The following is a 57,671-nucleotide window of genomic DNA, read 5'->3' on the forward strand; positions in this document are numbered from 1 at the left end:
TAATTTAATAATTATTCTAGGTTTTATTTTTTTATTGAGTTTTAATAATTTTCTTTGAACCATTATAAGTTGCAATAAAGTATCCACCGTAAACCACAACTAATACTACAGCTGTACATAAAATATAGTATTGAATATTTTCACTTCCAAATATTGAAACAAGATCACTAGCCACTTTTAAACCAACTATAGAGTGAACTATTGCTAACGATAATGGAATAATAAAATAAATTCCTATTTGAGTTAACAATGACTTATTAATCATATTGTCGTCTACACCAATTTTCTTTAATATCTTATATCTATGAACATTATCTGCTGATTCACTTAATTGTTGAAGTGCTAAAACTGCTGCTGATGTTATTAAAAATACTATTCCCATATAAATTGCTAAATATGATATCATTGCTCCTATACCAACGGAATTATCTAAAAGTTCATTTTTAGTTAATCCATAAACTGCAATTTTACCTTCTCTATTTTCACTTCTAAAATTTTCATTTAAATATTTTTCAGCATCATTAATATTACTCTTAAAATTAATATTTAAATTACAAAACACTGGTTTAAGTCCATTTACTATTTCATCATTTACAACAATTGTACAAATATTATTTTTCATCATTGAGTCATAAGTAGTCACATTTATAACCTCATAATTTGATGGTACTAATATTTTATCATCTATATTTACTTCTATTCCGTTATCCATATTCTTTTGGATATCCTTAGTTACTTCACTTATATCTCCAAAAGCATAATATTCATTTTCCTTTAAATTTATTTCATTTTTATCTAGCATTTTCATAAGTGAATTAAAATCTAAAAGCTTAATAATACTAATTGCCATATCTTGTGATATTGGATATAAATTTTTATTTTTTTCTACTACTTCTTCACTAAAAAATTGCTTATAAGTAAAATCACTTTCATAATTTGTATATTGTGATTTTTCTCCTATAATTTCATCTAATCCATTATATTGTTCGTTAATTATATTTAATACATTTTCAGTATCATAAGACCAAAAACTTGCATCAAATTGTGTTAAATCCTCTATATCACTATTCATAGCCTTAGTTATTCCAAGTCCAGCTGAAAAAGTACATATAGCTACAAATAACATTAAGCATATAAAAGACATTGATATAAAAGTTGTATTTACTTTACTATTTATTTGCCTTAACACAAACATATTTAAATTTTTAAAATAATTCTTTTTATTGCTTTGGAATAGTTTAAGTAAAAATCCTGATAAAGAAAAGAAAAATAAAAATGTACCTACTGTTCCAAATATAATTGATTTGATTATTGTACTATCCATAACAGCTAAACCATTCTTTAATATTATGTGATATCCTGTACATATGCTTATTATACTTATTAAGAATACTACTATTGAACCCCAAATATTTTTAACCTTTAATTTCTCATTTTTCTTTGAAGCATTTAATAAATCTATTAATTTTACTTTTCTAATAATTATAGAGTTAAATATTAATACTACTAAATAAATAATTCCAAAATTCGCTATAGTCCTTAAAAAGGCATCTTTGGAAAATACAAATTGAAATTTACTTATATTAACTTCAAATAACTTAGCAGTAACTATGGATATTCCTTGTGATAATAATATTCCTAATATTAATCCTACTCCCAATGAAATCATACCTATTAGTATAGTTTCTATAAATATGATAATGGAAAGCTTGCTATTTTCCATTCCTAAAGTCATGTATATACCAAATTCTTTTTTTCGTCTTTTTATTAAATAATTATTGGCATATATTATTAAAAATCCTAAAATAAATGAAATAAATATGGAGACTATTCCTATAATATCACTTGTTAACTCAAAAGCATTAGCTTTCAAATCGCTTAATTCCATCATTATACTTTGAGATTCTATAGAATTAAAAGTATAAAATATACATACACCCAATACTAATGTTAAAAAATATATTGCATAGTCCTTTAAACTCTTTTTTATATTCCTAAAGGCTAATTTAAAATACATCTCTTTGGTCACCTCCAAGAATGGTTACAACTTCAATTATTTTATTAAAGAACTCTTTTCTACTATCATTTCCACGTGTTAACTCATTAAATATTTTTCCATCTTTAATAAATAAAATCCTACTAGCATAACTAGCTGTAAATGCATCATGAGTTACCATCATAATAGTTGCATTTAATTCCGTATTTAAATGTTCTAAACTTTCTAGAAGCATTTTTGCTGATTTTGAATCTAATGCTCCTGTTGGTTCATCTGCTAAAACTAATGATGGATTAGTTATTATTGCCCTTGCACATGCCACTCTTTGTTTTTGTCCTCCAGATACCTCATAAGGATACTTATTTAATACTTCTAGAATTCCTAACTTATTCGCTACTTTTTTAACTCTATTATCAATTTCCTTGTGATTAACTCTTGAAATGGTTAATGCTAATGCTATATTTTCATAACAATTTAATGTATCTAGTAAATTAAAATCTTGAAATATAAATCCGAGTTCTTCCCTTCTGAATTTTGCTATTTTTTTAGAGTTTAATTTTGTAATATCATTATTATTTATAAAAATATGCCCACTGCTTACTTTATCTATTGTTGAAATACAATTTAATAATGTTGTTTTACCGCTGCCAGAAGCCCCCATTACTCCAATGAATTCTCCTTCTTCTACTGTGAAACTAATATCATTAATAGCCTTTGTTATATTACTCTTATTTCCATAATACTTTTCTATATTAGTTACTTTTAAAACTTCATTTTTCATATTTTCCTCCACTACCTTAAACTTATTTACTAACTTTTCTTTTTTTATAACCTACTATTGTTAAAAAACTATAAAAACTGCTAATTATACTTACGTATATAATATTTATCTCCTTGGATTTATAATTTTACTTTTAAAACCTCAACATTCCTTGCTATGTTTTAATTTTATAATTCCTCTTCTTTACTATCCATAGAATTATATAACAGAACTCTTACATTTTTGTCATATAAGTTGTATAATGATTATTGAATAATAGTAATTATTATATAAGGAGGTAATTTATTTGAAAAAACTATTTAATATTTCTTTATTTTATTTAATTTTAGGACTAGCATTAGGTGTATTTTTTAGAGAATTTTCTAAGTTTAATTCATTTGATGGAGTAACAACTTTAAGTGCTGCCCATACTCATACTTTAGTTTTAGGTTTTATTTTCTTTTTACTTATAATGCTTATAGAAAAAATATTTACTATATCTAATAATAAATTTTTCAACACTTGGATTATTATTTATAATATAGGTTTAATATCATTAATTTCTACTTTAGTAGCACGTGGTATATTAGAAATACTAAGCAAAGATTTTGTAGGACTTCCTCATATTGCAGGAACTGCTCATACAATTTTAGCAATAGCACTTATTTGGTTTATGCTTATATTAAAAAAGGAAGTTTTTAAGAATAATTTATAATAAAAATATACTCCATAACAAATTTATAACTTGTTATGGAGTATATTTTATAATAACTATTTATTAAAATAATCTTCTCTCGAAATGCAATAATATAATTCACTAACCTTTTTATTATCTAATAATGGTAATTCTCTAGTTTTTTCAAACTTAAAGTTAAATCCAAACTTCTCTATTACTCTCTTAGATTTAGAATTAAAATCAAAATGTCCGCACCAAATTAAATCTAAATTTAATTCCTCGAACCCAAATTTTATTAATGCTCTTACTGCTTCTGGTATATATTCATTACCCCAATACTTAGGATTTAAAACATATCCTATTTCTCTAGAATTTCCACCTTTTATGTTTTCATCTATGTTCTTATAATGTAGTCCTATTCCACCAATAACCTTATTTTCAATTTTTAAAACTACTGCATATTCTTCATCACCATCGCTAAATATATTAACAATTTCTTTACTATCATCTATAGTTTTATGTACAGGCCATCCTGCATTAGGTCCTACTCTATCATCATTAGCATAATCATACATATCTAAATAATCATCTTTACACCATTTTCTTAATATTAATCTTTCTGTCTCAATACTCTTCATTAATTTCATCCCCCAATTTAATCTAAAACTTCATCATATCATTAACAGGAAATAATATTGAAACTTCTGTTCCTTCATTTTCCCTTGATTTAATATTAACACTTAAGCCTAACTTTTCACACATTTTTTTACATAAGTACAATCCCATTCCAGTAGTTTTCCCAAATCTCCTGCCATTTTTACCTGTATATCCTTTTTCAAAAGCCTTAATTACATCCTTTTCATCCATTCCAATTCCATTATCACATATTTTTAAAATTACATCATTTCCTATATCTTCACTATATATCTTTAAAATACTATTGCTTTTATCCATATATTTAATGCTATTACTTATAATTTGCCCTAAAATAAACTCTATCCATTTACTATCACAAAATACGATTTTATCAACATTCTTAATATCAATTTTAACCTTTTTTTCTATTAAACTAGTAGCATTTCTTCTAATTACAGAATTAATAGAATCTTTTAAATTAATTTTTTTAATCAAATAATCTTTTTCCACCGTATTACTTCTAGCATAAAACAATACTTGCTCTATATAGTTATCAATTTTTGTTACTTCTTCTCCAATACTTTCAGTTATTTCATTTTCATTATTTTCAATCAGTAACTTGCAGGTAGCTATAGGAGTTTTGATTTCATGAACCCACAATTCAATGTATTCCTTATAATCTGCGCTATCTCTTATAGCATCACTTATATCATCCTTCATAGATTTAGTTGCTTGTTCCAAGACTTCATAAAAAATTTTACTATCTAAAAAATCGCCTTCACTTGCTACATCCGCTATAAAATATTTCTTATCTAATCCTTCTAATTTATCTAATAAATTTTTATAATATTTTCTTTTATTAAAATAATCATAAAAATAAAAACTACTTGATGCTAAAAAATTTAAAATACATATAAAAATAACTGCATAATTATCAACATTTAATCCCAATAATATAAAAAAACTTATAATAAGTGCTATTAAATTTATTGCTATAAAAATATACTTTTCTTCAAGATATTCTAAAATGCTCATATTAAAATATATCCCTGCCCTCTCTTAGTTTGGAGATACCCTTCTGCTCCTATTCCATCTATTTTTTTTCTAAGCCTATTTATATTTACAGTTAACGTGTTATCATCAACAAATTCATCATTTTGCCATAATGACTTCATTAAATCATTTCTTGAAACAATTTTCCCTTTACTTTTCATTAACGGGTATAAAATTCTACTTTCATTTTTTGTTAATTCTATCTTATTATCTTTAAATGACATTTCGCTAGTTGACATATTATATTTAAGTCCATTAAATTCAAAAGTTTCAGCCTCTAAGTTCTGATATGTTCTTCTAATAATTGAAGATATTCTAGCTAAAAGAATTTGAGTATTATATGGCTTTGTTATAAAATCATCTGCCCCTAAGTTCATACTCATAAGTTCATCTATTTCACTATTCCTACTAGTTACTACTATTATTGGAACATTTGAATTTTTTCTTATTTCTCTACATATATAATATCCATCATAATATGGTAAATTAATATCTAATAATATTACATGTGGATTTTCTTTTAAAGCAATATTCACTATATTTTCAAAGTTTGTTGAATAACTTACTTCATAACCATATCTGTTTAAAAATTCACTTAGCTCCACTCTTATCTTTTCTTCATCTTCTATAATAAAAATTTTTTTATTCACATCTTTCACCTTATTCCCTTCTAACTTAATTATATATACTTTCACTTAAAAATAAAGCAAAGCTCAATTCTATGTATATAAAAGTATTTTATGGTAAAATATAACTTATATTTAATCTTTAAGGTGGTGATTTTAATGAAAGCTCTTATACTATATACAAATACCGGTGCAGGACATCATTCTGCTAGTAAAGCAATTTGTGAAGCTTTAAAAAGTATCGATGTTAAAACTATAGAAATAGATACCTTAAGCTTTGCTGGTAAAACTACTTCAAAAAAAATTGAAAACTCTTATGTAAATATAGTAAGAAAAGCACCTAATTTTTTTGGATTACTTTACAAAGCTGGTACTAAAATAAGTAATCCTAAAATCAAATCTATAATCTATATTTTAAATACTCTTTATGCTAATAAAATTCATACTTTAATAAAAAATGAAAAATCTGATTTAATAATTTGGACTCATATTTTCTGTGCACAAACTATCTCTTATCTTTATAGAAAATATTCTTTTAATTCTTTAACTGCGACTATTGTCACAGATTATACTTGTGCTCCTTTTTGGGAAGAAACTAACTTAGACTATTATTTCATTCCACATAAAGATTTAACTGACGAATTTATAGGTAAGGGTATCAATGCAAATAAAATTTTACCTTTTGGATTACCCATTAACACCAAATTTAATTATCATAATAATAAAGTTGACTCAAAAAAAGAATTAAATCTAAATCCTAATCTAAACCATATTCTTATTATGGGGGGAAGCATGGGAGCTGGTGATATTTTTAATACAACCTTATCATTATCTAAAGAATTAAATAATACACAGTTTTCAGTTATATGCGGTAATAATATAGAGTTATTTAATAGGTTTAAAAATAGAAGTTTAAGTAAAAATATTAATGTATTATCATTTGCAACAAATATAGATAAGCTAATGGATTCAAGTGATATCTTAATTACTAAACCTGGTGGCTTAACTACCACGGAAGCTATGACAAAAAATTTACCGGTGATACTTATCAATCCTATTCCTGGTGTTGAATCAAAAAATTGTAATTTTTTCATTAATCATAATATGGCTATAGCTTCTAATTCAATTGCTGAAACTTTAAAAGCGTGTAAACTGCTACTTAATGATAATACAGTTTCAAAGAGTATTATTTCATCACAAATTGAAAATATTAATCCTAATGCTGCTATTGATATTGCTAACTTCTTAGTAAATAATCTTAAAAACAGGAGGAATCAATGATACTTTTAAAAGAAGCTTTTTTAATATTTATTTCTTTTTTATCTGGATCAATTATGTATTCTTATATAATTCCTAAACTTTTTAAAAATATAGATATAAGAGAAATATCAGAAGATAGTAATCCTGGAGCAGGTAACGTAATAAAAAATGTTGGATTTGCTTTAGGAATACTATGTGTGATTTTAGATGTTCTGAAAGCCTTTATTCCAGTATATATATCAATTAATAAATTTAATGTAGATGGCATCCTTTTAGTTTTAATTGCAATTGCTCCTATTTTAGGACATGCATTTTCACCCTTTTTAAATTATAACGGTGGAAAAGCTATCTCTTCTACTTTTGGATCTTTTTTAGCACTTTATCCATTAAGCAATATATCAATAATTTTTGCAATAATATTAATATTTTTTAAATTCATTTTAACTATTAAACCAAATTCAAGCGTCATATTAGCTAGTACATTACTTCTTGATATAATTATTTTTATTTATGATAATAATTTTTATATTAAATTAATTTCTCTTTTTACATCATTTATTTTAATATACAAACATGAGATTAATAGAAATTATGGTGATATAAGCATTTCTCTTTTCAATAAATATTTTAAATTTACACTGAATAATTTTAATAATAAGAAAATCTTTTAAAATTTTATAAAAAAACTATTACAACTTTAAGTATAGTTGTAATAGTTTTTTACTTTAAATAAACTTAATATAATATTTTTTACTTAGCTAAAGTATTGCCTTTACTCCAAAATACCCAAAAGATATTAATATAAAATTCCATATACTTATGCCAATTGTTGAGTATAAAATAAATCCAGTAAAATCTGCCCTTATTATACCATAAACTAATGATACTAAAATTCTTACTACTGGAATTAATCTACATATAAAAACAGCTTTATTTCCATATTCATTTGAGTAATATAATATTTTTTCTGTATATTTTTTAGTCTTTGGTGCTTTCATATTTATTTTTTCTAATATAGGATTTCCTATTCTATAACCTATATAATATAAAGCCATACTCCCTGTAATGGCTGCTACTATAGATATTAATAGTACTAATATTAAACTACCGTTGCTCTCAGCAACAAAAGCTCCAATTGTAGGCATTACTATAGTAGCTGGTACCCCTGGACAATTTATATGTTCTAAAAATATTATAATAAACAAAAATATTAATCCATATTTTGTAAAACAACTTAATATATATTGTATTTCCATTTTATATTACCTTTCATTTTAAATTTGTAACTAATTTATTAAATATTAAATATAATTTATTGTTTGGGTTATTTTTATTTATATAAGATTATATTTAAAGTATCCTAATAAAATTACATTTAATATCTAATTTTATCAGTTCATACAATAAAATTAAATTTTTCTTAATTATGTATTGTTACCGTTTTCAGAATGTTGGTTTTTTTTTCTTTTAGTTGTATAATTACAATGACAAAATTTTTAACCAATATTTAACATTAATTTTAATTGAACTTTTAAAGGGGGATTTAACTCATGAAGCTTTCTTTTTGGAGGCAAGAACCAAAAACAATATTAAAGTTTTTATTAGCTCCAATAATTATTAATATTATTATTGAATTTTGTAGTAGAAGAAGTTTTTTAGAAACTATAAGTTATATAATAAATTCACCTCTAACATTTTTATATAATTCCTTTATAATTTTAACTACATTATCAGTTGTAATATTATTTAAAAGAAGACAGTTTATATTCACTATTATATCTAGTATTTGGATTGGATTTGGTATAACAAATGGTATAGTTTTAAGTCATAGAGTAACACCATTTACTGCTACTGATTTAACTCTTATAAAATCTTGTTTATCAATTTTTTCAAAATATTTATCACCAATTAGTATAATTTTAATAGCTATGGCTCTTATTATTTTAATAGGTTTATTAGTTTTTCTATTTTTTAAAGGACATAAATATGAATATAAAATAAATTATAAAAAGAATATATTAATAGTATCTTCATTATGTTTTTGCTTATTTTTATCTACTAAATTGGCTATTGGCTTAAATATTGTTTCATCTTATTTTGGAAATATTGCCTTTGCTTATTTAGACTATGGATTTCCTTATTGTTTTTCTAATACATTATTAAATACAGGTATAGATAAACCTAAGGATTATTCTAAAGAAACTATTTCGCAAATATCTAATTTAATAGCAAATACTGATTCAACTAACAAGTTACTACTTGCTAGTAGTGATAATAATTTAAAGCTTTCACAAAGTAGACCAAATATTATTATGCTACAATTAGAATCATTTTTTGATCCGACTTTAATAAATTACTTAAATTTTTCAAGTGATCCAGTACCAAACTTTAGAAATCTTAAAGAAAATTATCCCTCTGGATATTTAACAGTTCCATCTGTAGGGGCTGGTACTGCTAATACAGAATTTGAAATATTAAGTGGTATGAGTTTAAGGTTTTTTGGACCTGGTGAATATCCTTATAAAACAATTTTACAGGAAAGTACCTGCGAAACTATAAACTATGATCTAAAAGAGCTTGGATACTCTACTCATGCTATTCATAATAATAAAGGAACTTTCTATGATAGAGATTTTGTTTTTTCTCAATTAGGATTTGATACTTTCACTTCATTGGAATACATGAATGTACAAGAATATACTCCTACTGGTTGGGCTAAAGATTTTTATCTTACTGATGAAATATTAAAAAGTATTAATTCTACTATTGGCACAGATTTTGTTTATACTATTTCTGTTCAAGGTCATGGTGACTATCCTAAAGATAAAATTTTAGAAAATCCTGAAATAACTTTAACAGGATTAGAAGATGCAGAAACTAATAATGCATTTACTTACTATGTAAACCAAATACATGAAATGGATAAATTTCTTGGTGAGTTAACAACTGCTTTATCTAATCTTGCTGAAGATACTGTTTTAGTTTTATATGGTGATCACTTACCTACATTAGGACTTGCAGATGAAGATTTAAAAAATGGCTCTATATTTCAAACAGAATACGTAGTATGGAGTAATTTTGATCTATCTAGAGAAGATGAAGATTTAACAGCTTATCAATTAACATCTTCAGTATTAGAAAGTTTAAATATAAATAATGGTGTTTTAACAAAATTCCATAATCAATTTAAAAATTCAAGCGATTATCTAGATGATTTAAAACTATTACAGTATGATATGCTATATGGAGAAAAGTATATATATAATGGAGAAAATCCTTTTATTGCAACCAACTTACAAATGGGAATTGATAAAATAACTATAGATAATATATACACTGAAAATAATAAAATATTTATTAAGGGACAAAATTTCAATGAATTTAGCAAAGTTTATGTGAATAATGAATATATAGAAACCACATTTATTGATAATAATACACTGTCTATAGAAGATACTGATTTTCCACAATCATCTTCTATAGTTATAACTCAAAGAACATCTGGTGGTGGAAAACTAGGCTCAACAAACGAATATATTTATTAAATTTAATAGAAAAGTGATTATATACTGGAAGAAATATAATCACTTTTTAATTTTAATATTCTTTTCTATACTAAACACTTTACTTGTATAAAAATACTATCTTTTATATTTTTTCATTAAATAAATTATTGTTAAGTAAACTATAGAGAAAAATTAATGATATTATTGCAAGAAACATTTATAACAAACTTTAGAATTTATTTAATATCCAGATTCTTTTTTAAGCTGTTGTAGCTCATTTTCTGTTAAGTATCTCCATTTTCCATATTCTATTCCTTCAATATTTATATTCATAATTCTAATTCTCTCTAGTTTTGTTACTGTGTATCCAAATGACTTAGTCATTCTTCTTATTTGTTTGTTTAAGCCTTGTGTTAAAATAATATTAAATGTATTTTCATTTATTCTGCTTACTTTGCAAGGCCTTGTAATTGCATCCCCTATATCAACTCCACTTGACATACCTTTTATAAAATCTTCATCAAATGGATTATTTACAGTTACTATATATTCTTTTTCATGCAAATTATCTGATTCTAATATTTTATTTGATAATATACCATCATTAGTCATTATTATTAAGCCTTGTGATTCTTTATCTAATCTACCTACCGGAAAAATATATTGCCCATAGTCCATATAATCTATTATATTATTTTTTACATTTTCTGCTGCTGTACAAGTTATCCCTACTGGTTTATTTAATGCAATATAAATCTTTTTCTTAGCCTTAATAGGTTCATCATCAATTAATATATTGTCTTCTTCTTCCACCCATTGTCCCATTTGTGCTAATAAACCATTAACCTTTACTCGCCCATCTTCTATTAATCTATTTGTTTCTCTTCTGGAGCATATTCCTAAATTACTAAAAAGTTTATTTATTCTCATACAAAACTTTATCCTCTCATTCATAAATACTATTTAAATAATACATATGAAAATTAAAAATGACAAGCAACAAATTTTATCAATCTGCTACTCATCATTTTAATATATTATATTTACAAATTTAGCTTATTAGCCTTAGATTTAACCATTCCTTAATTCTTACTAATTATTAAAAGGTTCTGTATGAATATTTATTTCTTTTATATATCCTAAGTTAGAAATTATTTTCTTTTCTAACTTATCTGCTATTTCATGTGCCTCTTCTAAAGTTTTACTCTTATCAATAAATATACTCATATCTACATATGCAATAGATCCATATTTTCTAGATTTTAAATCTTTTATTCCATATATTTTTTCATAGTTTTCTACTATATTTTCAATTTCATTTATATCATTGTCACTTATTGAACTATCCATCAATTCTCCACAAGAAGATTTTAAAATATCAATACCTATCTTTACAACAACTATTGCTACAATTATTGATGCTATTGGATCTAAAATCTTAAATCCAAGTATTGCACCACCTATTCCTATAAAAGCTGCAATAGATGATAATGCATCTGATCTATGATGCCATGCATCAGCTTTTAAAGCAGATGAATTAGTTTTCTTAGCTACTCTTATAGTAATCTGATATTGATATTCTTTAACTCCAATTGAAATTGCTGCTACTATTAATGGTAATATAGTTGGAATTTTCACCTTACTAAGATTTAATAATGAAACTATTCCATCGTATCCTATTTTCACTGCAACTAAAATAAGTACTGCTGATAAGATAAATGCTACCAAACTTTCAGCTTTTTCATGACCATATTGATGCTCTTTATCTCTGGGTTTTCTAGATATTTTATTGCCTATAAGAATACCAATTGAAGTAATTATATCTGAAGCTGAATGTAATCCATCTGCAATTATTGCCGTAGAATTTCCTAAAAATCCAGCAAATATTTTCAAAATCGTTAATCCTATATTAAGTAAAATTGATATTATCGTTATCTTATTAGATTCATCATATCTATCTTCCATGAATACCACCCCTATTATCATATGATAATTATATTATATGTATTAACTTCTTATTTGTACATATTTTATAAAACAAACTTTTTTCTCAATTGATAATCGATTTTGTTAGTTTATAATATTCATTATCTATTTACTTATAAAATTCAAGACATATTATTATATACAATTTTCACCTAAAGGTCCTAAAAAACACAAAAAACAAGCAATAAAAGTTTTTTATTTTAACCTTTTGCTTGTTTTTTTATTTTAATATACAAATTCTAAGTTTTCTTTTTCATTAAAGAAATCAGAATAGTCTATATCAAATAATGGTTTTTTAACTTTTCTTATATCAATATTTTCCTTTATAAGTTGTGTCAATACTCCAACATAAGATAAATCACCTTGAACTATAGCACCATATATTACTCCATCCTTATATATTATCTTTTTATAATCCTTTCCTTTTACTTGCTGTTCCTCTTTATAACTATCATCAGGTTTATTTACTAATCCTAGAGACATTGTTGCTAATCCACAGAAATTCATAGTGTTTTTACTTCCAAAAAAGTCATCCATATATATTTCTTTACCAATCATATTATTAGCTGCTATAATTCCTTCTTTAACGGCAGTTGGCCATATTGGATTTCTTCCTGTTATATCTCCAGCTCCATAAACATCCTTTATATTAGTTTCACCTTTTGAGTTAATTATAAGACCAAATTTATCACACTCTATACCACTATCATTTAAAAAACCTATATTAGCTCTAACACCTGTGCATGCTATTATTAATTCACAAGGTACTTCTTCTTCAGTATTTAATTTTATTGAAATTGGATTATTATTATCATCTACTATAACTTTTTCAGCTCTTACTCCAAACTTAAAGTTCACACCTTCTTCTTTTAATCTTTCTTGATATACTTCTGCTGCGTAATTGTCAAATGAAGTGGTAATATTCTATCTCCCATTTCAACTAAAGTAATATTTACATCATAATCTAAAAGACCTGCTAAAACATCTACCCCTACTAATCCAGCACCTAAAATAGCAACATTTTTAACTTTTTTAGCTTCTTCCTTAATCTTAATAGCATCATCTAAATTTCTAAGTCCTACTACATTATTAGCAGTTCTTAAATTTTCTATTGGTGGTAAAAATGATGATGATCCTGCTGCCAATAAAACTTTATCATAGCTTAAATTTTCATTATTTGATAATTTAAGCTTTTTTTCTTTGATATTTATCCCTACTACCTCTACTCCCTTTATCCACTTTATATTATATATTTCAAAAAAATTCTTTGGAGTAAAGTCTAAAGCTTCTATTTCTCTTCTTCCATCTAAAAAATGATGAAGTATGCATCTTGAATAAACATATTCATCTTTAGATACTAATATTATCTCTGCATTTTTATCATTTTCACGTAGCGTTTTAGCTGCATTAATTCCAGATGCAGATGCTCCTACTATAACATATGCCATTATTCATCTACCTCCTCTAAAGTCAATGCATTCATTGGACATTTATCTACACATTGAGGAAAGTTTTGCTCTGTTGATATACACATGTCACATTTCATTACTTCTCTATTAGTTTGGTAATCCATCTTTAAAACACCATAAGGACATGCCATTATACACATATAACAAGTTGCACATCTGCTTTTGTCATAAATAACGTATTTACTTTCATCATCTTTTCTCATAGCTCCAGTTGGACAAGCGTAAACACATTCTGGTCTAGTACAATGTCTACAATAAATTGGTGCAAATCGTCCTTCACTATTAATAACAATCCTTCCTCTTGTATCTCTTGATCCATGAGATACCTTACATGCTGTAGTACATGTTAAACAACCAATACACTTTTTTCTATCTATTTTTATTCTCTTCATAGCCGTCTCCTAGTTAATCTTTTCTATTTTTACTGGCACATATTTAAAATTGGGTTCTTTTGAATATGTATCAAATATAGATGGTAATAGTGAATTTGCTTCTATATAATGCATTGGCGCATATATTTGATCTTTTTTAACACTTCTACTTAGCTTAACAAGAAAGTTATTACTTACACCATTTGGTGAGGTTATTTTAATTGTTTCATTATCCTTTATTCCTAATTCATTTGCTAAATCTGTATTTATATTTACATATCCTTCATGAGGAACTATAGAGAAAACATCCGGTATCTCTCTAGTTCTTGTTTGTGTATGCCATTGACCAACAGTTCCTCTTCCTGTATTAAATAAGTAAGGGTACTCATCTGATTGTTCATAAGTTACTGGTGCTACATCTTCATAAATAAATTTAGCTTTTCCACTTGGTGTATAATACTTATTATCTTCAAAAAGTCTTCTTTCATCTTTTTCTAACTGTTCACCTGCTCTAAATGGCCATTGTACTCCCCTTGAATCTTTTAACATATCATAATCCACACCTGTAATATCACAAGGCATTCCTTTAGTGCATGCTTTTAATGTTTCAAATGCATCCCTTGGTGTCTTCCATTTGTCTAATAATTTTCCCATTCCTAAAGCTTTACCTATACCCAACATAATATCATAATCTGTTAATTCATTTTCCTTCTTTTCTAATACTGGATCAAGCTTTGACAGTCTTCTTTCTGTATTAATTAATACGCCTTCTTTCTTTAATCCATTGGCTGAAGGTAATAATAAATCACAATAACTAGTAGTTTCAGTATCTGCATAAATATCTTCTACAACTAAGAATTCTAATTTTTCAGCAGCTTTTTTAAAGTCTAAATTATTTATCCAAGAAACTATAGGGTTAGTTGCTATTACCCATAAAGCCTTTATTTCTCCAGAATTTATCTTATCTATTATAACATTATAAGGAAGAGTAGGCTTCTTAGGTAACATTTCAGGATCTATATCTAAAGCCTCTGCTACAGCTTTTCTCCTTGCCTCATTATCATATTCCCCTCCACCATAAAGTCCTGTAGTATTACTAAAAAGTCTAGAGCCCATAGCATTACATTGACCAGTAATAGAGTTAGGCCCTGTTCCAAGTCTACCTATATTTCCTGTCATTAAAGCTATATTTATAATTGCTTGTGCTGTTCTTACTGCTTGATATCCTTGATTTATTCCCATAGTCCACCATAATGATACTCTTTTCCCCTTATGTATTATTTCAGCCAGCTCTAAAACTCTGCCCTTAGATATACCTGTTTTTTCTTCAACATCTTCTAATGTATATTTTTTTACATGTTCTTTAAAACCTTCAAAATCTTCTGTGTATTTTTCAATATAATCAGTGTCAATCCAACCTTTTTCAATAAGAACATTTGATAATGTATATAAAAGTGTTAAATCTGATTTTGGTTTTATATCTATCTACACATATCACAATTGCTTACAGTTTCTGTTCTTCTAGGATCTATAGCGATCTTTATGCAATCTTTATTATTTTTAGTCTTTCCCCAAAGAATTGGATGTGCAACTACAGGATTACAACCAATAAATATAATTACATCAGAATGCTCTAAATCATTAAAAGTATATGGTGGAGCATCAAATCCAAAGCTTTGCTTATACGCAACTACTGAAGTAGCCATACAAAGTCTTGTATTTCCATCCCCATTACCACCTAAAAATGTTCTTCCTATATGCCCTGCTAATGCCATCTCTTCTGTAGCTAATTGACCTGTGCTTAAAAATGCAAAACTTTCTTTACCATACTTCTCTTGTATCTCTGTTACTCTTTTAGCAAATAAATCAAATGCCTCTTGCCATTGTATTTGTTTTAATTCTCCATTCTTATCTCTTAAAAGTGGAAGTACAGGATTTTCATGTTCAGTATTTTGCTTATCTAAATTTAATCCCTTTACACAGCAAAAACCCTTATTAACAGGATAATCACTAGTAGGCACTACTCTCTTAATAAAACCATTGTCCTCAACATGAAAATCTAAGTTACATGCTATAGAACAATAATTACAAGTAGATCTTACAACTTTCAATTAAATCACTCCTTCTTTAATTAATTCTATATCTCCATAAAATACTTATAATTTATTAATTTTTTAATATCCTTATGTAAATTTATTTTTGTTATCCACATTACTTTCTCATGTAATGTACTCCTCCCCAATTTACATTTTCACTTACTTCAGCTATCTCTGGTAAATTTACTCCATCTAAAGCCCATTTTTTATATTCCTTATATCCAACTCTATCAACTATATACCCAATATGCTCTTTTCCATAAGGTGCATCTGGGCTTATATATTCTCTAACAAACTTATATGTATTTTCTATAATTTTTAATACAGTATCTTCATCTGCCCACTTTATAAAATCTTCTGCAATTCTTGGGTTTGTTTTTCCTGTTCTCCCCATAATAACAACTCTAAAATATTTTTTAGGACTCCTACTCCATGCATTATTAGGGCAAGCTAAGACGCACTCTCCACATCCAATACACTTACTTGGATCTCTAACAACCTTATAATTCTTAGCACTTAATGCTGTAGTTGATACTTGCTTACATTTCTTTACACAAGCTCCACAAGATATACATCTATAAGAATCATAAACAGGCAAACACATTCCGATTATACCTATATCATGCATTCTAGCTTTTATACAATCATTTGGACATCCTGTTGCTGCTATTTTTACATGCAAATCATCTGGATATACCATATCTTCTATTTTTCTTGCTAATTCAGTTGTATTATATTGAGCTTTTGGACAAATATTATTTCCAATGCAAGAAGTTATATTTCTCGTACCTGCTGAAGGATATCCATTGCCCTTATGATTTTGATTAGTCCCCATATTATCAATAATAGGTTGAAGTGCATCATTTACCTCATTCATACGCTCCATTGGAATACCTAATACTTCAAATCCTTGTCTTGTTGTAATATGAACTCTTCCATCTCCATATTTATCAGCAAGATCTGCAACTAATTTTAATGTATCTGTACGAATTGAACCTCCTGGAATTCTAATTCTTACTGCTGTCATATATTTATTTTTAGTTATTCTAAAGGCATTTTTCATTGTCTTTCTTGTATTCAAATCATGTATAAGAGCCATAACCTACCCCTCCTAATCATATAAAGTCTTTCCAAAAGCATAATTAAATACTGGGCCATCAGTACATATATAAGTTGTATTCATTCTACAATGGCCACATTTTCCTAGTCCACAACACATTTTTCTTTCATAAGAAACCCAAATATTATAATCTTCTATACCAATCTTTTGGAATTCAATTATTGAAAATTTCATCATCATTGGAGGTCCAACAATTACTACAGAAACATTATTTTTATCACTTATATTAAGATCTGGTATGTATTTAGTTACAAGGCCAACCTTCCCTTTATATTCCTCATCCCCTTTATCAACTGTTAATATTACATTAAATTTACTCTTCCATTTTTCTATATCTTCTTTAAATAAAATATCATCAGGAGATCTAAATCCACATATTAATGTTACTCCTCTACACTTATCTATATTTGCATAAAAATACTCTAAAATTCCTCTAACAGGTGCTAATCCACTTCCCCCTGATACAATTATTATTTCTTTATCCACATAATTTTTTATTTCAAATCCATTTCCATATGGTCCTCTTAACCTTATAATATCTCCTATATTCAATTTAAATATTTCTTCTGTAACCTTTCCAACTTCTCTAATTGTAAAATCTAAATATTCATCACTAAATCCTGATACTGATATTGGAGACTCTCCATATTTAGGCATAGAAATCTCAAAGAATTGTCCCGGATTTATTTCATCACATTTTCTATTCACCCTGAAAGTCCATTCCTTTGGAGTATGTTTGATAATATCTAAAATTTTTACTTCATAAGGAATATATTCATTTTCCATCTTTTACCCCTCCTTTTGCTTACTTTTAACAAATTGAGTTACTTTATTCATAGCAGTTGATATTGATATATATTGAGGACATACATCATCACATCTTCCACATCCTATACACATTTGTGGTCCAAACCTTTCTCCATAATCATACATCTTATGCATGGTCCTATATCTCATTCTATCGCCATTTCTTACTCTAACATCATGACCTCCAGCCATTAAAGAAAATCCTGGAATTTGACATGATGCACCTACTCTTCTTCTTTCTCCGCATTTAGTATTATCTTGGCTTACTATATCTTGCATTGTATAGCAAGAGCATGTTGGACAAGAAAGATTGCATCTTCCACAAGCTATACATCTATAATCATATTCTCTCCAAAGTTCTGCTTCTGCTACCTCTAATGGATTTAATTTTTCTGGTAATGTTACTGTAACATCATTAGAAGATACAAATTCAATATTAAAATCTGCTTTCTCTCCAATAAATATATCTTTAAATTCTTCATCTTTTATATCTATATAAACATAACCTTTATCTACCTTAACCCCTAGTGAATAATCTTCTGTTTTATTTGTTCCAAAACTTACACAAAAACAATTTCTAAAACTCTTTGAACAACCTATTAAAACTATCTTAACCTTATCCCTAAGTCTCTTATAATAGTAGTCTGGCTCTTTTCCATTTTTTAAATATACATTATCTATACGATGTAAGCCATGAATATCACATGAACGCATAAATACCAACATTTTTCTTTCATCTATTGATGGAATTTTATATTCATCTTCATTGTAATAAAATAAAGTTTCTGTAACTGGCATAACTACTTCTTTAGCTGTAAAATGTGACTTACGATCAAATTCAATTTCCTTAATACTTTTTACTTCTTCATATCTAATTACATCAGTATCTGAATATTGTCCTGCATAGGGTATAGATACTGGCGCAATTACTTTATATCTATCACTTATATTTTTTATTATGTCATCAAATTCTTGTACAGTAATTTTAATCTTCATTAATTATCACCTCTCTTTTTTCATGACTTTATCTTTTGTAAAATTATTCTTTTATATTCATTTATTCCTTTTACTTATATTTTCTAAATAAAAAAGAGTAAATTAAAGTCTTATTTCTAATATTAAAACTCTAACTTACTCTATCTTCATATAGCTCAAAATATATTATTATTTATAATTTTATATCAGTACATTTAAAAATCTTTCTATTTCTTTTTCATCTAGATAAACATCACCTATCATTCCATGAATTCTATAATATTCTATATAGTCATGAAAATCAGAACCTGCTGTATAAATTATTCCTCTCTCATTAGCAAAATTAATGAAATATTTAGTATCCTCTTCTGTATTTTTAAAATACTTTGCTTCTATTCCATCAAAATTTAAGTTAAGTATTTTATATAAATCTCTATTACATAAAAGTACTGGATGTGCTAAAACAACTGTTGCACCAAAAAATCTTAATATATCAATGCCTGTTTTAACACATATTTTATTTTTGTAGCCACAAAAATCAATTGCTCCATCGAATATATTTCTAATATCACTTATCCTTTTATGCTTAACTTTAAAAAGAACTTCCCTTAGCAACTCATTTTTATAACTATCATCCTTAAAATATCCTAATATATGGACTCTACACTCATTATACTTAGTCGATAATTCAACTCCTGGAATAACTCTTATTCCCACTTTCATTCCTTCCTCTATAGCCTCATCTACTCCATCTGTATTATTATGATCTGTTATAGAAATTATATCTACTTCTCTTTGCTTGGCTAAGTGAACTATTTCACCTGGCGATAATCCACCATCAGAAAAAGTTGAATGTATATGAAAATCTCCCCTTTTATACATTTTTTCTTACCTTAAATTTATTATACACTTCAATATATTAATATTTTTATAATATTGTTTATAAAAATATTAATATATTGAAATATAAAAAAAGCAATCCAAAAGGATTGCTTTATGTAAAACAAATTTTTTTGCTTTAAACTATTTGTTTAATTGAGCTTTTGCAGTTTCTACTAAGTTTGCAAATGCCTTTGGATCGTTGATAGCTATTTCAGATAACATCTTTCTGTTCATGTCGATTCCAGCTAACTTGATTCCGTTCATGAATTTTGAGTATGAAAGACCATTCATTCTTGTAGCAGCGTTAATTCTTGCTATCCATAATCTTCTGAAATCTCTCTTCTTTAATCTTCTTCCAACGTATGCATTTCTTAAAGCTCTGATTACAGATTCGTTAGCAGTTCTGAATAATCTGCTCTTCCCACCGTAGTAACCTTTTGCAAGCTTTAAAACTTTTTTATGATTCTTACGAGCATTTACCGCTCTCTTAACTCTTGCCATTTTGTATTCCTCCTAAGTCCTCTATATTATAGGTATGGTAATAATTTCTTCATTGCTTTTTCTTGAGTAGTTGAAACGTAAGCAGCTTTTCTTAAGTTTCTCTTTCTCTTAGCACTTTTCTTTGTTAAGATATGGCTCTTGAAAGCTTTAGCTCTCTTTAACTTTCCAGTACCAGTCTTTTTAAATCTTTTAGCTGCACCTCTGTGCGTTTTCATTTTTGGCATGATAATATTCTCCTCTCTGGTTATGCTTTTTTAGGGGCTAATACCATTGTCATGTTTCTTCCTTCTTGTTTTGCTGGCTTTTCAACCATGCAAACATCCTCAAGCTTTGAAACAAAGTTTTCTAAGATTTTTAATCCTAGATGACCTAATGTTGCTTCTCTACCTTTGAATCTAACAGTGACTTTTACTTTATCCCCATCTAATAAGAACTTTCTAGCATTCTTAGCTTTAATTGCAATGTCATTTTCTTCAATAGTTAAACTACATCTGATTTCTTTAATGACAGTAACTTTTTGCTTTTTCTTAGCTTCTTTTTCCTTTTTAGATTGCTCGTAAATGTATTTGCCTAAATCCATTATTTTACATACTGGTGGCACCGCAGTTGGAGAAATCATTACTAAATCTAATTCCTTCTCTTCTGCTATTTGTAGAGCTTCATTTCTAGAGATTACTCCTAATTGACTACCATCTGCGTCAATTACTCTTAATTCTCTTTCTCTAATACTTTCATTACAAGTAAAGTTTTTACTGATAACATTCACCTCCGATAAAATCTATCAAGAAAAATATATAAATAAAAGGGCAGCAAATTATGCCGCCCTCGTATTATTAAAAAAATCTAGACATACTTCTAGATAAAATTTCAATAAGTTCATTACCTTACTAAGCTTAGCCGTAAGGCGAGAAACGGCTGTTTCTTCTTGACAAAGATTATTATAGCATCGTATCAACATATTGTCAAACACTTTAATATTAGTATTTATTCACAAATACTAATTTCTCTTTTAACGCTACCTTTAATCATATAACACTTATCTAATATTTTAAAACCTGCTTTAATTATTAAATCATCCATATCTTCACAAGTAATTATAATTAATCTTTTGGATATGGCTCTTGCTTTATTAATTATATCAACTTGCTCTTTTAAAGTCACTGGAGAAAATAAACCATAAGGAATATCTATTATGGCAACATCGAAGATATTTTTTATATTATGCATATCTCCACTAGTTATTATATCCCTATTATACCCAAAATACTCAATATTATTTCTAGCATTACAAGCTATAGGTTTACTTATTTCATATCCTTTAATATCCACTCCCAGATCAAGTGCTTCTATAACAACAGTTCCAACACCACAACATGGATCAACAACTTTAAGCTTTCTTTTATTATCTCCAACTGCAATATTAACTAAAGCTCTAGCCATTCTTAACGTAACTGCATTAGAATAAGAATGTGGCTTATCATTATGCTTTTGCCACCTAAAATCATTCTTTACAAATTCTCCAAATATCCATTTATCTTTTACCTTAGTTATAGCTAAATTAATCTTTGGATTATGTATATCTGGAAATCCTGTTATAACAAACCCTATTTCTCGCACTGCCTTAAGACGCTCTTCATAAGATACATCATTATCTTCACTCTTTACATAATTAACTTTAAAATCATCATAGGATATTTTATTTTCTTTGATATTATTAATTATTTTCTCTAATGTATCTTCTATGTATATTATACGAATCTTGGATTTTATAAACGGACTTCTAGATGGATTAAAATCCTTACTTGAGAATAAATATTTTTCATTAGGAACTACTCCAAAGATACTCTTCATTTCCATATTGCATAATTCATTTTCCATATCCGAACAATTTATAAAATAAAAATATTTTCCTAGGGGATTTTCATAATCACTAATTATTTTTTTATTATTAATTTTAAACACCCCCTTATAATAATATTATTCTTATAAATTTAATTAGCAATATAAGTTCTTAATGCAAGTTATATCATTATTTTTCAGCTCTAGCTGATAAACAATACTCTTCAATTGAATCTGCAACTACCTTTGCATATGCCACTGCATGAACCACAGTATTCGCACCTGTTACAACATCTCCAGAAGCAAATACACCTTTTCTTGTTGTATGCCCTTTTTCATCAGTAAGTAATAATCCCCATTTGTTAGTTTCAAGTCCTGTAGTATTTGCTACTATATTCTTTCTTGGTGACTGACTTACTGCAATAATTATTGAGTCACATTCAAACACACCCTCAGTTCCCTCTAAAGTAACTGTATTAACTCTTCCATCTTCAGTGATCTCATTTTTAGTTTCAATATATTTAACACCATCTTCTGTTAACTCTATTGGTGCTTTAAATAATTCAAACTTAATTCCATCTTCTTTTGCTTCTTCTAATTCAAACTTTGTGCAAGGCATATTTTCAAATCCTTTTCTATAAAGTATATAAACTTCCTCTGCACCATTTCTTTTAGCAACTCTTGCTGCATCCATTGCAACATTTCCAGCGCCTATTACAGCAACTTTTTTGCCTAATTTATAAACATTTGGTGATTTTAAGTAGTCGATGGCATAATGTACATTTCCTAAAGATTCTCCTTTAATATTTAAAGTCTTAGGATTCCATACACCTGTACCGATAAATACAGCCTTATACCCATCAAAGAATAATTTATCTAATGTGATAACAGGTCCAATTAAAGTATTTGGTCTTATTTTAACACCTAACCCTATTAATATTTCTTCATATCTATCTATAATTGAATTCGGTAGTCTATATTCTGGAATACCATATCTAAGAACTCCACCAATCTTTTCATGGGCATCAAAAAGAGTAACCTTATATCCTCTTCTTGCTAAGATAATAGATAGAGTTATTCCTGCTGGACCAGCTCCAATTATAGCAATACTTTCATCTTTCTTTTCTATATCTTCGAATTTTAAGTTATATAAATATTCATTAGAAATATATTCCTCAATTTCACAAAAACTAACTGGCTCACTTTTTATTCCTCTTATACAATTTCCCTTACATTGATCTTCATGAGGACAAACTATAGCACATACTGATGATAACGGATTATTATCAAATAAAACTTTTCCTGCTTCCATTATTTTATTTTCTTTAAACATTTGTATGACTTCTGGAATTTCAGTACTTATAGGACAATTATTTTTACATCTTGGATTTTTACATAATAAACATCTATCTGCTTCTAATAATAATTTTTTCATCTGTACACCTCAAAATAAATAATTATTTAAATATTTCTAAAACATAGTTCTTAAAGTCTTCAAAAGTTCCTTTTTCACTTGTTGTCCCCTTATTAATCTTCTTATTTGTAAAATTAAATTCAACTTTTCCATAACTAAACATTGGGCTTAATATCATAATACAATCTTCATTTATACTAAAAATAGCCTTATTTATCATAGCAATTTTACATAATTCTAATAATGATACTTCATCAGCTAATTCTTTTTGGCTAATTTTATTTATTATAAAATTAAACAGCTTAAACCCACCATCTAAAGATATCATACTATCATTTTCAATATAAAAAACTTTATCTGTATTATAAAAGTATTTCATTTTTCCAAAGGATATAGTTCTAAACTCCTTATTAATCTCTAATCCACTTAAACAATATGCTTTTATGTTTTCTTCTACACTTTCCCAAGAATCACTCTTTGCACCAGCATTATTCTTTACCTCTTGTTTAAACTTAATAAAAGAATTTTCTATATCTTTATCATTATATATTACAGTTTCATTAATATATACATTAAACTCTCCATTTTCATATGTTAGCATTATTTTATTACTCATAATAGCCTCCTTTTTATAATAATAAATATTATAACATATTAATTATTAATATAATTCAAATTTACGTATAAAAAATAGTGTGTAATTATATTAAATATTAGCAATTTAATCTTAATTACACACCTTAATATATTTTTATTTTACTAATTTAGCTGTATCTCTTGCAATCATTAACTCTTCATTAGTTGGTATCACATACACCTTAACTTTTGAATCTTCATTGGATATTTCTTGTATTTCTCCTCTAATACTGTTCTTTTCATCATTTATAGTAAATCCAAAGAATTCTAATCCTTTTAATATTTCTTTTCTTGTTATCGATGAATTTTCTCCAATTCCAGCTGTAAATACTATAGCATCTACTCCCCCCATTGCTCCTGCATAAGCAGCAATTTGAGTTCTTACTTTATAGTAGAATATTTCTAAAGCAAGTGTAGCTCTCTTATTTCCTTCTTCACTTGCAGCTAAAACATCTCTAAAGTCTGATGACACTCCTGAAATACCCAAAACTCCAGATTTCTTATTTAATAATTCATCCACTTGCTCAATTGTATAACCATGTTGTTCAACTAAAAAACTAATAACTGAAGGGTCAATACTTCCTGATCTAGTTCCCATCATAACCCCTGCAAGTGGTGTGAATCCCATAGATGTATCTACAGATTTACCATTTTTAACAGCGGCTAATGAACATCCATTACCTAAGTGACAAGTAATTATCTTTAAATCTTTAATATCTTTATTCATTACTTCTGCAAGTTTATAAGATACATATTTATGTGAAGTTCCATGGAAACCATACTTTCTCACTCCATACTTTTCATATAATTCATATGGTAATGGACAAATATACGCATGCTTAGGCATTGTTTGATGGAATGCTGTATCAAATACTGCAACCATAGGAGTGTTTGGCATTAGTTCCATACAAGCTTCTATTCCAATAACATTTGGCGGATTATGAAGAGGCGCAAGAACTATACAATCTTTAATTGATTGTAATACATTTTCATCTATTAATATTGAATCTGAATACTTTTCTCCTCCATGAACAACTCTATGTCCAACAGCTGAAATTTCATCCATCGACTTAATAACACCATGGTTTGGATCAACTAATGCATCTAAAACTAATTTTATTGCATCCTTATGATTCTTTATATCTTCATTTATAACGTACTTTTCTTTACCCTCAACTTTTTGAGTCAATAAAGATCCTTCTATTCCTATTCTTTCAACTAATCCTTGAACTAAGCTTTTTTCAGTGCTCATATCTATTAATTGATATTTTAAAGATGAGCTACCACAGTTAATTACTAAAGTCTTCAAAATTTCTCAACTCCTCTTAATATTTATTATATATTTATATAATATCACTATTTTTCTAAAATACCTTAAAAGATTCATTATTCTATTTTATCTGAAAACTCTATAAATTATATAAATTTATAAATAAAAAACTTATATAAAATCTCTTTAAATTTAGTATCCATTTTTAAAGTAATCTTATACAAGTTTTACTATTTAATATTTTAACTTTTATTTAACTTTAAATATTTAATTTCATTATAATAAGGTTGTAGTTCTTTTATATTAGCTAGAATTCCTTCATATTCTGGGTAATCATTAATTATTCTTTTTATGCATCTAATACAAAAATCTTTTCTTTTAATATAATTCCTCTTCATAGAATCCTTATATCCCCAAGTATGAGTAAAGATTTTTTGCTTATTTCCAAACAAATCCTCTAAACTCATTATTTCTTTAATTGGTATATCCATTTTATTTGCACACATAGATAATAATCTTTGCTCTGCGAAAACCATATTAACTATTCTATCTTTTCCACCAATTAAATTTTCCATAAAATCTATTGCACATTTTGTATAATACTCTTTAAATTTTTCATCTGCTATATATGTAAATGCAGTATTACTAGGTAGTACACTCCAATCCCAATCTTTATCAAATATATAGCCATCTTTCATCTCAAAAAAATATTTATCAGGATACACTTCATTAGTGATTTTCTCTTTATGAATTGTACATATCTTCTGATTTTTTAAAATTTCTTCAATAGACTCCCATACAATAAAATCTGTATCTATCATAACGCAAGGTTCTTTTTGCGTTTTTAATGCATATATTTTCCCAGCAGCCCAAAACAAACTCCTATCAATATCATCTTTTATATTATTTAAGGATAAATCAATACCTAAATCCCATATTGAATCAATACCTAGGTTTTTATAGTATTCAGCTCCTACTTCATCAGTAATCATCCTTATAGCACCATTTTTTTCTCTCCATTTTAATGCTGAAATAATAGGAGTTAAAATTTCAAAATCTTCAATATAATATTCATTATGTGAATTCAATTCAAAAAATGGTGCTGTCCAATTAGAGTGAAATGCTTCTATCATTATATTTTTCCTTCCCTAGATAAATACTTTTTAAATAATATTTAATCCATATCCTCCAAATCCTGAAGTTGATTGACTCGATAAATTTATATTTTGTTCCTCTTCACTAAATTTTCTCTTCATAATTTCTAAAAACTCTGAAGCATAAGAAGTGCTATTTTCAACCTCATTAATCTTTCCATCAAAGTTTTTTTCCCACCCTAAACTTTTCTTCATCCCTTTCTCCTTTTCAAAAAAAATATTATAGCTAGTGGAAATACATTTATTTCCACACACTATAATATATTATATCTCTATTCGTTTAATAAGTCACGTATTACTCTTGTTGCATCCATATAAGAAGCAATAGATTTATCGTGGTTTAACTTATTTATTATTTTAGATACTAATTCTGACATGTCAACAGCTCTATACCAACTAGCATCTCTTAATGAATCTGGTATATATGTTAAATTAGTTGAATATACTCTTTTTATTATTCCATCTTCATGGAATTTATTAAACTTTTCAAGTCCTTCTGTAAAGAATCCAAAAGTTGTTGCTACATATACATTTTTAACATTTCTTTTCTTTAATTCTGTAGCTATATCTAAAACAGATTCACCAGATGCAATCATATCATCAACTATTAGTACATCTCTTCCTGCTACATCCCTACCCATATATTCATGTTGTACTATTGGATTTTTACCATTAACTATTGTAGAATGATCTCTTCTCTTATAGAATAATCCAACATCAACACCTAATACACTTGAATAATAGATAGCTCTATCCATAGCTCCAGTATCTGGACTTATAACAATAAGTTTGTCTTTATTTAATTCTAAATCTTCTTCTGTTTTAACAAGTGCCTTTACTATATCATATGTAGGATAGAAATTTTCAAATGATAATAATGGAATTGCATTTTGTACATTTGGATCATGAACATCAAATGTAAGTACTTCATTTACACCTAATCTTTCTAGCTCTTGAAGTGCTAATGCGCAATCTAAAGATTCTCTTCCCTTGCGTCTATGTTGTCTTGACTCATATAGTAATGGCATTATTACTGTTATCTTTGCAGCTTTACCTCTTATTGCTGAAACTGTTCTTTTTATATCTTGGAAATGTTCATCTGGACCTTTATGATTTACAAAACCAAACATTTTATATGTACAGCTATAATTTCCTATATCGCATAGTATATAAATGTCTTTTCCTCTAACACTCTCAGAAATTTTAACTTTTCCTTCACCATTTGAAAATCTTATTTCATCAATTGGTATAAGGTATGAATCATTAGTATTTCTTTTTTCTTGTATAAGCTTATCAATAGCATTCCCTAATTCTTTACAACTTTCTAATGCTATTATTCCTAATTCATGATTTAATTCAGCCATCAATTCTTCCCCTTTACATTAAATTATAAAAAAGCTCTAAACAATAATAGTATATACTATTACCACAAAATAATAAACACTATTTATTAATTATTATATTTTAATATTGATTGTTTAGATATTTTTTTATGCTATCATATTAATTAAATCACATTTTACTTTAGAAAGGAATAATTTATGAACGATTATTATTATGAAAAATTATTTAATATAAAAACTACAGGTGAACAGCAAGGTTTTTATGAGTCGCACCATTATAATAGATATGAAGCAACATCTTACACTGCTCTAGAAACTCTTTTTAAAGAATATCCCATAAAAAATACCGATACTATAGTTGATTTTGGTTGTGGCAAAGGTAGGCTTGCTTTTTATGCTAATTACTTTTTTGGTTCTACCGTTACTGGTATTGAAATGAATTCTAACTATTTTGATACTTGTATAAATAATAAAAAAACATATTCTAAAAATTCTAATAAGAATAAAGATAAAATAAACTTTATAAACATATTTGCAGAAGAATATAAAATTTCAAATTTTGATAATAAATTTTATTTCTTTAATCCATTTTCATTACAAATATTTATAAAAGTATTAAATAACATTTTAATTTCAATAGAAAATAATCCAAGAAGTATTGATTTAATTTTATATTATCCATCTGATGAATATATTGATTACTTGGATAACTACACAGCTTTTGTATTAAAAGACGAAATCACAATTTCCAATTTTTTTAAATTCGATAATAGACAAAAATTTTTAATATATACTTTTACATACTAAACAAAAAACAATGTTCTAAAACTCAACTTAGTTATTTAAGGCATACTATAAAAATAAAATAGAGAATAGCTACTTCTTATATAAAGCTGCTACTCTCTATTTTACTTTACACTTACTATAAATCTTATCAATTTCAATAGTTAAGTTAATAACTCAGTTCATCTTTTCTTTATTTTATTGCTCTTATATCATTTATTAATGCATTATCAGAATGAGTAGATAATATTTCTATAAATTTATCTACAAGTTCAGGGTCAAACTGTAATCCCTTACACCTTTTAAGCTCTTCTAATGCTTCATCATAACTTTTTCTTATATTATAAGGTCTACTAGATGTCATTGCATCAAAACTATCTGCAATAGTTAAAATTCTAGAAAGATAAGGTATTTCTTCTCCTTTTAAATTATACGGATACCCCTTTCCATCATATCGTTCGTGATGATGCAAAATTAATGGTATTACTTTTTCCAAACTTTTTACAGGTTTAATTATCTCAACACCATTTTCAGGATGTTGTTTAAGTTCATTCCACTCTTCATCCGTTAATTTTCCTTTTTTGTTTAGTATTTCTTTACTGATATTTATTTTACCTATATCATGTAAATATGCCCCATAAACCAAATTATTTTTATCTTCAATATCTAATCCTAGTCCCTCGGCTATAATTCTACTATAAATAACCACTCTCTCAACATGCCCATATGTATACCTATCTTTAGCATTTATTACACTAATTAAAGTTTTTATAGATGTTACAAGCTCTAGATCCTTTTCATCTATATTTTCTTTAATATCATCTAAAATAGATGTATATGTTTAACCCTATTTTTTTTAAAGAATTTAGCTCTATATAATGCATCATCGGCATTTTTTATAAGCTCTATATCACTATTAGATTTTTCAGGATAAATTGACACTCCAATTGATGAAGTTATTTTACCATTAGGCTGATTTTCCTCGCCTTCAAAATATGTTTCTTCTATATTATTTCTTATTTTTTCTGCAATTAGAACTGCTGTTGCTTCATTAGTATTAGGTAAAATTACTGCGAACTCTTCTCCCCCATATCTAGCAACAATGTCATTAGTTCTTATGCAACCTTTAATAACCTCTCCTACTTTTTTTAATACATAGTCCCCTTTTTGATGTCCATACAAATCATTATAATGCTTAAAATAATCTATATCTATAAATATTAATGACACAAACCCACCATTTTTATTAACATCACTAATACTTTTTCTTAATATTTCATGAAAATATCTATGATTATATAACTCAGTTAGCCCATCAACATTTGCTATATTTTCCAATTTTTTAATGTGCTCACTTTCGATTTTAACATAAAAACCTAAAGGCCATGCCGTTAAAATGAATATTCCAGCTAAAATCAAGTCTGATTCAAAATAATTATTAACAATCATATTTGGAGCACTAAGAATGTCTATAGATAGTATTGTACAAGATGAAATTGTAGCTACTATAAGTCCTTGCTTCATTCCTGATTGTATTGTTGTAGTTATAATTATAAATAGAAATACAAACTTATATTTGCTTTCATGCGATCCACTAAGTAATATAATTCCAACAAATAAAATCATAAATAAACATGCTTCAATAATGTTTAAAATATTACTATACTTATTTTTAATTTTATTCTTCATTATAAATGACCATACAAAGTAAATAGAAACTAAAACTATTAATGGAATAAAAAAAGCTATCATAGCATAATAACTTTCAAGAGTTAAAATATTATGTTGTTGTACTCCTAATACATCATTATATAAAATTATTCCAACTAAAAAAAGCGAAGCTAATTTTACTACAGAAACTATTTCTTCTATCTGCTTTTGTTTGTGATTTTTTTCCTTAGTCATTTTAAATCCCTCTTATTAATAAGGGACTAATACAAATATACTGTATAGTCCCTTTTCTTTATTATTCTTCTCTTAAACATTCTGGTTCTTCAGGTTGATAAAAAGAAAAATAACATGCTGAAGTAGATATTACAGATGCAAATACTGTAGCTACTGCTGCTATTCCCATTAAAATTTTCTTTTTCATTATCCTCACCTCCTTTTAAATAAAATTAAGCTTAAATAGCTATCTATTTTACTTAATACCGTATTTCCTATATCAGTTAAAGAAAATACTTGCCATGCTAGTCCTATATATATACATAAAGAATAGATTAGTAAATAGTATTTATTTATATAACTATAAATTGTAATATTTAAAATAACTATAATCCCATAAATCATCAATATTCTTAGTGATTTCTTCTTTAATCTACTTCTTTTTGCTTCACTTTTTATTGGTTTTGCTAAGCTATCTACTGGTACTAATTTATTTATTGTTATGTACGACCATATAAACACTACTAATCCAAGTATGATTACAAATATTAAATTAAACTCTATTAATTTTATTAATAATGCAAAACCAACCCCCACAATTGTACCTATTATTGTACATATGCTTGGAGTGCTAGCATGGACACCTCCTGAACTCTTTCTTAATATACTTATTGTAAAAGTTATTATTAAAGCCTCAGTAGCAACATTAAATATGATTCCGAATATAAAAACAAATATTATAGAAATACTCATTTGAATAAATGCAAATATTCCATAATTTACAACACTCTTTTTTTCATTATCTAATTCTAATTCATTTGCAATATTATTAGAAATTTTTTCACATACAACATTAATAATATCCATTTCTAAGCTTGTTCCTTTTTCCTAAAAATATATAATATCCTATAACTATTGAAGCTAATATTAATAGTGATGGCAATCCATAAATTGTTTTTAATACAGGATTGCTTAATATCATAGTTAATCTATCTCCCAGTAAAAACTTTAGTATAAAAACATTGATTCCTTCAGAAGCAAATAATATTATTGCCATTATTATGGCGGCCTTTACTGAGGATATTATTTCTATTTTGTTTATACTATTTGAAATAATAGTCATAAAACTAATATTCAATATTGTATGAACCCCATAATTTATAGGTAATGCTCTTATAACAAACACAGCAACAGCCAAAAGTAAACTTGATAAAATATATATTTTTTTATCTATTTTAGTTTTTGAAAATGCATATGCCGCAAACATAAATACAAATACTTCTGGTATACTTCTTATTACGAATTCAAACATCGTTAATTTTAACATTTCACATCATCCTCTTTTGTTAATTTATTACTCTTAACTATAGATTTGTATATTATTAAAAACACAAAAATTCTTATCAATATATCTCCTATACTTAGTATGCTATATCCTAAATCTATGTAATCTGTTAGTATTTTTAAATTTGTTTGAGAATTTCCTAATATATGAAAATCATTGACTAAACCAAATCCTTCTGGCTTTGCATATCCTGTTATGTATGATAAGCTTGGAAAAACAGGCATAAAACCTCCATTACTCCTTATTGCTATATCGTTTAAAATTCCCCCTAAAATAACACAACCAGCTCCAATTATGGCTTCTAAATATATTTCATATTTAAATATTAATATTAAGTACATCATTAAATATATAGATTTTAATGATTGTAATAATCCTACTACTTCATAATTTCCTTTAAAAATCATAGTTTGTCCAATAAAATAGATAAACTCAAAAATAATAATAGGATATATTGTCCAATTTTTAAATAATAGCTTTATATCATATCTCTTTAATTTTGCTATTATTATTGCTATTAATATAGTTTCAAACATTGTTTCACCAAACTTATAAACCTTTTCTTAAAGAACTTTTTTGTAATTTTATTATATTATATCATTATTTTTCTACTTTTTTCTATATTTTTGCTATTTTTATTTCAAATTTATACATATAAACTATTTTTATTACATAAAAACATATATTTTTACATAAATTTTTCTATACATTTGAATATTTTCACTAAAATTTATTAAGTATGAAATAAAAAATAGCAAATATAGATTAAAATTCATAAACCATTAAGAGTTTTAACACTTTATAAATTTACATCTATAATTTGCCATTTCCAATTAAAGTTCTTTTCTCAAGAAGCTATTTTTTCCAACCTTAAATGGAATCTTAACCTTACACATCATTCCTGGGTGTGGACAGCCTTCAATAGCTTCTCCTTCTTCATTATAAAGTTCTTCAACTATAAAACTTTGCCCCATTGAACCAGGTGATAAAATTTCAACTTTATCACCTTTCACAAATTTATTTCTTTGCTTACATAAAGCAATTTGACTTTTCTCATCATATTCTTGAACTATAGCAACAACATCGTATTCTCTAACATGGTCATTAGTATGATATATTATTGCATCACTTTTAGGTTCATTAAAGAAAAATCCTGTATTGTATTCTCTATGACTAACTTTGTACATTTCCGCTAATAATTCTTTAGGTAACTTATAATTTTCTGGATCTTCATAATATAAATCAATTGCTTTTCTATAAGCATTAACAACTATTGCAACATAGTATTCACTTTTATTTCTACCTTCAATTTTTAGAGAAGAAATTCCTGCTTCTAAAAGTTCTGGTAAATGCTCTATCATACATAAATCTTTTGAATTCATTATATATGTACCATTTTCATCTTCTTCAATAGGAAAATATTCATTAGGTCTTTTTTCTTCTACTAAAGAATACTTCCATCTACAACTTTGAGCACAGGCACCTCTATTAGAATCTCTACCTGTCATATAACTTGAAAGTAAACATCTTCCTGAATATGACATACACATTGCACCATGAACAAAAACTTCTAGCTCTAATTCTTCAGGTATATGTTGTCTTATTTCTCTTATTTCTTTTAATGAGCACTCTCTAGCTAAAACCACACGTTCTGCACCTAATTCATGCCACATATTACATCCTTCATAATTTACTGTATTAGCTTGTGTACTAATATGTATTGGTAAATTAGTATTCTTTTGTACAGTTCTAAAAACTCCAAGATCAGATACTAAAACAGCATCTACTTTAGCTTCTTCTAGTTTTTTTAAAAATTCTGGTAACTGTTCTACTCCTTCATTTCTTGGCATTACATTTACTGTACAATATATTTTTTTCCCTAATTTATGAGCAAACTCTGCTCCTTCTTTTATTTCTTCAAATGTAAAATTTTGCGCTGCTGCTCTTAAAGAAAAAGCTGATCCTCCGAAATAAACTGCATCTGCTCCGTACTGAAATGCTATCTTTAACTTTTCTAAACTTCCAGCTGGCGCTAATAGTTCCGGCTTTTTATATTTTACTGTCATAAAACTTCATCCTTTTACTTAAATTATATTATATGATTATTATATACCACTATTAATTTAATTCAACGAAAAACTAATATGGTACCACTCTTAATAAAATTTATACCACAAGTGGCTCTTACCATTATATAATATTTCTAATACAATAATAATATAGAGTTAAGAAATAATCGGGGTGTTAGTATGGAAAAAATAATGAGACCTGTATGGGCTGAAATAGATTTAGATGTAATTGCAAATAACATGAAAAATATAAAAAAATTAGCTGGTAATAAAGAAGTAATGGCTGTTGTTAAAGCTGATTGCTATGGTCATGGAGCTTCAGATGTAGTTCCTTGTCTTTTAGAAAATGGTGCTTCTAGGCTGGCTGTTGCAATGCTTACCGAAGCAATTGAACTCAGAAAAAATAATATTACAGCACCTATAATGATTCTTGGATATACACCAAACTACCTTGGTGAAGAATTAATTAATTATGATATAGAACAAACTATTTATGATATAGATTATGCTAAAGAACTATCTGATTTGGCTTTAAGCATGAATAAAAAAGCTAAAGTACACATTGCCTTAGATACTGGTATGGGTAGAATAGGATTCATGCCTAATTTGGATAGTCTTAATAAAGTTATTGAAATATGTTCTTATAAAGGCTTAGACGTTGTTGGTATATTTACTCACTTCTCAAGCTCTGATGAGAAAGATAAAAGCTATACAGAATTTCAATTTAATAAAATAATAGAATTTGTTGATAGACTTAAGGAATATGGTATTGATATCCCATTAAAACACGCTTCAAACAGCGGAGCAATCATAGACATGCCTAATACTTATTTAGATGCTGTAAGAGCTGGAATTATAATATATGGATACTATCCATCTAACGATATTAACAAAGATAATTTATCAATTAAACCAGCTTTAACATTAAAGGCTAAGATTGCTCATGTTAAAGAAGTAGATAAGGATAGCTATATTGGTTATAACAGAACTTTTAAAACAGAAAGGAAAAGCGTTATTGCAACTATTCCAATTGGATATGCTGATGGATATATAAGAAAATTAAAACACGAAGCTAAAGTAATAGTTAATGGAAAATTTGCCAATATAGTAGGAAATATCTGCATGGACCAATTTATGATTGATGTTACCGATATAGAAAATGTAAAAACTGGTGATGAAGTAATTCTTCTTGGTGAAACTGATAAGTTAAAATTTAATGCTGATGATCTTGCTAAATGTGCAGATAGTATTAACTATGAAGTTCTTTGTCTATTAAAAAACAGGGTTCCTAGAGCCTATATTAAAAACGGCGAAATAATTAATGTTAAAAACAACGTATAATAGAGTTATATTGATAATAAGCGTGATACCGAAAAATTTATAATATTTAGAAGGAATAGACCTAAAGGTTAATATTCCTTCTATAAAATTTAATTATATTTTATCTAAGTAGTCTTCGTACCCTAATTCTTTCATTTTATCCTTAGGTATAAATTTTAGTGCTGCTGAATTTATACAATATCTTAATCCACCTAATTCATTAGGGCCATCTGGAAATACATGCCCTAAGTGTGAATTTCCATAATTACTTCTAACCTCTGTTCTAAACATTCCATGGCTAAAGTCTTCCACTTCCTTTACATACCCTTTATTTATAGGCTTAGAAAATGCTGGCCATCCGCATCCTGAATTAAATTTATCCCTTGATGAAAATAATGGTTTTCCTGTTACTATATCAACATAGATTCCTTCTTCAAAATTATTATTATACTCATTATCAAAAGGTGGTTCAGTATAGTTTTTTTGTGTTACCTTATATTGCATATATGTTAAATTTTCTCTAAGTTCATTTTTCTTTTCATCAGATACCTTCCATGTATTCTCTATAAAATCTTTTCTACCAGATCTAGAATAATAAAGCTTATATCTAAATGGATTCTTTTTATAGTAGTCTTGATGATATTCTTCAGCTTCATAAAACTCTTCAGCTTTTAATATTTTAACTACAATTGGAGCATTAAACATTCCGCTATCATTTAGCTCCTTCTTATATGCCTCTGCTATTTTCTTCTGATCATTATCAGTATAAAATATTGCTGTTTGATAACTTTTACCTCTATCATTAAATTGACCACCTTCATCCGTTGGATCAATACTCATAAAAAAAGCTTCAACTAATTCAACGTATTTTATTATATCTTCATCATATGTTATCTCTACAGCTTCATAATGACCTGTATCTGTTCTACATACCTGTTCATATGTTGGATTTTTTATATGTCCGCCAGTGTATCCTACTACTACCTTTTTTACACCATCATATGAATCAAATGGTTTTACCATGCACCAAAAACATCCTCCAGCAAAAATTGCCCTTTTAATTGAACTCATAATCGTTCCCTCCTTCAATTAATTATTGAAACTTCTTCCACTCTATAAATTCAATCATCTTCTTTTTATTTTCCTCAAATTGAATTAACCTATTTACATTTGCACCTGATGGATGGGGAAAGCCAATAAGAATTTGATTTTCACTTAATATTCCCTCGTCCTTTAACTTTAATAAAACTTCTTCAACAGCCTTTCCTAAAGGTATTAATAATATATTTTCTTTGTTATTTAAGTTATTAAATTCATCTATAAAATTATTGTATACATATCCCATTAAGAATTTACTTTTTAATAAGCTTAGGTGTGTGTCCTGTATAATTTTCCTTATTTATAAAAACAGGATATGGAATTAATGATACTGTATGCAATAATGAATCACTTTCATCAAATAACTGGCTACAACTCTTTACACGCACAGCTTCATTTAATTTTATATCATCTAACATTTTTATAATATTTTTTCTTAAACTTCCACTAAATCTAGCTTAACTTTCACATTTATATTGAATTTCATTAATACTCTTATTTTTTTCTAATTCCTCTCTTGCTGTTACAATAGCTTTGTTCATTTGTTGAAATCCTGGAGTTATTCCTACTATAAATATCTTAGCATTTTTATTTAAATATTCATTATGGGGTGCATAATATATCTCTATATTATTTTCTTTATCAATTAAAAATTTATCTATTAGTAATTCATCCTTTGTATATTTACTTTTTAATGGTAACTCCTTTATAAAGTCCTTATAATATATCAATGTTTTATTCATATTTTGCCTCTTTATCTATTGATTTAATACTTAATATTATCTATTTAAATATTATCACCTATCTATAAGTATTAATGTATCAACGTAATTTAAATAAAAAATTAAAGCTACCCTTAACTGAGTAACTTTATAACTATCTATCTTTCTATTCAATTATCTAATATCCCTTACCCCTGCTTCTTCATCTGAAATTGGAATTAAAGTATCAATAAATAATCCCTCACTTCTTTTTGCATAAAAATAAATATCACTTCCTAAATGTAGCTTTTTACTATATTCATTCTTCATTATCTTATACTTTTTATTATTATATGTTTTTCCAAAAAAATATTTTTTATTCTCTTTTCTTATGATTACCCTGTAAAGCACGTATTATCCCCAACCTTCACACTTTGTTATTTTTATGTAATTTAAAATTAATTTACTATTAGCTAATAATAAAAAAGCCACCCTAAAAGAGTAGCTTAGATAAATATAAAATCACTAAATAAATATGATTCTAACATTCAAGAAAAAGTATAATTACTCTTTGCAACTGGCTGACATAATTTTTACTTTAGTCCCTATAGCTTTGCGTCCTTAAGTTTCCTTAAGTTTGCCTATTAAATTTTGCTTTTGAATTATACCATATTACCCTATACATTTCAATATTTCCACAATTATACTATTTAAATTTCCTAATATAAAATGTATCTTCTAAGGGTAGTTTAGTTCTAAACTTTCCATCTAACTTATAATATGCCCCTTGAACAGCTGGTGCTGTTGGAATACATGTTATTTCTCCAACTCCCTTAGCTCCATAAGCAAGCTCTACATTATTTTTTTCAATTATTATGCTTTCTATTTCAGGAACCATATTTGATTTAAACAATCCCAATGTTCCAAATTTAGCTGTAGGAACTCCCTCCTTCAACGGATAGTCTTCTGTTAATGCATATCCAAGTCCCATAACTACTCCACCTTCAATCTGCCCTTCAATATTTAAAGGATTTATTGCCTTTCCTACATCATGAGCTGCAATAACCTTTTCAACTTTTCCTTTTTCATTTAATATAACTACCTGAGTTGCATAGCCATAAGCAACATGACTTATAGGATTTTTTTTAGCACTTCCCATATTATCAGTTTCTCCATTATATTCACCATAAAACTCCAGCCCATTAATCTCTTTTAAACTTCTTGTTTTAAGAGCATTTTTCAATTTTATAGCAGCTATTCGCGTTGCTTCTCCAGTAAATAATGTTTGTCTTGAAGCTGTGGACGTTCCAGCATTTGGCGTTAATTTAGTATCTGGTTTTATCCACTTTATTTTATCTATAGATATTCCGGTAGCTTCACATACTATTTGAATCAGTATAGTTCCTACTCCTTGTCCCATACAAGCAGCTGATGTTTTTATAATAATTTCTTCATCTTTAACTTCCAAAACACTTCTACCTATATCTGGTATCCCTACTCCTATACCTGAATTTTTAAATGCACATGCTATGCCTACATATTTATTATTTTCATACTGATCTCTAACTGCTAATAAAGTTTCTTTTAAAGCAGTTCCTTTATCTGCAATTTGTCCATTGGGAAGCTCCTGACCTGGTTCTATGGCATTTCTCCATCGAATTTCCCACGGTGATATTCCTACTAATTCTGCAAGCTTATTTATATTTGATTCATTTGCGAAAGCTGATTGTGTTACTCCAAATCCTCTAAATGCACCTGCCGGAGGATTATTGGTATAAACCGCCACTCCTTCAACCTCTATGTTTTGATAATTATATGGACCTGATGCATGGGTACATGCCCTTTGTAATACTGGACCTCCTAGTGATGCATAGGCTCCTGTATCTGAAACTATTCTCGCTTTCATTGCAGTTAATTTTCCATTTTCATCACAAGCTGTAGTAAATTCCATTTCCATAGCATGCCTTTTCGGATGAACTTTTATACTTTCATTTCTACTCAATGTCATCTTTACAGGTTTTCCTGTTAAAAAGGCTAATAATGCTGCATGGTGCTGGCAACTCATATCTTCCTTGCCACCAAAACCACCACCAACATACTTAGAAATAACTCTAATTTTACTTTTTTCCACACCAAGCAAAGAGGAAATCTCATTTAAATCATCATATACAGATTGAGTGCCTGTATAAACTAATAATTGCTCATCTGTTGGAACTGCCAATGCACTTTCTGGCTCTAAAAAACCATGCTCAGTAAATGGTACTGAATATTTATTTGTTACAACATACTTTGATTTTTTTATTGCCTCATCTACATTTCCTCTTTTTAGCACTTCTTTAGCTAATATATTTCCATCTTTATGAATTTTATCTGATTTACTATTCATAGCCTCTTTAGGTGAAGTTATTGGCTTTAATATTTCATATTCAACTTTTATTAAATTTACTGCTTTTCTTGCAATTTCTTCACTCTTAGCTACTACCAAAGCTATAGTATCTCCAACATACCTTGTTTCTTCTCCAACAGCAATTAAAGCAGGCCAATCTTTTTTCAAATGTCCACAGTATATCTTCCCTGGAACATCATCTGCTGTAACAACCTTAACTACTCCTTCTAATTTAATAGCGTCTATATAATCTATATCCTTTATAAATATTCTAGGATATTCCGGCCTAAGCGCAACAGCATAAAGCATTCCCTTAACCTTTAAATCATCACAATATCCGTCAATTGCAAGTATTTTATTTTCTGCATCTATCCTTCCTAGTCTATCCCCTATCTTCCCGTTACATTCTTCTTTAATTTCTTTATTTTCTCGCAATATTTTTGCGGCCATTAAAATTCCTTCTTCAATTTTTTTATACCCTGTACATCTACATATATTCCCTAAAAGTGATTTTTTTACTTCTTCTTCTGTCGGATTCATTGTTTTCTTTAACAAAGCTGTTGCACTTATAATCATTCCTGGTATACAAAACCCACATTGTACTGCACCTACTTTTTTAAATGAATATACAAATACTTCTTTTAATTTATTATCTAAACCTTCAAGAGTTTGTACTTCCTTGCCAGCAACATTTTTTCCTTTCAATACACATGCCTTAATAGCTTTATTATTAACTAATATCATACAGGCACCACAAGCACCTTCTGAACATCCATTTTTAACTGATATTAAATTTTTATCATTTCTTAAAAATTTAATTAAAGATTTATCCTCTTCTATTTGGCACAATTCGCCATTCAATAAAAAGCTGACCATATTTCACACTCCGACTTCATCATTTATATTGAATTTTCAATGCACCCCTTGGACATCTTGTAACACACAAACCACATCCAAAACACTTATTCTCATCTATTTTAAGCTTGTCTTTTATATCAATTGCTTCATATACACAGCTTTTTTTACATTTACCACATCTTACACATTTGCTATAATCAACACTTGGACAAATTGCAGTAGTTCTAACATTCCTTTCTATAGATTTCCTATGTGCTAATGATATAATTTCTTTTACATCTAAATATCCATGAGCATCTAAAAATTCATTTAATTCATTTGTAATTTTTCCATATATATCTGCTCCACTTAATATAGCCTGGGTACATACTTGTACCGCACTAGCCCCAGCCATCATCATTTCAGCTACATCTCTACCACAAGATACACCTCCAACACCTATAATAGGAATCTTAACAGCTTTAGTTGCTTCATAAATATTTCTTATAGCAATAGGCTTTACTGCTGAACCTGAAAGCCATCCATATCCATTCTCACTTCCCATAATCGGATATGCAGTTTCAGTATCTATTTTCATACAAGGTCCTAATGAATTAATCATCACTAATCCATCTGCACCTTCTTCTTCTAGACCTTTTGCAATGGTTTGTATATCAGTATGAGGACTCAATTTCATAAACACCGGACAATCTAAAGCTTTTTTTGCCGCTTTCATCGCATTTATAATTGGCTTTATATCTGTTCCAATATAATGAGTTGATAACTCAACTGCATCTGCATAAGGCTTTATAAGTGGTACAATTTTAGAAATCTGTTCTTCTGTATAGCCTATACTAATTATAATCGGTACTTTTGCTTCTTTAGCTTTCTTATATTCCTTACTAATCCATTGCTCCTTAGGTAATTCTGACCATAGCTCTGTATTTAAGAATCCAGAATTTATACTAGCCATACATGGTCTTGGTACCTTAGCAGGTTCTAATGATATAGTTTTAGTAACTACTCCTCCAGCTCCACCTTTAACAGCTCTAATACAAGCCTCTCCATTTCTAGATCCAGGTCCTGCCGCAGTAAACACTGGGTTCTCAAAATTCATTCCCAATATATTCACACTTAAATTAGCCATGACTTTTCCTCCCATAATTAAAATCATTTGAATAACCTAAGTTAACACCCATTTTAAATCCGTTTCCATAATTTCTTTGCTACTTCTCTTGATTTTTCATAAATTAATTTTTCATCAATATTTAGTATTTTTCTATTTTTCATAACTATTTGTCCATTTATTATAGTTGTATCAACTACTCCACCACTTATTCCAAATAAAATATGAGAAAAATAATTTTCTTTATTTATTGGAGTCATAGGATTATAATCTACAATAATAATATCTGCATAGGCATTTTCCTTTAAAACTCCTACTTCTTTATTAAAATATTTTGATGCAATTGTACTATTATTAAAAAACATTTTTTTTGTTTCTAAAAATCCAATGTTTGAATCACATAAATTATTCTTATTAACTATATTTTCTACCTTAATTGATTCAAATACATCATTAGTATATCCATCTGTTCCTATGCCAACTAACATATCTTTTTTTATCATCTTAATGACTGGGGCACATCCCACAGCATTATTCATATTTGATTCCGGTGCATTAATTACATTAGTATTTGTATGCTTCAATATATCAATTTCCCTTTCATTTATATGCACACAGTGAATTGCCAATGTTTTCTTTCCTAATATTCCATAATCCATTAATCTTTCAACTACTCTTTTTCCACTAATATTTAAACTATGATATAAATCATCAATTCCTTCTGCTACATGTATATGATATCCTGCATCTACACCTTCCATTGCCTCTACACAACTTATAATACTATCTTGATTTAAAGTAAAAGATGCATGCATCCCAAAAATCCCCTTTGTCATATCGTCCTTCTTGTTTTTTGCATATTTAATAAAGCTTACATTTTCTTTTATACCTTCGTTCAGTATTCTTTCACCATCTCTATCAGATACCTCATAACAATAACACCCTCGAACTCCAAGAATATTGGCTACATTTGATATTTCTAATAAACTTCCTTCTATGGCCATAGGACTTGCATGATGATCAAAAATAGTAGTAACTCCATTTTTTATACTTTCAATTAAAGTTGTATATGCACTATATTTTATATCCTCTAAAGTTAGCTTTTTATCAATTTTCCACCAAATGTTTTTTAATATATCTGTAAATGTTTCATTTCTTACTCTGTTTATATTTAAGCCTCTAGCAAATGCACTATATATATGATGATGCATATTTATAATACCTGGCATTATAATTTTCCCATTAACATCGATAAATTCCATATCTTTATATTTATTTTTTATATTATCTGTTTCTCCAACTTCCTTTATTATATTTCCATCTATTACAACACAGCCATTACTAATAAATTCATTGTTCATATTATTAGTTATAACTATTCCATTTCCAACTAAAAACATATATTCATCTACTTTCATTTAAAATATTTGAACACTTAATTAAGCTTTTAACAACTTTATTATTTTGCCTAACTAAAACTAAATTCCCCACACTATCTTTCTATATTTCTCTGGATCTGTATCGCCTTCCGTACTAAATAAAAGTATCTTAGATTCTTTATTTAACTTTAGTTTCTCCTTTAATTCATTATATTTTGAATTATTCATTATTTCATAAAGCACGCCTAATGTAACCGCCCCTGATTCACCAGATACAATTCTACTATCATCACTAAGTGGATTACCTAAAATCCTCATTCCTATTTCCGAAATATAATCTGGTGCTGATACAAACATTTGACTATGATTTTTAAGTATCCTCCATCCTATAATATTGGCTTCACCACAAGCAAGACCTGCCATAATAGTATTCATATCACCTTTGACTTTTCTAAGCACTCCATCATTAGCTACTGCAGATTTATATAAACAATTAGCTTTACTTGCTTCTATAATAGTTATTATTGGAGCTTTTTCTTTAAAAACAGCTTTAAAAAAGCCTTGAACTGCTCCTGCTAATGATCCAACACCAGCTTGTATAAATATATGTGTAGGTTTTTCTATACCATAGTTGTTTAATTGTTCTAAAGCTTCTAATGCCATCGTTCCATAACCTTGCATTATCCAAGTTGGAATATCTTCATAACCTTCCCATGCTGTATCTTGAATTATTACTCCATCATGTTCATTAGCATACTTAGCTGCAAGCCTTACATCGTCATCATAATTCATATCAGTTATATACGCTTCTGCACCTTCATTTTTTATATTTTCTAATCTAGTTAAAGAAGACCCTTTTGGCATATAAACAACAGATTTTTGTTTTAATTTATTTGCAGTCCAAGCAACTCCTCTTCCATGATTTCCATCTGTAGCTGTAACAAATGTAATCTTTCCAAGTTCTTCTCTAACTTCATTAGAAATTAGTTTTTCATATGGTAATTCTGAAATATCTTTATTAAGAATTTGAGCTAAGTACTTAGCCATTGCAAAAGATCCACCCAATACTTTAAATGCATTTAATCCAAATCTATATGATTCATCCTTAACATAAATTCCATCTACACCTAAATACTTACTCAAATTATTCAGATTAACTAAAGGAGTTTCTTTATATTGTGGAAAACTTTTATGAAAATCTCTTACCTTATTTATGGATTCTTTATTAAAAGGTTTCAATATCTCCTCTTCTTCATCTTTAGGCAAAGTATTTTCCTTCCACTTTATTTTCTCTTTCATTCTTTCCCCCATAAAATATATAAATTTTGAATATAATAGTTCAACATTTTTAGTATTACTCTTATTTATAATTAACTATTCTTGTACCTGTTTTTCCTTCTATCCCTTCTTTAGCCTTTTCTAGTAATGTTATTAAAGCACGTCTTCCTTTTCTAGAAGATACAAACTCTATTGCTGCTTCTACCTTTGGTCTCATAGAACCTAATGCAAAATGACCTTCATCTAAATATCTTTTCATTTCCGTTATACTTACTTCATCTAGCCATTTTTCATTTTCTTTTTGAAAATTTATAGCAACCTTTTCTACTGTAGTTAATATAATAAGACAATCTGCATCTATTGATTTTGCTAACTGACAACTTGCTAAATCTTTGTCTATTACAGCATGTACACCTCTTAAATGATTTCCTTCCCTTACAACTGGAATACCACCTCCACCACATGCTATAACAATCTCTTCTCTTTCTAATAATGCTTTAATAGTATCAATTTCAACTATCTCTATAGGACTAGGTGATGCAATAACTCTCCTATATCCCCTACCTGAATCTTCTATTATATTTTCACCTTTTTTTATAGCACTAATAGCTTCTTTTTTTGTCATAAATCTTCCTATTGGCTTGCTAGGATTTCTAAATGCATTATCATTTTCATTTACCTCAACTTGAGTAATTATAGTTGATACACTCTTTTTTATATTTCTATTGAGTAATTCCTCTCTTATAGAGTTTTGTAAATCATATCCTATATATCCCTGACTCATTGCAACACATACAGACATTGGACATTTACTATACTTATTATTTACTTTACTTAGCTCATTCATAGCTGCATCAATCATTCCAACCTGTGGTCCATTTCCATGGCATACTACTACTTCATTTCCTGCTTCAACTAAATCTACTATAGCTTTAGCCGTAATTTTTAGTTCTATCATTTGTTCTGATAATGTTTCACCTAAAGCGTTTCCCCCTAAAGCAATTACTATCCTTGCTTTTATACGCACCACAACCCTTCATGTAAAAATATCTTAACTTTTTCATTCACTCTATTTCTTCTCTAGAAATCTATTGAAATTTACGTAATTTATTGTTTCTTTCTAAAGCTTCTAATACACTTTGAGGATTTTTTATTTTGCTTAAAAATATCATAGCAGCAATAATATATGGTTTAAAACTTGCTTGTTTATATAATGAAGTTCTATATCTATCGAAAACAGAAGCACTTACTTCACCTTGTGCACAACTCACCATACTTATGTCTGCTGGTAGGCAATGCATATATATAGCTTTTCCATTCCTTGTGGTTTTAATTAATTCTTCTGTACACTCCCACTCTTTATGTTTTGCATTTTCTAATAATAATTGTGATTCTAATTCATCTATACCATCAAAGTCACATTTTTCATATAAATCAGTACGTTTTTCCATTGCCTTGAAAGGTGCCCAACTTTTTGGATATACAATATCTGCATCCTTAAATGCTTCTTCTATAGAATTAGTTTTTCTAAAAGAACCGCCTGATACCTTAGAATTTTTTACTGCAATTTCTTCTACTTCACTCATAATTTCATATCCCTCTGGATGAGCTAATACAATATCCATGCCAAATCTACTCAAAAGACCTATCACACCTTGAGGTACTGATAATGGTTTCCCATAGGATGGTGAATATGCCCAAGTCATAGCTAACTTTTTCCCCTTTAAATTTTCTATCCCTCCATACTCATTTATTAAATGAAGAGTATCTGCCATTACTTGTGTTGGATGATCTATATCACATTGTAAATTAATTACCGTTGGTATTTGTTCTAAAGTTTTCTCCTTATATCCTTCTCTTATAGAATTAGAAACTGCCCTCATATACTTATTTCCTTTTCCAATATACATATCATCTCTAATTCCAATTACATCTGCCATAAACGAAATCATATTTGCAGTTTCCCTTACAGTTTCTCCATGTGATATTTGCGACTTTCCCTCATCCAAATCTTGAACTTCAAGACCTAAGAGATTACATGCAGAAGCAAAACTAAATCTTGTCCTAGTTGAATTATCCCTAAACAAAGATATGCCTAAACCACTGTCAAAAATTTTTGAGGAAATATTATTTTCTCTTAATTTTCTTAAAGCCTCTGCTACTATAAATACAGATTTTATTTCATCATAAGTTTTTTCCCAAGTTAATAAAAAATCATTATTATACATATTTTTAAAATTTAGCTTATTTAATTCTTCAATATAGCTAGTCATTAGATCCATTTTTATCACCCTTTTCAAATCATTACTTGCATTTTTAAATGTGTTTATTCTTACAATACACAGTTGGTAATGCTGCATAAACTGCTGCACATTTAACTAAATCACTCTTCCAAGTCTTTTCATTTGGTGCATGTGCTTCTTCTTCTTTACCAGGTCCAAATCCTATACATGGAATATTATATCTTCCCATTATAGAAACCCCATTTGTTGAAAATGTCCATTTATCTACCTTTGGAGTTCCATACATTCTTTCATAAACTTCAACTATTGCTTTAGTTGCAGGTTCTTCCTCTGAAATTACCCAAGTTGGAAAATAACAATCTGTTGGATAAATAAGTTTTGTCCAACTTTCTTTTTCATATTTATACATAGAAACTTCTGCCTTATACTTTTTCACAAATGGCAAATTCCTTACTTCTTCTAATGCAGTTTCATAAGTCTCACCATTAGTTAGCCTCCTATCTAATGAAATTGCGCACATATCGGCTACTGCACAGCGTGATGGAGAGTTAAAAAATATTTCTGATACTGTAATAGTTCCTTTCCCCAAAAATTCATCATAATGTAAATTATCATTTAAAACTCTTATTTCTTGAAGAATATCTGCCATTTTATATATTGCATTATCTCCACGCTCTGGTGCTGATCCATGGCAAGAAACCCCTTTAACTTCTACTCTTATTTCCATACGTCCTCGTTGTCCCCTATATATATTTCCATTAGTAGGTTCTGTAATAACTACAAACTCCGGTCTTACTTTATCTTCATTATAAATATATTGCCAACAAAGCCCATCACAGTCTTCTTCTTGTACAGTTCCAGTTACCACTACTTTGTATTCATCACTTAAAAGATCCAAATCCCTCATTATTTTTACTCCGTATATTGCTGAAACAATTCCCCCTAATTGATCTGATGCCCCTCTTCCACCAACCTCTTCATCATTTTCATAGCCTTTATATGGATTAAAAGTCCAATTGCTTAATTCTCCAAGTCCAACTGTATCTATATGTGCATCATAACCTATTAATGTTTTTCCATTTCCTATACACCCTAAAATATTTCCCATTCCATCAACTTTAACTTCATCAAAACCTACCTTCTTCATCTCTTCTGCTATACGATTAATAACCTTACTTTCACTACCACTTTCTCCAGGTATAGCTATTAAATCTCTTAAAAATTTAACCATTTCTTTTTTATAGCTCTCAGCCTTTAATTTTATCTCTTTAAAATCCACATTATCCTCCTCATATTTAAATAAAGTAATCATTAATTCCTTATGCTTATAATCTCTACAATATACATACCATAACATTAGGAAATTTCATTTCTCATATAATCTTTTCAAATTTTTACTCAAATACTTAAATTTATATTTTTTATATACTATTCATAAATTTTATGATTATTTTTAATAAAACTTACTTATAATAAAATTAATCTTAACTTTAAATAATAAAAGGAGTCATTTCTATGAGTAAAATGAAACATATATCTGATTTAAAAAATGTTCAAATGAAATCCTGCAGTAAATATGCTAAAAACTCTAAAGAGCCTAACGATGGATACTTTATAGAAAAAGATTTAAATGATAGCTTTAGTTCAGAAGGAACTGTAAGATATGGCGAAGAACAGGATGTTGACGATTTATAAAGTAATTAATATTTAAAACTCTTAAAACAGTATAAAATATAAAAAATAAGGTATAAGAAAACTATATAATAGTGTTCTTATACCTTTAAAAACTTTATTTAGTTAATTATTTACATAAATTGAATTATTTCACACTTTTAAAAAGTTAAAACTTTATATTCTTTAAACAAGCTAAAAACTTCTAATAAGTCCCTAGTAACTATAATTTCATCATTTTCAGTAACAATTATTCCACTTATATTATGCTTTCTCATAAATTCAAGAGCCTTATTTTTTCCCATAATAAAAAGTGGGGTTGAAAGTGCATCCCCTTCAATAGAATCATTGCTTACTACTGTAACACTCTTTAAATCTGATTTAACTGGATATCCATTCTTAGGATTTAGTATATGATTATACATTTCACCATTATACATAAAAGCTCTTTCATACCCTCCAGAAGTTACTATTGATTTATCTTTAACTAATATACTACATATAACATCCTTACTATGTTTTTTAGGTTCATATATTCCTACATTCCATAAGTTTTCTTCACCTTTAGAACCTAAAACCTTTATATTCCCACCTATATTTATTACAGCAGATGCAACATTATTATTCTTATAAAATTCTATTATCTTATCTGCTATATACCCTTTAGCTATTCCACCTAAATCTATTTGCTGATTTTCTCTTAATAACATTACAGATAAATTACTTTCGTTTAAAACTACATCTTCATAATCTACTAAAAAAAGTTTTTTATTTACTTCTTTATTTGTTAAAAATTTAGGTTGCTGGCTATTGATTGCCCATTCTTTTACTAAAGGGGCTATAGTTATATCGAATATTCCATTAGTTAATTTTGAATAGTGCTCTGCTACTTTTAATATTTCAAAGGTATCCTTAGATATTCTAGTAAAACACTTTCCTGCATTTTTATTGATTTTACTTACCTCACTATCACTTTTAAAAAAGCTAAGCATATCTTCAAATTTATTCATAAAATTCGTTGTCTTTTTAGCTATTTCATAAACTTTATCTTTTGCTAAATTTTCGATTTCATTATTATATTCTATTTTCTGATATACTTTAGTATTAAATATAAAATCTTCCTTTTCTAAATATCCCTTCATATAAAAATCTCCCATAAAGATATTCTAGTATTTGTATTTAAATGCTATTTAATAATACTACCAATCCTATAAATCTACTATGTACTTATCTTCTTGCTTTACTTAAAGCTTCATTTACAGCATTTATTATTCCATTGCTTGTAAGTGTTGCACCTGATACTATATCAACATTTGTACTTTGGCTTGCTGTAATTCTATATGGAATCAATTCAAGAGCTTTATCACAAATTCCTATAGTTTCGTTATGACTAACTACTGTAACTCTTGCTATTTGATCTAAATATATATCCACCTTTACCTCTAATCCTACCTCACGTCCTGTTGCCGTTCCTGTATATGAACCATCATAATATGTTAAGCTCGGTTCCGGTATAACTGGTGGTATTTCTACAGCAGACTCATCCCCTTTATCTGGTTCTATACCCCCTCCATCCGATGGCTTTTCTACATTAGATTGGTTATCTCCACTTGGTGTACTAGGATTAATTGTATTATTTGAATTTCCACTATTTGAACTTCCTGTATTTGTATTAGTATTTGTATTAATTCCATCTACTGTATTTACATTTCCGTCAGTAATACTATCCTCTGTAGAATTATTATTTATATCAGAACTTTCAATCTGATGATTATCATCATTCTCATTATGTACTTCTTCATTTACTTCATTTTCATTATTTTTTATTTCTTCTTTATTATTATCTTTATTTTCATTATTTTTATTTTCAGCATTATCTACTAATTCAACACTATCGTTTTTATCACTTTTAGCCCCAACTTTTTCCTTTTCCCCATCAAAATTCATAAACATAGCTGCAGCAACAGAACTTACTATTACTCCACAAACTGTAGCTGCTATAACTTTATTTTTACTATTTTTCATAATTATTCCCCCTACTATTATTGTATTTATAAAATTAGCTCTGATAAATATATGTTTATATAAATAATAATCTATATTATAAACTATATCTACCAGAGCTTGCCACATAATTAAATTTTTACAATTTTAAAGGAACAAAAAACATTTCATTTTTAATTTCACTTATAAACCCGCCAATTCCATATACATTATTAAGTAAATCAATATTTATTACTTCATTTACTTTTCCTGAAGCAATAGTTTTACCATTTTTCATTATTATAGCATTATGACTATATTTAATTGCCTGATTTATATCATGTAAAACCATAAGAACAGTTAGTCCCTCTTCCTTATTCAATTCTTTTACAAGTTCTAATATTTCTATTTGATGATAAATATCTAAATACGTTGTCGGCTCATCTAAAAATAAAATCTCACTTTTTTGTGCTAAAGCCATAGCTATAAAAACTCGTTGCCTTTCACCGCCTGACATACTCATAACAGCTTTATCCTTCAAATTTTCAAGTCCAGTTCTTTTTATAGCCCACTCTATTATTTCTTCATCATCTTTATTATTACCTTGGAAATATTTTTTGTGTGGTATTCTTCCATAAGCAACTAGTTCTTTCACGGTAATATCACTTGGGACCTCATTTTGTTGATGAACTGTTGCAATTTCCTTTGCTAAATCTTTATTTCTTAAGCTTTTTATTGACTTTCCTTTAATACTTATATCTCCAGAAATAGGTTTATTTAATCCAGCAAATATACCTAATAATGTTGATTTTCCACTTCCATTAGGTCCTAATATAGTTGTTATTTTTCCTTTTTCAACATTAACATTTAATTCTTTTATAAATTCTTTATCCTTGTCATAAGAGAACTCTAAATTTACTGCTTTTATCATTATTTTAAGTCACTCCTTCTTAAAAGATATAAGAAAAATGGTGCTCCAAATATACACGTTACTACCCCTACAGGAATTTCATTAGGTCTCATAGCCATTCTGCCTACTGTATCTGCAAATAATACTAAAAACGCTCCAACTATTCCACTACAAGGAATTAAATATTTATGGTCAGAACCTATTATTATTCTACATATATGTGGAACTACTAAACCTACAAAAGATATTACTCCTGCTATTGCTGTTGATATACTAGCTAAAAACACCGCTACAGCAGTAACTATTATCATATATATATTAGAATTAAATCCTAGACTTTTAGCATTTTTACTTCCAAGAGCTAATATATTACATACTTTACTTAATAGTATTGCTGCTAATATCCCTATAGTAGAGTAAATCAATAATATATTTACATTACTCCAATTAACTGTTGCTAAACTTCCCATCATCCATTTTTGAATATTACTTGCTCCTAATCCTGCACTTACTGTAATCATAGATGAAAATCCACCTAATAATGCATTACAAGCAGCTCCTGCCAATACTATTCTTATTGGCGATAATCCATTTTTATATGCCATAAAGTAAATTATCATGCAACAAACTAATCCGCCAAAGAAACCAAAAATAGGTCTAAGGTTAGTTACACTAGGTATAAAAACCATAAAGAATACAGTAACCACACAAGCTCCTGATGATATTCCTGTTATATATAGATCTGCTAATGGATTTCTTATTACAGCTTGTAATAAAACCCCTGCAATTGCCAAATTTGCTCCAACTAATATTGCAATAATTACTCTAGGCATTCTTAAGTCTTTTATAATTCCAATATTTCCATCTGATTGTCCTAAAAATATCCCTTTAATAAGTTCTCTAAATGTAATATTAATACTACCTAACTTTAATGATACTAATACAGTTACTAATAGAATTAATATCGATAGAACTATAAATGATATTTTAAATTTTTTATTTGAAACTTTCATAATTATTCTCCATCACCATGAACTATATCACTTAATATATCTAATCCCTCAATAACATTAAGTTTTGCACTCATTCCAAAGTATTCACTATCTAAATAAATTACATTACCATCTTTAACTGCATTTATATTTTGCCATGCAGAATCACTTGCCATTTCAGCTTCTAATGCTGCTTTTGTTTCTTCTGGCATTGCATGTACCATAACTAAAATCTTATCTGGATTTAGCATAGCTAAATCTTCTTTATTATAAGTAGTAAATGATGTACTATTATCTTCAACTATATTTCTTCCACCAACTAATTCAACTAAACTTCCTATATAGGATTTTGATGTTGCTATCATTGTTGAACCTGGTGCAGCAAATAAAAGTAAAATATCTGGATTTTCTATGGTTTCTGCTTTTTTCTTAACTTCTATCTCTTTGTCTTCTAAATCTGTTAGTAATACTTCAGCTTCTTCTTTTTTATTAAATCTTTCTCCTAATAAGCTTATTGCGTCCTTCAATCCATCTAAACTTTCTAAAGAAACAAATTCACTTGGAATGTTATTTTGCGTAAATAGCTCCATATAATCTGATCCTAAAGTATCAACTGATACTACAACTGTTGGATTTAATGATTTAATTATTTCTAAATCTGGACTCATTGGATTTCCAATCTCAACTGCTCCTTCTGTGCTTTCCGGTAATTCATAAGATGTACTTGGAACTCCTGATACCTTAACCCCTAAAGCATCTAATATTTCTGTAACTGCTACCGATGTTGCAACAACTATCTCTTCACCATCAGCATTAACCGCTACATTTTTATTTTCACTACTTTGTGAACTACAACCCACCATATTAAATCCGATAATTGCACTAGCTATTATAGATATAATTCTTTTACACTTCATAATTATTTAAACTCCTTACATAACCTTTATGCACTCTTTTTTTTAGCTTTTATAATAGTTAAACCTACTATAAGTAATACTATAACTACACCTAATCCTATTACTATAGGCTTTATATTATCTGAATTATCACTACTATCAACTATGTTATTCTCATTCTCTATATTTAATTCTTCTGTAGTTACATCTGCATCTACATCTGCCTCTTCTATTGTATTTACTTCACTATTGTCTTCTTCAACTATTTCTTCAATTAAAGTTAAAGTTTCCATTTTAGGTATTACTTTAAATTGAACATCTCTTTCCATAGGCCCCACATAAATAAGTGCATCCATGTCAGCATCTACTTTATCAACTTCTATATTTAGCTTAACAATTCCATCTTCACTATTCTCTTCTACTATTTCAACAACTGCATCTTCTCCATTAAGCTTCATTCTATAGTTCTCCATATAATTACTTCCAGAAAAACCCACAGTATAAATTATGTGATCTTTAGTTACTTCAACAGTCATTGTTGGTAATAAATACGTTCTTGACATTGCCATACCTGTTTCTGATTCATGATAAACATCATTTTCAACTTCATATATTCCACTTTTTATATCACTTGCATGAACATTTATAGTTCCAATTGTTAAAAACATTCCTAAAAACATCATTGCCATTATAACTTGTCTAAATTTATTATTTTTTTTCATCTTATTACCTCTTTTTCATAAATTATTTAAAAAATATAAATTATTACTAATATTCTTTAACGTAAAAATTGAAAACTGAATAATGAAAATGTTTTTTCATTTTCATTACCAATTTTCAATTTTTTATATTATCCTATATTTTAAAATTATCTTCTTTTCTTTAATAATACAGCTCCTGCAGATGTCATTAATAATCCTAATCCAGCTACTGAACCAGCTCCAGCTGCCGCACCTGTATTTGGTAACTTTTCTACCGTATATTCTTTAATAAATGTTAAAGTATCTTCTAATAATTCAACTCCGAATTCAACTTCTCTAGCCATTGGAACTACGTAAGTTTTAACTTTTATACTATCATTTAAGCTTGAAACTGCAAATCTTACATATGTTTCATCACCGTTTGTGCTTTTACTTGCGCTTACTTTTGATCCATTAACATATATTTCGTGATTTTGCATGAATTCTGCACCTGTAAATGTTAATGTAACATAATAAGTTCCTTCTATCTCTTCAACTTTTGAAGTTGAACTTAAATATTTTCTAGCCATATTTCTTCCAGTTTCACTTTCATGGCTTACACTATTTTGAATAGAGTATAATTTACCTTTAACTACTGTTATTTCTTGCTCAGTATTACTTGTGCTTCCGTTACTTACACTACCATTATTACTTGAACCTGATGTTGTTCCTTCTGTTGTACTTCCAGTTGTTCCCCCTGTTGTTCCTCCAGTTGTTCCTCCAGTTGTTCCATCTGCAACTAATTTTAATGTATCTTCTAATACATTAACTCCAAATTCAACATTGCTTCCCATCATAGAAACATAAGCTGAAACTTTTATTGAATCTTGTAAGCTTCCAACAGCAAATCTTAAACTAACAATATTCCCATTTACAGTTTTAGTTGTATCTACTTTATTTCCATTAACATATATTTCATGATTACTCATCATAGTTGAACCCATATTTGTAAATGTTAATGTAACATATTTCTTTCCATTTACATCTTCAACTTTTAATGTATCTTCTATTGCTTGTTTTGCCATATTTAATCCAGTAGAATTTTCATGAATTACTTCTAGTTTACCTGTATAAACTTTAGTGCCTGCATTTTCGATTGTTCCATTATTTGAACTACCGTTATTCGAATTGTCATTTCCTGTATTTCCACCATTATTGTCTGGATTTATTGGTGTTTCTTCCTCTCCATTACTTCCTGAATTATCTGAAGAGTTATCTCCTTTATATTCTGTTAGTTCTCCCTCATGTAGTAAATCAATGTCTACCTTATGTAGCTTTCCTGGGAAAACCTCTTCTGGAAGATTCTCATTATAGTAAGTTAGATTAACATTAATTCTTGTATATAATAAATCCGTTGATTCACTATCAAAACTTATTGATCCATCTTCATTTTTTACAAATTCAACTTCTTGTCCATCTACTGTTATTGAATTTGTTGTCTTTACAGTTTCTAATCCTACCTTATTATATTTCATAGTTACAGTAATTTTTCCATCTTTAACTGTTACTATAGAATCTGTATCTATATAGTTTCTTATTGCACTATCATTATCTGTTCCTGTTTTTAATGTTTTATTTGTTATTTTATATATTCCATTTGCTAAAACATTTCCTTGATTTTCGTCATTGCTTCCTGAATCATTAGAAGAGTCCTTTATTAATTCTCCCTCATGTAGTAAATCAACATCTACTTTATGTAGCTTTCCTGGGAAAACTTCTTCTGGAAGGTTCTCATTATAGTAAGTTAAATTAACATTAATTCTTGTATATAATAAATCCGTTGATTCACTATCAAAACTTATTGATCCATCTTCATTTTTTACAAATTCAACTTCTTGTCCATCTACTGTTATTGAATTTGTTGTCTTTACAGTTTGTAATCCTGCTTCATTATACTTCATAGTTACAGTAATTTTTCCACCCTTAATTGTTACAATAGAATCTGTATCTATATAATTTCTTATTGCACTATCGCTGTCTGTTCCTGATTTTAATGCCTTATTTGATATTTTGTATGTTCCATCAGCCAAAATATTTTCTTGATTTTCGTTATCACTTTCTGAATTATCTATTGATGGACTTGCAATTGCATCAACTACCGTTGCTCCTACGGCTTGTACATTCGTTCCTAATACTGTAGTTGTTATCATTAATGATGCTAATAAACTACAAATCTTTCTTTTTAACATAACTATATCCCCCTATTTTCTCTTTAAAATTATTTTATTAGAATTGACATTCAAGTAATTTTCTTTCATAATAATTGATATTGATTATCATTTACTTGTTATATCTTATCATAACTTTTAGAATTACCTTTTAACTATTTTTATTTTTATTTTAACTATATTTAGTTAAATAGTAATTTCTATGTTATATAAAAATCACTCTAAAAGGAGGATACTTATTAATTTATGATCTCAACCATTTTTACAAACTTTTTTAATTGCTTATCATTGCCAACTGTAATTTTAAATAATACTTTTTCAACGGTTTTTACTTATAAATATGATTCCAATATAGAAAGTTCATTTTATTTATCACAAGCAATTGCAATTATAAAAAAATCAAATTATAATCCAGGAGCATTTACTATTAATATTCAAAAAAATATTACTTATAGTTGTATAATGTTTTATCATTATGATAATTTACCTATGTATATCTTAATAGGACCATATACATTAATTAAAGACGATTCAATATTCATGAAAAATAACATTTCATATATATCCGAATCTTCAATAAATGATACTATTAAATTGCATTCATATATTATAGATACCATTAAAAATAAATGTATACAGGAGCAACATTCTCCTTGTGTTAATCATGCAATCGAATATATAAAGCATAATTATACACAGGATATTTCCATAGATGACATTTGTAATGAATTAAATATAAATAAATGCTATTTCTGTAGTATTTTTAAAAAGGAAACAGGTCTAACCTTTATAAATTATTTAAACTCTTATAAAATTGAAAAAAGTAAAGAACTTTTAAAAAATACAAATTTATCACTGTTAGATATAGCTTTATCTGTAGGATTTAATAATCAAAGCTATTATAGTACTGTTTTCAAAAAGATAACCTGTAAAACCCCTCTAGAATTTAGAGAGGAAATTCTACCGTAATTATAAAAAAACACTTATAAGGATAGCATTAAATTTTTTATTTTAATCACTTCCTTATAAGTATTTTTAATTTTGTTTTTCTCTTTTTATAGTTCCCCATTTATATTTATTCTTTTTATATCCTATAAAAGCCGATGCTCTATATAGTGTTAAAAATTGTCTATAACCTATTCCTTCAAATATTGAAATTATCATCAGTCTAGCTATGACCTTTTTATTTATATCTTCTTTAAATGCATAAACTTGTAATAATATTGCCGAAATAGATATAGCTAAACTATATATTATAATAAATCCATAATAACATAATACAAATTTTAAATTAATTATTTTAAAAATAAATGATAAAAGTATAATAATCATTCCTACAACTTCAATAATGGGTGTTATCATTTCAAATAAAATGAAATATAACTTTGCAAGTAACCACCTTCTATTTAAAAATAAATTTTTATGTAGTGACATGCTATGTATTAATCCTATTTGCCATCTTCTTCTTTGTACCTTTAACCCTTTT

General features: G+C 27.6%; 53 protein-coding genes, 4 pseudogenes and 1 riboswitch (1 of these 58 running past the window's edge). Of the genes and pseudogenes, 8 read left to right on the plus strand and 49 right to left on the minus strand.

The genetic code is table 11. The features are described from left to right. Positions 1–31: 31 nt before the first annotated feature. The gene (locus tag HMPREF0216_RS03725) at positions 32–2,017 is read right to left on the minus strand and encodes an FtsX-like permease family protein (RefSeq protein WP_005211320.1); all 1,986 of its coding nucleotides are present in this window, start codon (positions 2,015–2,017) and stop codon (positions 32–34) included. Continuing rightward, positions 2,007–2,777 (minus strand): ABC transporter ATP-binding protein, encoded by a 771-nt coding sequence (locus HMPREF0216_RS03730; RefSeq protein ID WP_040418780.1) that lies wholly within the window; start codon positions 2,775–2,777, stop codon positions 2,007–2,009. Before HMPREF0216_RS03730 ends, HMPREF0216_RS03725 begins: the two co-directional genes overlap by 11 nt. 286 nt (positions 2,778–3,063) lie before the next feature. Here HMPREF0216_RS03730 and HMPREF0216_RS03735 point away from each other — a divergent pair, with 286 nt between their 5' ends. Next, a complete protein-coding gene (locus tag HMPREF0216_RS03735; protein ID WP_005211323.1) occupies positions 3,064–3,471 on the plus strand; it encodes a DUF2871 domain-containing protein in 408 nt (135 codons plus the stop codon). Positions 3,472–3,527: 56 nt separating this feature from the next. Here the strand turns inward: HMPREF0216_RS03735 and HMPREF0216_RS03740 are convergent, their stop codons facing one another. The 3 genes from HMPREF0216_RS03740 to HMPREF0216_RS03750 are packed head-to-tail and all read right to left on the minus strand — an operon-like array spanning position 3,528 to position 5,771. Then, entirely contained in the window at positions 3,528–4,070 is a 543-nt protein-coding gene (locus HMPREF0216_RS03740; protein WP_040418782.1) for a GNAT family N-acetyltransferase, read from the minus strand. A 22-nt stretch (positions 4,071–4,092) separates the two neighbouring features. Then, positions 4,093–5,103, minus strand: coding sequence for a sensor histidine kinase (locus HMPREF0216_RS03745; protein WP_005211325.1), 1,011 nt, complete (start codon positions 5,101–5,103; stop codon positions 4,093–4,095). Beyond that, positions 5,100–5,771 carry a response regulator transcription factor gene (locus tag HMPREF0216_RS03750; RefSeq protein ID WP_040418811.1) on the minus strand — a complete coding sequence of 224 codons (672 nt, stop codon included), beginning with the start codon at positions 5,769–5,771 and terminating at the stop codon, positions 5,100–5,102. The genes HMPREF0216_RS03745 and HMPREF0216_RS03750 overlap by 4 nt, the downstream gene beginning before the upstream one ends. A gap of 135 nt (positions 5,772–5,906) precedes the next feature. On the opposite strand from HMPREF0216_RS03750, the gene HMPREF0216_RS03755 reads away from it, so the two are divergent. Further along, positions 5,907–7,028, plus strand: coding sequence for an MGDG synthase family glycosyltransferase (locus HMPREF0216_RS03755; RefSeq protein WP_005211327.1), 1,122 nt, complete (start codon positions 5,907–5,909; stop codon positions 7,026–7,028). Continuing rightward, positions 7,025–7,678 (plus strand): glycerol-3-phosphate acyltransferase, encoded by a 654-nt coding sequence (locus HMPREF0216_RS03760; protein WP_005211328.1) that lies wholly within the window; start codon positions 7,025–7,027, stop codon positions 7,676–7,678. The genes HMPREF0216_RS03755 and HMPREF0216_RS03760 overlap by 4 nt, the downstream gene beginning before the upstream one ends. Before the next feature lie 87 nt (positions 7,679–7,765). On the opposite strand, the gene HMPREF0216_RS03765 is transcribed toward HMPREF0216_RS03760, so the two are convergent. Beyond that, on the minus strand, positions 7,766–8,263 hold the full coding sequence (locus tag HMPREF0216_RS03765) for a DedA family protein (protein WP_005211329.1): 498 nt from the start codon (positions 8,261–8,263) through the stop codon (positions 7,766–7,768). A gap of 294 nt (positions 8,264–8,557) precedes the next feature. On the opposite strand from HMPREF0216_RS03765, the gene HMPREF0216_RS03770 reads away from it, so the two are divergent. Continuing rightward, positions 8,558–10,552: an LTA synthase family protein gene (locus HMPREF0216_RS03770; RefSeq protein WP_005211330.1), complete on the plus strand. Its 1,995-nt coding sequence runs from the start codon at positions 8,558–8,560 to the stop codon at positions 10,550–10,552. A gap of 201 nt (positions 10,553–10,753) precedes the next feature. Here the strand turns inward: HMPREF0216_RS03770 and HMPREF0216_RS03775 are convergent, their stop codons facing one another. The 19 genes and pseudogenes from HMPREF0216_RS03775 to HMPREF0216_RS03865 all read right to left on the minus strand — a co-directional run bounded on the left by HMPREF0216_RS03775 (position 10,754) and on the right by HMPREF0216_RS03865 (position 28,397). Beyond that, on the minus strand, positions 10,754–11,443 hold the full coding sequence (locus HMPREF0216_RS03775) for a pseudouridine synthase (protein ID WP_040418785.1): 690 nt from the start codon (positions 11,441–11,443) through the stop codon (positions 10,754–10,756). A 162-nt stretch (positions 11,444–11,605) separates the two neighbouring features. Then, complete coding sequence (locus HMPREF0216_RS03780; RefSeq protein ID WP_040418788.1) at positions 11,606–12,478, minus strand: cation diffusion facilitator family transporter; 873 nt, start codon at positions 12,476–12,478, stop codon at positions 11,606–11,608. Between the two features lie 246 nt (positions 12,479–12,724). Further along, positions 12,725–13,947 (minus strand): annotated as a pseudogene (locus HMPREF0216_RS03785) (NAD(P)/FAD-dependent oxidoreductase). Further along, positions 13,947–14,360 carry a 4Fe-4S dicluster domain-containing protein gene (locus HMPREF0216_RS03790; protein WP_005211335.1) on the minus strand — a complete coding sequence of 138 codons (414 nt, stop codon included), beginning with the start codon at positions 14,358–14,360 and terminating at the stop codon, positions 13,947–13,949. The pseudogene HMPREF0216_RS03785 and the gene HMPREF0216_RS03790 overlap by 1 nt, the downstream one beginning before the upstream one ends. A 9-nt stretch (positions 14,361–14,369) precedes the next feature. Next, positions 14,370–16,450, minus strand: a pseudogene (locus HMPREF0216_RS03795) (molybdopterin oxidoreductase family protein). 100 nt (positions 16,451–16,550) lie between these two features. After that, the gene (gene asrC / locus HMPREF0216_RS03800) at positions 16,551–17,534 is read right to left on the minus strand and encodes a sulfite reductase subunit C (protein WP_005211338.1); all 984 of its coding nucleotides are present in this window, start codon (positions 17,532–17,534) and stop codon (positions 16,551–16,553) included. Positions 17,535–17,546: 12 nt separating this feature from the next. After that, the gene (gene asrB / locus HMPREF0216_RS03805) at positions 17,547–18,341 is read right to left on the minus strand and encodes an anaerobic sulfite reductase subunit AsrB (protein ID WP_005211339.1); all 795 of its coding nucleotides are present in this window, start codon (positions 18,339–18,341) and stop codon (positions 17,547–17,549) included. Positions 18,342–18,344: 3 nt separating this feature from the next. Continuing rightward, entirely contained in the window at positions 18,345–19,358 is a 1,014-nt protein-coding gene (gene asrA / locus HMPREF0216_RS03810) for an anaerobic sulfite reductase subunit AsrA (protein ID WP_005211340.1), read from the minus strand. Between the two features lie 180 nt (positions 19,359–19,538). Next, positions 19,539–20,219, minus strand: coding sequence for a PHP domain-containing protein (locus tag HMPREF0216_RS03815; RefSeq protein ID WP_005211342.1), 681 nt, complete (start codon positions 20,217–20,219; stop codon positions 19,539–19,541). 141 nt (positions 20,220–20,360) lie between these two features. Beyond that, complete coding sequence (gene rplT / locus HMPREF0216_RS03820; RefSeq protein ID WP_005211350.1) at positions 20,361–20,720, minus strand: 50S ribosomal protein L20; 360 nt, start codon at positions 20,718–20,720, stop codon at positions 20,361–20,363. 26 nt (positions 20,721–20,746) lie between these two features. Beyond that, positions 20,747–20,944 carry a 50S ribosomal protein L35 gene (gene rpmI, locus HMPREF0216_RS03825; protein WP_005211352.1) on the minus strand — a complete coding sequence of 66 codons (198 nt, stop codon included), beginning with the start codon at positions 20,942–20,944 and terminating at the stop codon, positions 20,747–20,749. Positions 20,945–20,964: 20 nt separating this feature from the next. Next, positions 20,965–21,486 (minus strand): translation initiation factor IF-3, encoded by a 522-nt coding sequence (gene infC / locus HMPREF0216_RS03830; RefSeq protein ID WP_005211354.1) that lies wholly within the window; start codon positions 21,484–21,486, stop codon positions 20,965–20,967. Between the two features lie 218 nt (positions 21,487–21,704). Next, entirely contained in the window at positions 21,705–22,682 is a 978-nt protein-coding gene (locus tag HMPREF0216_RS03835) for a TRM11 family SAM-dependent methyltransferase (RefSeq protein WP_005211356.1), read from the minus strand. A 67-nt stretch (positions 22,683–22,749) separates the two neighbouring features. Next, positions 22,750–23,994 (minus strand): NAD(P)-dependent oxidoreductase, encoded by a 1,245-nt coding sequence (locus tag HMPREF0216_RS03840; protein WP_005211358.1) that lies wholly within the window; start codon positions 23,992–23,994, stop codon positions 22,750–22,752. 22 nt (positions 23,995–24,016) lie between these two features. Next, the gene (locus HMPREF0216_RS03845) at positions 24,017–24,589 is read right to left on the minus strand and encodes a hypothetical protein (protein ID WP_005211365.1); all 573 of its coding nucleotides are present in this window, start codon (positions 24,587–24,589) and stop codon (positions 24,017–24,019) included. A gap of 135 nt (positions 24,590–24,724) precedes the next feature. Next, positions 24,725–25,918, minus strand: coding sequence for an acetate kinase (locus HMPREF0216_RS03850; RefSeq protein ID WP_040418792.1), 1,194 nt, complete (start codon positions 25,916–25,918; stop codon positions 24,725–24,727). 203 nt (positions 25,919–26,121) lie between these two features. Next, positions 26,122–27,012, minus strand: coding sequence for a DUF6734 family protein (locus tag HMPREF0216_RS03855; RefSeq protein ID WP_005211369.1), 891 nt, complete (start codon positions 27,010–27,012; stop codon positions 26,122–26,124). Between the two features lie 30 nt (positions 27,013–27,042). Further along, the gene (locus HMPREF0216_RS03860) at positions 27,043–27,228 is read right to left on the minus strand and encodes a hypothetical protein (protein WP_040418794.1); all 186 of its coding nucleotides are present in this window, start codon (positions 27,226–27,228) and stop codon (positions 27,043–27,045) included. 77 nt (positions 27,229–27,305) lie between these two features. Then, a complete protein-coding gene (locus HMPREF0216_RS03865; protein WP_005211372.1) occupies positions 27,306–28,397 on the minus strand; it encodes a ribose-phosphate pyrophosphokinase in 1,092 nt (363 codons plus the stop codon). 177 nt (positions 28,398–28,574) lie between these two features. Here HMPREF0216_RS03865 and HMPREF0216_RS03870 point away from each other — a divergent pair, with 177 nt between their 5' ends. Further along, positions 28,575–29,183, plus strand: coding sequence for a class I SAM-dependent methyltransferase (locus HMPREF0216_RS03870; RefSeq protein WP_005211375.1), 609 nt, complete (start codon positions 28,575–28,577; stop codon positions 29,181–29,183). A 169-nt stretch (positions 29,184–29,352) separates the two neighbouring features. On the opposite strand, the pseudogene HMPREF0216_RS03875 reads toward HMPREF0216_RS03870, so the two are convergent. From HMPREF0216_RS03875 to HMPREF0216_RS03900, 6 genes and pseudogenes are all read right to left on the minus strand, one after another. Continuing rightward, a pseudogene (locus HMPREF0216_RS03875) lies at positions 29,353–31,064 on the minus strand (bifunctional diguanylate cyclase/phosphohydrolase). Between the two features lie 61 nt (positions 31,065–31,125). Beyond that, positions 31,126–31,251 carry a cyclic lactone autoinducer peptide gene (locus HMPREF0216_RS03880; protein WP_005211387.1) on the minus strand — a complete coding sequence of 42 codons (126 nt, stop codon included), beginning with the start codon at positions 31,249–31,251 and terminating at the stop codon, positions 31,126–31,128. Positions 31,252–31,256: 5 nt separating this feature from the next. Continuing rightward, a complete protein-coding gene (locus tag HMPREF0216_RS03885; protein ID WP_005211389.1) occupies positions 31,257–31,910 on the minus strand; it encodes an accessory gene regulator ArgB-like protein in 654 nt (217 codons plus the stop codon). Further along, the gene (locus HMPREF0216_RS03890) at positions 31,897–32,370 is read right to left on the minus strand and encodes a hypothetical protein (RefSeq protein ID WP_005211390.1); all 474 of its coding nucleotides are present in this window, start codon (positions 32,368–32,370) and stop codon (positions 31,897–31,899) included. The genes HMPREF0216_RS03885 and HMPREF0216_RS03890 overlap by 14 nt, the downstream gene beginning before the upstream one ends. Next, on the minus strand, positions 32,364–32,924 hold the full coding sequence (locus HMPREF0216_RS03895) for a DUF5317 family protein (protein ID WP_005211392.1): 561 nt from the start codon (positions 32,922–32,924) through the stop codon (positions 32,364–32,366). The genes HMPREF0216_RS03890 and HMPREF0216_RS03895 overlap by 7 nt, the downstream gene beginning before the upstream one ends. A gap of 297 nt (positions 32,925–33,221) precedes the next feature. Next, positions 33,222–34,454 (minus strand): peptidase U32 family protein, encoded by a 1,233-nt coding sequence (locus HMPREF0216_RS03900; protein ID WP_005211396.1) that lies wholly within the window; start codon positions 34,452–34,454, stop codon positions 33,222–33,224. A 183-nt stretch (positions 34,455–34,637) separates the two neighbouring features. On the opposite strand from HMPREF0216_RS03900, the gene alr reads away from it, so the two are divergent. Beyond that, positions 34,638–35,798: an alanine racemase gene (gene alr, locus HMPREF0216_RS03905; protein ID WP_005211398.1), complete on the plus strand. Its 1,161-nt coding sequence runs from the start codon at positions 34,638–34,640 to the stop codon at positions 35,796–35,798. A gap of 93 nt (positions 35,799–35,891) precedes the next feature. Here the strand turns inward: alr and msrB are convergent, their stop codons facing one another. From msrB to HMPREF0216_RS03955, 10 genes and pseudogenes are all read right to left on the minus strand, one after another. Beyond that, complete coding sequence (gene msrB, locus HMPREF0216_RS03910; protein ID WP_005211400.1) at positions 35,892–36,848, minus strand: peptide-methionine (R)-S-oxide reductase MsrB; 957 nt, start codon at positions 36,846–36,848, stop codon at positions 35,892–35,894. 22 nt (positions 36,849–36,870) lie between these two features. Beyond that, positions 36,871–37,618 (minus strand): annotated as a pseudogene (locus HMPREF0216_RS03915) (hypothetical protein). Between the two features lie 153 nt (positions 37,619–37,771). After that, positions 37,772–37,987, minus strand: a complete 216-nt coding sequence (locus tag HMPREF0216_RS03920) for a hypothetical protein (RefSeq protein ID WP_005211412.1) — start codon at positions 37,985–37,987, stop codon at positions 37,772–37,774. A 158-nt stretch (positions 37,988–38,145) separates the two neighbouring features. Then, positions 38,146–38,228: riboswitch (cyclic di-GMP riboswitch) on the minus strand. Between the two features lie 54 nt (positions 38,229–38,282). Continuing rightward, positions 38,283–40,838: a selenium-dependent xanthine dehydrogenase gene (gene xdh, locus HMPREF0216_RS03925; protein WP_005211413.1), complete on the minus strand. Its 2,556-nt coding sequence runs from the start codon at positions 40,836–40,838 to the stop codon at positions 38,283–38,285. A 19-nt stretch (positions 40,839–40,857) separates the two neighbouring features. After that, entirely contained in the window at positions 40,858–41,946 is a 1,089-nt protein-coding gene (locus tag HMPREF0216_RS03930; protein WP_040418798.1) for a 4Fe-4S binding protein, read from the minus strand. Positions 41,947–41,999: 53 nt separating this feature from the next. After that, the gene (gene ssnA / locus HMPREF0216_RS03935) at positions 42,000–43,325 is read right to left on the minus strand and encodes a putative aminohydrolase SsnA (RefSeq protein ID WP_040418815.1); all 1,326 of its coding nucleotides are present in this window, start codon (positions 43,323–43,325) and stop codon (positions 42,000–42,002) included. Between the two features lie 78 nt (positions 43,326–43,403). Next, entirely contained in the window at positions 43,404–44,603 is a 1,200-nt protein-coding gene (gene dpaL, locus HMPREF0216_RS03940) for a diaminopropionate ammonia-lyase (RefSeq protein WP_040418800.1), read from the minus strand. Between the two features lie 61 nt (positions 44,604–44,664). Further along, a complete protein-coding gene (arcC, locus tag HMPREF0216_RS03945) occupies positions 44,665–45,603 on the minus strand; it encodes a carbamate kinase (RefSeq protein ID WP_040418817.1) in 939 nt (312 codons plus the stop codon). Between the two features lie 67 nt (positions 45,604–45,670). Next, positions 45,671–46,864 carry a knotted carbamoyltransferase YgeW gene (ygeW, locus tag HMPREF0216_RS03950; protein ID WP_040418801.1) on the minus strand — a complete coding sequence of 398 codons (1,194 nt, stop codon included), beginning with the start codon at positions 46,862–46,864 and terminating at the stop codon, positions 45,671–45,673. A gap of 34 nt (positions 46,865–46,898) precedes the next feature. Beyond that, positions 46,899–48,104: a YgeY family selenium metabolism-linked hydrolase gene (locus tag HMPREF0216_RS03955; protein ID WP_147576233.1), complete on the minus strand. Its 1,206-nt coding sequence runs from the start codon at positions 48,102–48,104 to the stop codon at positions 46,899–46,901. Between the two features lie 236 nt (positions 48,105–48,340). Between HMPREF0216_RS03955 and HMPREF0216_RS03960 the strand changes: the two genes are divergently transcribed. After that, a complete protein-coding gene (locus tag HMPREF0216_RS03960) occupies positions 48,341–48,520 on the plus strand; it encodes a hypothetical protein (protein WP_005211438.1) in 180 nt (59 codons plus the stop codon). A 137-nt stretch (positions 48,521–48,657) separates the two neighbouring features. On the opposite strand, the gene HMPREF0216_RS03965 is transcribed toward HMPREF0216_RS03960, so the two are convergent. From HMPREF0216_RS03965 to HMPREF0216_RS03995, 7 genes are all read right to left on the minus strand, one after another. Beyond that, positions 48,658–49,638 (minus strand): FAD:protein FMN transferase, encoded by a 981-nt coding sequence (locus HMPREF0216_RS03965; protein WP_040418803.1) that lies wholly within the window; start codon positions 49,636–49,638, stop codon positions 48,658–48,660. A gap of 85 nt (positions 49,639–49,723) precedes the next feature. After that, positions 49,724–50,521, minus strand: a complete 798-nt coding sequence (locus HMPREF0216_RS03970) for an FMN-binding protein (protein WP_040418805.1) — start codon at positions 50,519–50,521, stop codon at positions 49,724–49,726. Positions 50,522–50,639: 118 nt separating this feature from the next. After that, positions 50,640–51,410, minus strand: coding sequence for an ABC transporter ATP-binding protein (locus tag HMPREF0216_RS03975; RefSeq protein ID WP_005211441.1), 771 nt, complete (start codon positions 51,408–51,410; stop codon positions 50,640–50,642). Then, positions 51,410–52,402: a FecCD family ABC transporter permease gene (locus HMPREF0216_RS03980; RefSeq protein ID WP_005211453.1), complete on the minus strand. Its 993-nt coding sequence runs from the start codon at positions 52,400–52,402 to the stop codon at positions 51,410–51,412. The genes HMPREF0216_RS03975 and HMPREF0216_RS03980 overlap by 1 nt, the downstream gene beginning before the upstream one ends. A gap of 2 nt (positions 52,403–52,404) precedes the next feature. Continuing rightward, positions 52,405–53,298, minus strand: a complete 894-nt coding sequence (isdE, locus tag HMPREF0216_RS03985) for a heme ABC transporter substrate-binding protein IsdE (protein ID WP_005211454.1) — start codon at positions 53,296–53,298, stop codon at positions 52,405–52,407. Positions 53,299–53,324: 26 nt separating this feature from the next. Further along, complete coding sequence (locus HMPREF0216_RS03990) at positions 53,325–53,999, minus strand: NEAT domain-containing protein (RefSeq protein ID WP_005211455.1); 675 nt, start codon at positions 53,997–53,999, stop codon at positions 53,325–53,327. A gap of 146 nt (positions 54,000–54,145) precedes the next feature. Further along, a complete protein-coding gene (locus HMPREF0216_RS03995) occupies positions 54,146–56,206 on the minus strand; it encodes an NEAT domain-containing protein (protein WP_005211457.1) in 2,061 nt (686 codons plus the stop codon). 225 nt (positions 56,207–56,431) lie between these two features. Here HMPREF0216_RS03995 and HMPREF0216_RS04000 point away from each other — a divergent pair, with 225 nt between their 5' ends. After that, on the plus strand, positions 56,432–57,154 hold the full coding sequence (locus tag HMPREF0216_RS04000) for a helix-turn-helix domain-containing protein (RefSeq protein ID WP_051040658.1): 723 nt from the start codon (positions 56,432–56,434) through the stop codon (positions 57,152–57,154). Positions 57,155–57,220: 66 nt separating this feature from the next. Here the strand turns inward: HMPREF0216_RS04000 and HMPREF0216_RS04005 are convergent, their stop codons facing one another. After that, positions 57,221–57,671: the final stretch of a glycosyltransferase family 2 protein gene (locus tag HMPREF0216_RS04005; protein WP_005211461.1), read on the minus strand. The gene runs 938 nt beyond the window's last position; 451 of the gene's 1,389 nt are visible here — the last part of the coding sequence; the start codon falls outside the window, past its right edge; its stop codon occupies positions 57,221–57,223.

It is taken from the genome of Clostridium celatum DSM 1785, assembly GCF_000320405.1.
GTDB lineage: Bacteria > Bacillota > Clostridia > Clostridiales > Clostridiaceae > Clostridium > Clostridium celatum.

What these genes read in the sequence shown, in the direction of transcription:
- HMPREF0216_RS03755 (WP_005211327.1), top strand. Translation starts at nt 5,907, where the DNA reads ATGAAAGCTCTTATACTATATACAAATACCGGTGCAGGACATCATTCT.
- HMPREF0216_RS03890 (WP_005211390.1), bottom strand. Translation starts at nt 32,370, where the DNA reads ATGTTAAAATTAACGATGTTTGAATTCGTAATAAGAAGTATACCAGAA.
- HMPREF0216_RS03760 (WP_005211328.1), top strand. Translation starts at nt 7,025, where the DNA reads ATGATACTTTTAAAAGAAGCTTTTTTAATATTTATTTCTTTTTTATCT.
- HMPREF0216_RS03845 (WP_005211365.1), bottom strand. Translation starts at nt 24,589, where the DNA reads ATGAGTAATAAAATAATGCTAACATATGAAAATGGAGAGTTTAATGTA.
- ygeW (WP_040418801.1), bottom strand. Translation starts at nt 46,864, where the DNA reads ATGGATCTAATGACTAGCTATATTGAAGAATTAAATAAGCTAAATTTT.
- asrB (WP_005211339.1), bottom strand. Translation starts at nt 18,341, where the DNA reads ATGGAAAATGAATATATTCCTTATGAAGTAAAAATTTTAGATATTATC.
- HMPREF0216_RS03930 (WP_040418798.1), bottom strand. Translation starts at nt 41,946, where the DNA reads ATGGCTAATTTAAGTGTGAATATATTGGGAATGAATTTTGAGAACCCA.
- alr (WP_005211398.1), top strand. Translation starts at nt 34,638, where the DNA reads ATGGAAAAAATAATGAGACCTGTATGGGCTGAAATAGATTTAGATGTA.
- HMPREF0216_RS03870 (WP_005211375.1), top strand. Translation starts at nt 28,575, where the DNA reads ATGAACGATTATTATTATGAAAAATTATTTAATATAAAAACTACAGGT.
- dpaL (WP_040418800.1), bottom strand. Translation starts at nt 44,603, where the DNA reads ATGAAAGAGAAAATAAAGTGGAAGGAAAATACTTTGCCTAAAGATGAA.
- HMPREF0216_RS03765 (WP_005211329.1), bottom strand. Translation starts at nt 8,263, where the DNA reads ATGGAAATACAATATATATTAAGTTGTTTTACAAAATATGGATTAATA.
- asrC (WP_005211338.1), bottom strand. Translation starts at nt 17,534, where the DNA reads ATGGCTCTTATACATGATTTGAATACAAGAAAGACAATGAAAAATGCC.
- HMPREF0216_RS03895 (WP_005211392.1), bottom strand. Translation starts at nt 32,924, where the DNA reads ATGTTTGAAACTATATTAATAGCAATAATAATAGCAAAATTAAAGAGA.
- HMPREF0216_RS03780 (WP_040418788.1), bottom strand. Translation starts at nt 12,478, where the DNA reads ATGGAAGATAGATATGATGAATCTAATAAGATAACGATAATATCAATT.
- HMPREF0216_RS03990 (WP_005211455.1), bottom strand. Translation starts at nt 53,999, where the DNA reads ATGAAAAAAAATAATAAATTTAGACAAGTTATAATGGCAATGATGTTT.
- HMPREF0216_RS03740 (WP_040418782.1), bottom strand. Translation starts at nt 4,070, where the DNA reads ATGAAGAGTATTGAGACAGAAAGATTAATATTAAGAAAATGGTGTAAA.
- HMPREF0216_RS03885 (WP_005211389.1), bottom strand. Translation starts at nt 31,910, where the DNA reads ATGGATATTATTAATGTTGTATGTGAAAAAATTTCTAATAATATTGCA.
- rplT (WP_005211350.1), bottom strand. Translation starts at nt 20,720, where the DNA reads ATGGCAAGAGTTAAGAGAGCGGTAAATGCTCGTAAGAATCATAAAAAA.
- HMPREF0216_RS03980 (WP_005211453.1), bottom strand. Translation starts at nt 52,402, where the DNA reads ATGAAAGTTTCAAATAAAAAATTTAAAATATCATTTATAGTTCTATCG.
- xdh (WP_005211413.1), bottom strand. Translation starts at nt 40,838, where the DNA reads ATGGTCAGCTTTTTATTGAATGGCGAATTGTGCCAAATAGAAGAGGAT.
- HMPREF0216_RS03965 (WP_040418803.1), bottom strand. Translation starts at nt 49,638, where the DNA reads ATGAAGGGATATTTAGAAAAGGAAGATTTTATATTTAATACTAAAGTA.
- asrA (WP_005211340.1), bottom strand. Translation starts at nt 19,358, where the DNA reads ATGAAGATTAAAATTACTGTACAAGAATTTGATGACATAATAAAAAAT.
- rpmI (WP_005211352.1), bottom strand. Translation starts at nt 20,944, where the DNA reads ATGCCAAAAATGAAAACGCACAGAGGTGCAGCTAAAAGATTTAAAAAG.
- HMPREF0216_RS03815 (WP_005211342.1), bottom strand. Translation starts at nt 20,219, where the DNA reads ATGTATAAAAGGGGAGATTTTCATATACATTCAACTTTTTCTGATGGT.
- HMPREF0216_RS03790 (WP_005211335.1), bottom strand. Translation starts at nt 14,360, where the DNA reads ATGAAGAGAATAAAAATAGATAGAAAAAAGTGTATTGGTTGTTTAACA.
- HMPREF0216_RS03840 (WP_005211358.1), bottom strand. Translation starts at nt 23,994, where the DNA reads ATGAAAAAATTATTATTAGAAGCAGATAGATGTTTATTATGTAAAAAT.
- HMPREF0216_RS03730 (WP_040418780.1), bottom strand. Translation starts at nt 2,777, where the DNA reads ATGAAAAATGAAGTTTTAAAAGTAACTAATATAGAAAAGTATTATGGA.
- isdE (WP_005211454.1), bottom strand. Translation starts at nt 53,298, where the DNA reads ATGAAGTGTAAAAGAATTATATCTATAATAGCTAGTGCAATTATCGGA.
- ssnA (WP_040418815.1), bottom strand. Translation starts at nt 43,325, where the DNA reads ATGTTTTTAGTTGGAAATGGAATAGTTATAACTAATAATATGAACAAT.
- HMPREF0216_RS03975 (WP_005211441.1), bottom strand. Translation starts at nt 51,410, where the DNA reads ATGATAAAAGCAGTAAATTTAGAGTTCTCTTATGACAAGGATAAAGAA.
- HMPREF0216_RS03995 (WP_005211457.1), bottom strand. Translation starts at nt 56,206, where the DNA reads ATGTTAAAAAGAAAGATTTGTAGTTTATTAGCATCATTAATGATAACA.
- HMPREF0216_RS04000 (WP_051040658.1), top strand. Translation starts at nt 56,432, where the DNA reads ATGATCTCAACCATTTTTACAAACTTTTTTAATTGCTTATCATTGCCA.
- HMPREF0216_RS03970 (WP_040418805.1), bottom strand. Translation starts at nt 50,521, where the DNA reads ATGAAAAATAGTAAAAATAAAGTTATAGCAGCTACAGTTTGTGGAGTA.
- HMPREF0216_RS03865 (WP_005211372.1), bottom strand. Translation starts at nt 28,397, where the DNA reads ATGGCTGAATTAAATCATGAATTAGGAATAATAGCATTAGAAAGTTGT.
- HMPREF0216_RS03855 (WP_005211369.1), bottom strand. Translation starts at nt 27,012, where the DNA reads ATGATAGAAGCATTTCACTCTAATTGGACAGCACCATTTTTTGAATTG.
- HMPREF0216_RS03725 (WP_005211320.1), bottom strand. Translation starts at nt 2,017, where the DNA reads ATGTATTTTAAATTAGCCTTTAGGAATATAAAAAAGAGTTTAAAGGAC.
- HMPREF0216_RS03860 (WP_040418794.1), bottom strand. Translation starts at nt 27,228, where the DNA reads ATGAAGAAAAGTTTAGGGTGGGAAAAAAACTTTGATGGAAAGATTAAT.
- HMPREF0216_RS03775 (WP_040418785.1), bottom strand. Translation starts at nt 11,443, where the DNA reads ATGAGAATAAATAAACTTTTTAGTAATTTAGGAATATGCTCCAGAAGA.
- msrB (WP_005211400.1), bottom strand. Translation starts at nt 36,848, where the DNA reads ATGAGTTCAATTAAAAGGGCAATTTTTGCTGGAGGATGTTTTTGGTGC.
- HMPREF0216_RS03960 (WP_005211438.1), top strand. Translation starts at nt 48,341, where the DNA reads ATGAGTAAAATGAAACATATATCTGATTTAAAAAATGTTCAAATGAAA.
- HMPREF0216_RS03880 (WP_005211387.1), bottom strand. Translation starts at nt 31,251, where the DNA reads ATGAAAAAGAAAATTTTAATGGGAATAGCAGCAGTAGCTACAGTATTT.
- HMPREF0216_RS03900 (WP_005211396.1), bottom strand. Translation starts at nt 34,454, where the DNA reads ATGACAGTAAAATATAAAAAGCCGGAACTATTAGCGCCAGCTGGAAGT.
- HMPREF0216_RS03770 (WP_005211330.1), top strand. Translation starts at nt 8,558, where the DNA reads ATGAAGCTTTCTTTTTGGAGGCAAGAACCAAAAACAATATTAAAGTTT.
- HMPREF0216_RS03745 (WP_005211325.1), bottom strand. Translation starts at nt 5,103, where the DNA reads ATGAGCATTTTAGAATATCTTGAAGAAAAGTATATTTTTATAGCAATA.